Source organism: Cupriavidus sp. USMAHM13 (assembly GCF_001854285.1).
GTDB lineage: Bacteria > Pseudomonadota > Gammaproteobacteria > Burkholderiales > Burkholderiaceae > Cupriavidus > Cupriavidus malaysiensis.
Window position 1 is genome coordinate 1 of the sequence record NZ_CP017751.1, and the last position, 55,911, is coordinate 55,911.

The 55,911-nt window shown below is 66.9% G+C and carries 53 protein-coding genes, 1 tRNA gene and 4 pseudogenes (1 of these 58 only partly in view); 10 read left to right on the top strand and 48 right to left on the bottom strand.

What is annotated here, in order from left to right; all coding sequences use genetic code 11:
- Both BKK81_RS00005 and BKK81_RS00010 read left to right on the top strand, forming a co-directional pair.
- Nucleotides 1-987 (top strand): annotated as a pseudogene (locus BKK81_RS00005) (amidase); the annotation flags it as partial.
- Between the two features lie 112 nt (nt 988-1,099).
- A pseudogene (locus tag BKK81_RS00010) lies at nt 1,100-2,099 on the top strand (Bug family tripartite tricarboxylate transporter substrate binding protein).
- 80 nt (nt 2,100-2,179) lie between these two features.
- Here the strand turns inward: BKK81_RS00010 and BKK81_RS00015 are convergent.
- A complete protein-coding gene (locus tag BKK81_RS00015; RefSeq protein ID WP_071009992.1) occupies nt 2,180-2,380 on the bottom strand; it encodes a hypothetical protein in 201 nt (66 codons plus the stop codon).
- A 1,204-nt stretch (nt 2,381-3,584) separates the two neighbouring features.
- On the opposite strand from BKK81_RS00015, the gene BKK81_RS36225 reads away from it, so the two are divergent.
- Both BKK81_RS36225 and BKK81_RS00020 read left to right on the top strand, forming a co-directional pair.
- A complete protein-coding gene (locus BKK81_RS36225; RefSeq protein WP_231908069.1) occupies nt 3,585-3,755 on the top strand; it encodes a hypothetical protein in 171 nt (56 codons plus the stop codon).
- Between the two features lie 38 nt (nt 3,756-3,793).
- A pseudogene (locus tag BKK81_RS00020) lies at nt 3,794-4,486 on the top strand (outer membrane beta-barrel protein).
- Nucleotides 4,487-4,571: 85 nt separating this feature from the next.
- Here BKK81_RS00020 and BKK81_RS00025 read toward each other — a convergent pair.
- From BKK81_RS00025 to petA, 6 genes and pseudogenes are all read right to left on the bottom strand, one after another.
- Nucleotides 4,572-4,647, bottom strand: a tRNA-Thr gene (locus tag BKK81_RS00025).
- A 57-nt stretch (nt 4,648-4,704) separates the two neighbouring features.
- A pseudogene (locus BKK81_RS33985) lies at nt 4,705-5,201 on the bottom strand (ClpXP protease specificity-enhancing factor).
- Nucleotides 5,202-5,264: 63 nt separating this feature from the next.
- Entirely contained in the window at nt 5,265-5,876 is a 612-nt protein-coding gene (locus BKK81_RS00030; protein ID WP_035870642.1) for a glutathione S-transferase N-terminal domain-containing protein, read from the bottom strand.
- Between the two features lie 201 nt (nt 5,877-6,077).
- Nucleotides 6,078-6,821, bottom strand: coding sequence for a cytochrome c1 (locus BKK81_RS00035; RefSeq protein ID WP_071009998.1), 744 nt, complete (start codon nt 6,819-6,821; stop codon nt 6,078-6,080).
- A gap of 31 nt (nt 6,822-6,852) precedes the next feature.
- A complete protein-coding gene (locus BKK81_RS00040; RefSeq protein WP_071010000.1) occupies nt 6,853-8,256 on the bottom strand; it encodes a cytochrome b in 1,404 nt (467 codons plus the stop codon).
- Between the two features lie 2 nt (nt 8,257-8,258).
- Nucleotides 8,259-8,876, bottom strand: a complete 618-nt coding sequence (petA, locus tag BKK81_RS00045) for a ubiquinol-cytochrome c reductase iron-sulfur subunit (protein ID WP_071010002.1) — start codon at nt 8,874-8,876, stop codon at nt 8,259-8,261.
- Nucleotides 8,877-9,090: 214 nt separating this feature from the next.
- Here petA and mscL point away from each other — a divergent pair, with 214 nt between their 5' ends.
- On the top strand, nt 9,091-9,516 hold the full coding sequence (mscL, locus tag BKK81_RS00050; protein ID WP_071010004.1) for a large conductance mechanosensitive channel protein MscL: 426 nt from the start codon (nt 9,091-9,093) through the stop codon (nt 9,514-9,516).
- 171 nt (nt 9,517-9,687) lie between these two features.
- Here mscL and BKK81_RS00055 read toward each other — a convergent pair whose 3' ends face one another.
- Nucleotides 9,688-10,434: a Nif3-like dinuclear metal center hexameric protein gene (locus tag BKK81_RS00055; protein WP_071010007.1), complete on the bottom strand. Its 747-nt coding sequence runs from the start codon at nt 10,432-10,434 to the stop codon at nt 9,688-9,690.
- 20 nt (nt 10,435-10,454) lie between these two features.
- Here BKK81_RS00055 and BKK81_RS00060 point away from each other — a divergent pair, with 20 nt between their 5' ends.
- Entirely contained in the window at nt 10,455-11,654 is a 1,200-nt protein-coding gene (locus BKK81_RS00060) for a Do family serine endopeptidase (RefSeq protein ID WP_071010008.1), read from the top strand.
- A gap of 631 nt (nt 11,655-12,285) precedes the next feature.
- Here BKK81_RS00060 and BKK81_RS00065 read toward each other — a convergent pair.
- From BKK81_RS00065 to BKK81_RS00190, 26 genes are all read right to left on the bottom strand, one after another.
- Nucleotides 12,286-13,377: a porin gene (locus tag BKK81_RS00065; protein ID WP_071010010.1), complete on the bottom strand. Its 1,092-nt coding sequence runs from the start codon at nt 13,375-13,377 to the stop codon at nt 12,286-12,288.
- Nucleotides 13,378-13,667: 290 nt separating this feature from the next.
- The gene (gene tatC, locus BKK81_RS00070) at nt 13,668-14,468 is read right to left on the bottom strand and encodes a twin-arginine translocase subunit TatC (protein WP_071010012.1); all 801 of its coding nucleotides are present in this window, start codon (nt 14,466-14,468) and stop codon (nt 13,668-13,670) included.
- A 91-nt stretch (nt 14,469-14,559) separates the two neighbouring features.
- Nucleotides 14,560-15,060, bottom strand: a complete 501-nt coding sequence (gene tatB, locus BKK81_RS00075) for a Sec-independent protein translocase protein TatB (protein WP_071010014.1) — start codon at nt 15,058-15,060, stop codon at nt 14,560-14,562.
- A 93-nt stretch (nt 15,061-15,153) separates the two neighbouring features.
- Nucleotides 15,154-15,393: a Sec-independent protein translocase subunit TatA gene (tatA, locus tag BKK81_RS00080; protein ID WP_071010016.1), complete on the bottom strand. Its 240-nt coding sequence runs from the start codon at nt 15,391-15,393 to the stop codon at nt 15,154-15,156.
- 594 nt (nt 15,394-15,987) lie between these two features.
- On the bottom strand, nt 15,988-16,374 hold the full coding sequence (locus BKK81_RS00085; protein ID WP_071010017.1) for a DUF4870 family protein: 387 nt from the start codon (nt 16,372-16,374) through the stop codon (nt 15,988-15,990).
- Between the two features lie 87 nt (nt 16,375-16,461).
- Complete coding sequence (locus tag BKK81_RS00090) at nt 16,462-16,830, bottom strand: phosphoribosyl-ATP diphosphatase (protein WP_071010019.1); 369 nt, start codon at nt 16,828-16,830, stop codon at nt 16,462-16,464.
- Nucleotides 16,827-17,234 carry a phosphoribosyl-AMP cyclohydrolase gene (hisI, locus tag BKK81_RS00095; protein WP_071010021.1) on the bottom strand — a complete coding sequence of 136 codons (408 nt, stop codon included), beginning with the start codon at nt 17,232-17,234 and terminating at the stop codon, nt 16,827-16,829. The genes BKK81_RS00090 and hisI overlap by 4 nt, the downstream gene beginning before the upstream one ends.
- 15 nt (nt 17,235-17,249) lie before the next feature.
- The gene (gene hisF, locus BKK81_RS00100) at nt 17,250-18,020 is read right to left on the bottom strand and encodes an imidazole glycerol phosphate synthase subunit HisF (RefSeq protein ID WP_071010022.1); all 771 of its coding nucleotides are present in this window, start codon (nt 18,018-18,020) and stop codon (nt 17,250-17,252) included.
- A 71-nt stretch (nt 18,021-18,091) separates the two neighbouring features.
- A complete protein-coding gene (gene hisA, locus BKK81_RS00105) occupies nt 18,092-18,838 on the bottom strand; it encodes a 1-(5-phosphoribosyl)-5-[(5-phosphoribosylamino)methylideneamino]imidazole-4-carboxamide isomerase (RefSeq protein ID WP_071010024.1) in 747 nt (248 codons plus the stop codon).
- A gap of 121 nt (nt 18,839-18,959) precedes the next feature.
- Nucleotides 18,960-19,613 (bottom strand): imidazole glycerol phosphate synthase subunit HisH, encoded by a 654-nt coding sequence (gene hisH, locus BKK81_RS00110; RefSeq protein ID WP_071010025.1) that lies wholly within the window; start codon nt 19,611-19,613, stop codon nt 18,960-18,962.
- The gene (locus BKK81_RS00115; protein ID WP_071010027.1) at nt 19,610-20,233 is read right to left on the bottom strand and encodes a YchE family NAAT transporter; all 624 of its coding nucleotides are present in this window, start codon (nt 20,231-20,233) and stop codon (nt 19,610-19,612) included. The genes hisH and BKK81_RS00115 overlap by 4 nt, the downstream gene beginning before the upstream one ends.
- 83 nt (nt 20,234-20,316) lie before the next feature.
- On the bottom strand, nt 20,317-20,904 hold the full coding sequence (gene hisB, locus BKK81_RS00120) for an imidazoleglycerol-phosphate dehydratase HisB (RefSeq protein WP_071010029.1): 588 nt from the start codon (nt 20,902-20,904) through the stop codon (nt 20,317-20,319).
- Nucleotides 20,905-20,908: 4 nt separating this feature from the next.
- Nucleotides 20,909-22,009: a histidinol-phosphate transaminase gene (gene hisC / locus BKK81_RS00125; protein WP_071010030.1), complete on the bottom strand. Its 1,101-nt coding sequence runs from the start codon at nt 22,007-22,009 to the stop codon at nt 20,909-20,911.
- Between the two features lie 54 nt (nt 22,010-22,063).
- The gene (gene hisD, locus BKK81_RS00130) at nt 22,064-23,401 is read right to left on the bottom strand and encodes a histidinol dehydrogenase (RefSeq protein WP_071010032.1); all 1,338 of its coding nucleotides are present in this window, start codon (nt 23,399-23,401) and stop codon (nt 22,064-22,066) included.
- Between the two features lie 30 nt (nt 23,402-23,431).
- Complete coding sequence (hisG, locus tag BKK81_RS00135) at nt 23,432-24,103, bottom strand: ATP phosphoribosyltransferase (protein WP_071010034.1); 672 nt, start codon at nt 24,101-24,103, stop codon at nt 23,432-23,434.
- A 17-nt stretch (nt 24,104-24,120) separates the two neighbouring features.
- Nucleotides 24,121-25,371: a UDP-N-acetylglucosamine 1-carboxyvinyltransferase gene (murA, locus tag BKK81_RS00140; protein WP_071010036.1), complete on the bottom strand. Its 1,251-nt coding sequence runs from the start codon at nt 25,369-25,371 to the stop codon at nt 24,121-24,123.
- 109 nt (nt 25,372-25,480) lie between these two features.
- On the bottom strand, nt 25,481-25,729 hold the full coding sequence (locus tag BKK81_RS00145; protein WP_071010038.1) for a BolA family protein: 249 nt from the start codon (nt 25,727-25,729) through the stop codon (nt 25,481-25,483).
- Nucleotides 25,730-25,815: 86 nt separating this feature from the next.
- A complete protein-coding gene (locus BKK81_RS00150; RefSeq protein WP_071010039.1) occupies nt 25,816-26,646 on the bottom strand; it encodes an ABC transporter permease in 831 nt (276 codons plus the stop codon).
- Nucleotides 26,643-27,593: an ABC transporter ATP-binding protein gene (locus BKK81_RS00155; protein ID WP_071010041.1), complete on the bottom strand. Its 951-nt coding sequence runs from the start codon at nt 27,591-27,593 to the stop codon at nt 26,643-26,645. The genes BKK81_RS00150 and BKK81_RS00155 overlap by 4 nt, the downstream gene beginning before the upstream one ends.
- Nucleotides 27,594-27,814: 221 nt before the next feature.
- The gene (locus BKK81_RS00160) at nt 27,815-28,111 is read right to left on the bottom strand and encodes an STAS domain-containing protein (RefSeq protein WP_071010043.1); all 297 of its coding nucleotides are present in this window, start codon (nt 28,109-28,111) and stop codon (nt 27,815-27,817) included.
- Between the two features lie 146 nt (nt 28,112-28,257).
- Nucleotides 28,258-28,881 (bottom strand): MlaC/ttg2D family ABC transporter substrate-binding protein, encoded by a 624-nt coding sequence (locus tag BKK81_RS00165; RefSeq protein WP_071010045.1) that lies wholly within the window; start codon nt 28,879-28,881, stop codon nt 28,258-28,260.
- Between the two features lie 224 nt (nt 28,882-29,105).
- Nucleotides 29,106-29,939: an MlaA family lipoprotein gene (locus BKK81_RS00170; protein WP_071010047.1), complete on the bottom strand. Its 834-nt coding sequence runs from the start codon at nt 29,937-29,939 to the stop codon at nt 29,106-29,108.
- The gene (gene mlaD / locus BKK81_RS00175) at nt 29,936-30,472 is read right to left on the bottom strand and encodes an outer membrane lipid asymmetry maintenance protein MlaD (RefSeq protein WP_071010049.1); all 537 of its coding nucleotides are present in this window, start codon (nt 30,470-30,472) and stop codon (nt 29,936-29,938) included. Before mlaD ends, BKK81_RS00170 begins: the two co-directional genes overlap by 4 nt.
- A gap of 55 nt (nt 30,473-30,527) precedes the next feature.
- Nucleotides 30,528-31,304, bottom strand: coding sequence for a lipid asymmetry maintenance ABC transporter permease subunit MlaE (gene mlaE, locus BKK81_RS00180; RefSeq protein ID WP_071015859.1), 777 nt, complete (start codon nt 31,302-31,304; stop codon nt 30,528-30,530).
- 8 nt (nt 31,305-31,312) lie between these two features.
- Complete coding sequence (locus BKK81_RS00185) at nt 31,313-32,137, bottom strand: ABC transporter ATP-binding protein (RefSeq protein WP_071010052.1); 825 nt, start codon at nt 32,135-32,137, stop codon at nt 31,313-31,315.
- Between the two features lie 151 nt (nt 32,138-32,288).
- Nucleotides 32,289-33,311: a Bug family tripartite tricarboxylate transporter substrate binding protein gene (locus BKK81_RS00190; RefSeq protein WP_442873389.1), complete on the bottom strand. Its 1,023-nt coding sequence runs from the start codon at nt 33,309-33,311 to the stop codon at nt 32,289-32,291.
- 281 nt (nt 33,312-33,592) lie between these two features.
- Here BKK81_RS00190 and BKK81_RS00195 point away from each other — a divergent pair, with 281 nt between their 5' ends.
- Nucleotides 33,593-34,153 (top strand): GNAT family N-acetyltransferase, encoded by a 561-nt coding sequence (locus BKK81_RS00195; RefSeq protein ID WP_071015861.1) that lies wholly within the window; start codon nt 33,593-33,595, stop codon nt 34,151-34,153.
- Between the two features lie 73 nt (nt 34,154-34,226).
- Here the strand turns inward: BKK81_RS00195 and BKK81_RS00200 are convergent, their stop codons facing one another.
- The 11 genes from BKK81_RS00200 to pilM all read right to left on the bottom strand — a co-directional run bounded on the left by BKK81_RS00200 (nt 34,227) and on the right by pilM (nt 49,929).
- Complete coding sequence (locus tag BKK81_RS00200; protein WP_071010056.1) at nt 34,227-35,690, bottom strand: glutamate synthase subunit beta; 1,464 nt, start codon at nt 35,688-35,690, stop codon at nt 34,227-34,229.
- Nucleotides 35,691-35,809: 119 nt separating this feature from the next.
- Entirely contained in the window at nt 35,810-40,519 is a 4,710-nt protein-coding gene (locus tag BKK81_RS00205; RefSeq protein ID WP_231908067.1) for a glutamate synthase-related protein, read from the bottom strand.
- Between the two features lie 351 nt (nt 40,520-40,870).
- Entirely contained in the window at nt 40,871-41,617 is a 747-nt protein-coding gene (locus BKK81_RS00210; RefSeq protein ID WP_071010059.1) for a transposase, read from the bottom strand.
- 99 nt (nt 41,618-41,716) lie between these two features.
- Nucleotides 41,717-42,853, bottom strand: coding sequence for a deoxyguanosinetriphosphate triphosphohydrolase (locus BKK81_RS00215; RefSeq protein ID WP_071010061.1), 1,137 nt, complete (start codon nt 42,851-42,853; stop codon nt 41,717-41,719).
- Between the two features lie 56 nt (nt 42,854-42,909).
- A complete protein-coding gene (gene aroB, locus BKK81_RS00220) occupies nt 42,910-44,016 on the bottom strand; it encodes a 3-dehydroquinate synthase (RefSeq protein ID WP_071010063.1) in 1,107 nt (368 codons plus the stop codon).
- Nucleotides 44,013-44,552 carry a shikimate kinase gene (locus BKK81_RS00225; RefSeq protein WP_071010064.1) on the bottom strand — a complete coding sequence of 180 codons (540 nt, stop codon included), beginning with the start codon at nt 44,550-44,552 and terminating at the stop codon, nt 44,013-44,015. The genes aroB and BKK81_RS00225 overlap by 4 nt, the downstream gene beginning before the upstream one ends.
- 216 nt (nt 44,553-44,768) lie before the next feature.
- Nucleotides 44,769-46,946: a type IV pilus secretin PilQ gene (gene pilQ, locus BKK81_RS00230; RefSeq protein ID WP_071010069.1), complete on the bottom strand. Its 2,178-nt coding sequence runs from the start codon at nt 46,944-46,946 to the stop codon at nt 44,769-44,771.
- Nucleotides 46,943-47,485 (bottom strand): pilus assembly protein PilP, encoded by a 543-nt coding sequence (locus BKK81_RS00235; RefSeq protein ID WP_071010074.1) that lies wholly within the window; start codon nt 47,483-47,485, stop codon nt 46,943-46,945. Before BKK81_RS00235 ends, pilQ begins: the two co-directional genes overlap by 4 nt.
- Nucleotides 47,482-48,180 (bottom strand): type 4a pilus biogenesis protein PilO, encoded by a 699-nt coding sequence (locus BKK81_RS00240; protein WP_071010076.1) that lies wholly within the window; start codon nt 48,178-48,180, stop codon nt 47,482-47,484. Before BKK81_RS00240 ends, BKK81_RS00235 begins: the two co-directional genes overlap by 4 nt.
- A gap of 2 nt (nt 48,181-48,182) precedes the next feature.
- Nucleotides 48,183-48,842, bottom strand: coding sequence for a PilN domain-containing protein (locus BKK81_RS00245; protein ID WP_071010078.1), 660 nt, complete (start codon nt 48,840-48,842; stop codon nt 48,183-48,185).
- A gap of 16 nt (nt 48,843-48,858) precedes the next feature.
- Nucleotides 48,859-49,929: a type IV pilus assembly protein PilM gene (gene pilM / locus BKK81_RS00250; protein ID WP_167366680.1), complete on the bottom strand. Its 1,071-nt coding sequence runs from the start codon at nt 49,927-49,929 to the stop codon at nt 48,859-48,861.
- 380 nt (nt 49,930-50,309) lie between these two features.
- Between pilM and BKK81_RS00255 the strand changes: the two genes are divergently transcribed.
- Complete coding sequence (locus BKK81_RS00255) at nt 50,310-52,694, top strand: penicillin-binding protein 1A (protein ID WP_071010081.1); 2,385 nt, start codon at nt 50,310-50,312, stop codon at nt 52,692-52,694.
- A 118-nt stretch (nt 52,695-52,812) separates the two neighbouring features.
- Here BKK81_RS00255 and cyaY read toward each other — a convergent pair whose 3' ends face one another.
- Complete coding sequence (gene cyaY / locus BKK81_RS00260) at nt 52,813-53,148, bottom strand: iron donor protein CyaY (protein ID WP_071010083.1); 336 nt, start codon at nt 53,146-53,148, stop codon at nt 52,813-52,815.
- Nucleotides 53,149-53,284: 136 nt separating this feature from the next.
- On the opposite strand from cyaY, the gene lptM reads away from it, so the two are divergent.
- Together lptM and lysA are read left to right on the top strand one after the other, a co-directional pair.
- The gene (gene lptM / locus BKK81_RS00265) at nt 53,285-53,506 is read left to right on the top strand and encodes an LPS translocon maturation chaperone LptM (protein WP_071015862.1); all 222 of its coding nucleotides are present in this window, start codon (nt 53,285-53,287) and stop codon (nt 53,504-53,506) included.
- Between the two features lie 2 nt (nt 53,507-53,508).
- The gene (lysA, locus tag BKK81_RS00270) at nt 53,509-54,768 is read left to right on the top strand and encodes a diaminopimelate decarboxylase (protein ID WP_071010085.1); all 1,260 of its coding nucleotides are present in this window, start codon (nt 53,509-53,511) and stop codon (nt 54,766-54,768) included.
- Nucleotides 54,769-54,825: 57 nt separating this feature from the next.
- On the opposite strand, the gene msrQ is transcribed toward lysA, so the two are convergent.
- Both msrQ and msrP read right to left on the bottom strand, forming a co-directional pair.
- Nucleotides 54,826-55,509 carry a protein-methionine-sulfoxide reductase heme-binding subunit MsrQ gene (gene msrQ / locus BKK81_RS00275; protein ID WP_071010087.1) on the bottom strand — a complete coding sequence of 228 codons (684 nt, stop codon included), beginning with the start codon at nt 55,507-55,509 and terminating at the stop codon, nt 54,826-54,828.
- A protein-coding gene (gene msrP, locus BKK81_RS00280) for a protein-methionine-sulfoxide reductase catalytic subunit MsrP (protein ID WP_071010088.1) crosses the window boundary here: on the bottom strand, nt 55,509-55,911 show its final stretch. The gene runs 608 nt beyond the window's last position; 403 of the gene's 1,011 nt are visible here — the last part of the coding sequence; its start codon lies off the right edge, out of view; its stop codon occupies nt 55,509-55,511. The genes msrQ and msrP overlap by 1 nt, the downstream gene beginning before the upstream one ends.

The window sequence follows — 55,911 nt, forward strand, 5'->3', positions numbered from 1 at the left end:
CGCTCGGCCGGCGGCAGCAGCGGCGGCGCCGGCGTGGCGGTGGCGCTGCGCATGCTGCCGGTGGCCGACGGCTCCGACATGATGGGCTCGCTGCGCACGCCGGCCGCCTTCAACAACGTCTACGGCCTGCGCACCTCGTTCGGCTGCGTGCCGCACGGCCCCACCGAAGAAGTGTTCTTCCAGCAGTTCAGCGTGGCCGGCCCGATGGCGCGCAACATCCCCGACCTGGCGCTGCTGCTGCTGTCGGTGCAGGCCGGCTTCGACGCACGCCTGCCGCTGACGCGCCGCGCCGAGACCCCCGGCAGCTTCGCGCCCGCGCTGGAGCGCGACCTGCGCGGCACCCGCATCGGCTGGCTGGGCGACCTCGGCGGCCACCCTGCCGACGGAACCCGGCCTGCTCGACGCGCGGCGGCGCTGGCCCACTTCCGTACCATCGGCTGCCACGTCGAGCCGGTGCAGCCAGCCTTCGACCTGGACAGCCTGTGGCGCGCCTGGATCGACCTGCGCAGCTTCTCGGTGGCGGGCGCCAACGCGGCGCTGTACCACGACCCGGCCAAGCGCGCCCTGCTCAAGCCGGAAGCGGTCTGGGAGATCGAGCGCGGCCTCGCCCTGGGCGCCATGCAGGTCTACGACGCGGCGCGCGTGCGCAGCGCCTGGTACCAGGCGCTGCGCACGCTGTTCGAGCGCGTCGACTTCCTGGTCATGCCGGCCACCCAGGTCTTCCCCTTCCCGGTGGACTGGGACTGGCCCAAGGCCATCGACGGGCGCGCCATGGATACCTACCACCGCTGGATGCAGGCCGTGGTGCCGGCCACCATGGCAGGACTGCCGGTGCTGTCCGCACCGGCGGGCTTCGGCCCCGGCGGCCTGCCCTGCGGGCTGCAGATCATCGGCCCGGCGCAGGCCGACGCCGCGGTGCTGCAGCTCGGCCACGCCTACGACCAGGCCAGCGGCTACGCGCGCGTCGCCAGCCCGCTGCTGGGCTGAGCACGGGCAGGGACGGGTGGCGGCAAGCACGCCGGCGACCGTCCCGCCCCCGCCGATACCGACTGCTTTCGCTTCCCCCATCCCCCGCCGGCAGGAGTCCGACATGACGAAGATGACGACCGCAGTACCCCGCCCCCGCCTGCGCGCACTGGCCGTCCTGTGCACGCTGGGCGCCCTGTGCGCCGCAGTCCCGCTCGGCGCGCGCGCCGACGCCGCCTACCCGACGCGGCCGATCAAGCTGCTGATCCCCTTCGCCGCCGGCGGCGCCACCGATGTGCTGGGCCGCCTGCTGGCGGTCGGCCTGGGCGAGAAACTGGGGCAGACGGTGGTGGTGGAAAACAAACCCGGCGCCAGCACCGTGGTCGGCGCCACCGTGCTGGCCAAGTCGCCGCCCGATGGCTACACCCTGCTGCTGGCCGCCAGCACCACGCTGACGCTGAACCCCGCCATCCGCCAGAACCTGGCCTACGACCCCGTCAAGAGCTTCACCCCGCTGGGCCTGGTGGCCGACATGGCGCTGGTGCTGGTGGCCAATCCCGCGGTACCCGTCAACTCGCTCAAGGATCTCGTCCCCAGGCCAGGGCCGAACCGGACAAGTTCTCCTACGGCTCCTTCGGCACCGGCTCCTCGGTCCACTTCGGCGGCGAAATGCTCAAATCCGCCGCCGGCATCCGCATGGTGCACGTGCCCTTCAACGGCAGCGCACCCAGCCTTACCGCGCTGGCCGGCGGCCAGGTGCCGGTGGCGGTCGATACCATCGTCGCCACCCAGCCCCTGATCCAGAGCGGCAAGATCAAGCCGCTGGCGGTGCTGTCATCCCAGCGCCTGCCATCGCTGCCGCAAGTACCACGGTGGCCGAAAGCGGCTACCCCGGCTTCGAGATGGGCACCTGGTTCGCGCTGCTGGCGCCGGCGGGACTGCCCCAGCCGGTACAGCAGAAACTGGAGAAGGCGCTGGCCGACGTCGCCACCGCGCCGCAGACCAGGCAACGCATGGTCGAACTGGGCCTGAGCCCGGCCTACGGCGACGGCGCGGCCGTGCGCCAGCGCGTCGAGCGCGAACTGCCGCAGATGCGGGCGGTGGCGGCGCGGGCGGCGATACGGGTGGATTGAACGACGGCGGCGCCACTGCTCGCCGGTGCGCGCCGTTCAGCCCCCGCGCCGATACACCACGCCGCGCGGCGTGACGGAGGTCAGGGGCGGCTGCGTTGCCGGCGCGGCTTGCGGAGCCGGCACGGCCTGGAGGCCTGCGCTGCCTGCGCGGCTTCCGCACGCTGCACCGCGCGCTTGGCATCGCGCCCCTTCTCGATGATGTAGAAGTCGGGGCCGGCCACGGCGGAGAACGAGACGGAAGCGGCGGCCAATGCGGCGCCGATCAGAAGAAAGGATTTCACGATGAGGTCTTGGCTAAGGTAAAGGGAAACGGACGCGCCGGACGCGCGTCACCCCGGAGGCCGGCCACGCCCGCGCGCGCCATGCTGCTGGCGCACGGTCCGGACACGTTGCCGCGGGCCGGCGGTGAAGCGGGATCAGGCGGAGCCGGTTCGGCCCGGCGCAGTGCGACGGGTGCCGGGCCCAGCGCGACGGCTGAGCGGAACGAGACCGCGTGCGGGAAAGAAGACGGAACGACGGGGCGAACTGCGGGGGCGGTGCGGGCTGCGGGAAGAGCCTCGGCCACTGCCATCACGACGGAGCGTTGCGGATGCATGATGTAGGCTTGGCGCTCGGGGCGGGCCTGGGCTGATCGACTTCAGCGCGCCATGCCGCCTCCGATGCAGGCAGTGTAGGACGTCGCGTGCACGACAAGAAACGACGAATACGCATACGCTCCAGTCGCTGCGCGCATGCACCGGTTGGGGACATGGCGCATGGGCCCACGTGGTGCATGACGGCAGCTACAGCGTGGCGCGCCTGCCGTCTCGGCTGCCGTCGCACCTGCCGCGGCTATGCGCATGCCATGGCAGGCACGCCAGGCGCGCGCATCGCCTGCGTCCGGCAGGGTCTCCGCGTGGCGGCGTCAAGCGATGAAATCGCATGGATGGCAGTCGTTTAAATCCGCCTGCCCGGCAAGCCAGGCGGGGCGCGGCACGGCAGGCTGAGCGATGATCACGGTGTCCGCCAATGGCACGACGCTTGCGCCGCCGCGGGATCCGCACCAGCCCGGTGCGCCTGCACACGCCGCGGCGAACCTCGCCACCGGCGTGGTGCAAGCCGCGCCGCAGCCGCGCCATCACGAAGGAAGCCATCCATGAAGATCCCTCTTACCTCCTCCTGCGCCGCAACCGCCGTCGCGCTGGCCATCCTGGGCGCCAGCCCGGCGGCCCGCGCGCAGGACGCCACCATGCCCACCGCACAGCCCGCAACGGCAGAACCCGCGCCCACCGAGCCCACCGCGCCAGCCACGCCCGCGCTGCAACCGTCGATCGCCAGCACGCTGAGCGCCGCGCCGGTCCGGGTCGACGCCGGCCCGCTGGGCCCGCTCTGGTTCGGCGGCATCGTCAGCGGCCTGGTCCAGGGACAGAGCCACGCCGCCGCCAACGACCACACCTGGCAAGCCGACCTGGGCAATGCCCAGGTCTTCGTCAACAGGCCGACGGCATGCTGCAGTTCTTCCTGCAGGCCGGCTACTACTCGGTGCCCGTGCTCGGCGTGCCCTACCAGCGCGCGGACCGCGCCACGCCCGCCCTGTTCAACGCCGTGCCGCAGGGCTACCTCAAGCTCGCACTGAGCGACAGCCTGTCGATCCAGGCCGGCAGCTGCCGACGCTGATCGGTGCGGGAAAGCACTTCACCTTCCAGAATCTCAACATCCAGCGTGGCCTGCTGTGGAACCAGGAGAACGCCGTCAATCGCGGCGTACAGGTCAACTACGCCTCGGGCCGCTGACCCTGTCGGCGTCCGTCAACGACGGGCTTCTACTCGCAGCGCTACAACTGGGTCTCGGCCCTGGCCAGCTACGCCTTCGACGACAGCAATACCCTCACCTTCAGCGGCGGCGCCAGCACCCGCCGCAGCGATGTCCCACCACCGGCCACCCCGGTGCTGCAGAACAACCAGCAGATCTACAACCTGATCTATGCGCACACCCAGGGGCCTGGACCGCTGCAGCCCTATGTGCAGTTCACCCACGTGCCCAGCCTGCCCACGCAAGGCACCGGCGCCGCCTCCACCTACGGTGCCGCGCTGCTGATGAGCTACGACTTCGGCAACGCCGCCACGCCTGCCGCCCTGCGCCTGCCCGGCTTCAAGCTGCCGCTGCGGCTGGAGTACATCGCCTCCACCGGCGATGCCGCAAGCGGCGCCGCCAACCTGCTGTACGGCCCGGGCAGCGCGGCGTGGTCGCTGACGCTGACGCGACCTACCAGTACCAGCGCTTCTTCGCGCGGGTCGAACTGTCCTACGTGGGCGCGCGCAAGACGGCGCCCGGACTGGCGTTCGGGCGCGGACGGCAACCGGCGCGGGCAGGTGCGGGGGGTGCTGGAGGTGGGGATGTTGATGTAGCGCCTGCAGCGGCTCGGTTCGCCGGCGTCATGCGCCGGGCCAGGAAAGCAAAACGGCCCCGAGAAACTCGGGGCCGCTTCGGAATTGGTGCCGGCTGCAGGACTCGAACCCGCCACCTGATGATTACAAATCAACTGCTCTACCTGATGAGCTAAGCCGGCAAATGGGTGCAGCCCGCCATTCTACTGCATGCCGGGCGGCTTGTGAGGAAGGCTGGCTTACTTCACCACCTTCAAGGCAGGCTTCTTGCCGCCGGATGCGGGCACGGCGGGTTGGGATCGGTCGTCGCCGTTGCCATCGCCGCTGCCTTGCGGGGCGGGCGCGCTGTCGCTGCCGACCGGAGCCCAGCTTGGGCGGCGGGTTGTTTTTCACGCTCCGTGGCGGCCTGGGTCTCGGGCACGCTGCGCTCCACCGGGAAGGCCATGCCCTGGCCGTTCTCGCGGCGTAGATGGCGAGCACGTTCTCGACCGGCACGTCGATCTTGCGCGAGACACCGCCGAAGCGGGCGCTGAAGGTGATCCACTCGTTGCCCATGTCGAGGCCGCTGGTGGCGTCGAAGCTGACGTTGAGCACGATCTCGTTGTTCTTGACGAACTCGCGCGGCACGTTGGTGTTGGGCGTCGACGAAGACCGCGATGTACGGCGTGAAGCCGTTGTCGGTGCACCATTCGTAGATGGCGCGGACCAGGTAGGGCTTGGTGGAGGTTTCAGGCATGGTGCTTCCAGTGGCGCGGGCCGGGCGGGCCGTCCGGCATGAGGCCGGACGGCGCTCCGCTGCTTAGCGGCGCATCACCTTTTCCGACGGGGTGAGTGCTTCGATGTAGGCCGGACGGCTGAAGATACGCTCGGCGTACTTCAGCAGCGGCGCGGCGTTCTTCGACAGTTCGATGCCGTAGTGGTCCAGGCGCCACAGCAGCGGCGCGATGGCGACGTCGAGCATCGAGAACTCTTCGCCCAGCATGTACTTGTTCTTGACGAAGATCGGGGCGAGTTGCGTCAGGCGGTCGCGGATGGCCGCGCGGGCGCGCTCGTGGTTCTTCTCGGCGGCCTTGCCCTTCTCATTCTCGAGGGCGTAGACGTGCGTGAAGAGTTCCTTCTCGAAGTTGAACAGGAACAGGCGGGCGCGGGCTCGCTGCACCGGGTCGGCCGGCATCAGCTGCGGGTGCGGGAAGCGCTCGTCGATATACTCGTTGATGATGTTCGACTCATACAGGATGAGGTCGCGCTCGACCAGGATGGGCACCTGGCCGTAGGGGTTCATCACCGAGATGTCTTCCGGCTTGTTGAACAGGTCGACGTCGCGGATCTCGAAATCCATGCCCTTTTCGAACAGGACGAGGCGGCAACGTTGAGAGAACGGGCAGGTGGTGCCCGAATACAACACCATCATGGTTGGATTCCTTGCGTGCGGGGTCGGTGGACTGGGCCCCAGTATTCTGGCAGAAGCGACCAATAGAAAGCAAATTTATGGCATTTGAATCACATTAATGCAATCCAACGCGGCACTTCCCGCCAGCGAAGTGCCGCCAGGCCGACAATGAAAAAGGCTGGACCGGCGGCGCCGGTCCAGCCCCTGCAGCGCTGGCCTGCCTTACTTGATGTCTTTCCAGTAGGCCGCGTTCAGGCGCCAGGCGAAGATGGTGAACATGCCCAGGAACAGCAGCACCCACACGCCCAGGCGCTTGCGCTGGTTCTGCGCCGGCTCAGACATCCAGTCGAGGAAGCCGACCAGGTCGGCCACGGCCTGGTCATACTCGACCGTGCTCAGCTTGCCGGGCGTGAGTTGCTCGAAGCCGGCGAACTTGTGCACGGTCTCGCCATGCTCTTCCACTTCCTTGAACTTGGCGGCGCGCTGGCCCTGCAGTTCCCACAGCACGTGCGGCATGCCGACGCTGGGGAACACGAGGTTGTTCCAGCCGGTGGCGCGGTTGTCGTCGCGGTAGAAGGTGCGCAGATAGGTGTAGAGCCAATCGTCGCCGCGGGCGCGGGCGATCACCGACAGGTCCGGCGGGGTCGCGCCGAAGAAGGACTTGGCGTCCTTGGGGTGCATGGCGATGGTCATGGTCTCGCCGACCTTGTCCGCGGAGAACAGCAGGTTTTCGCGGATCTGGTCGTCGGTGAGGCCGATATCCTTGAGGCGGTTGTACCGCATCAGGGAGGCGCCGTGGCAGTTCAGGCAGTAGTTGACGAACAGCTTCGCGCCGCGCTGCAGCGACGACAGGTCGCTGGTCTGCACGGGCGCCGGCTCCAGGGGATAGCCCCCTTCGCTGGCGATGGCGGGAGCGGCGGCAAAGCAGGCGCCCGCGAGTGCGAAGATCGAAAGCAGCTTTTTCATCTTGTGTCCTTGTCCTCTGGTGGGCCTTCGGTCAGTGCGGGGTGAAGGTCACGCGGTCCGGCACCGGCTTGAAGGTGCCGGCGCGGCTCCACAGCGGCATGGTCAGGAAGAAGGCGAAGTACAGCAGGGTGCCGAGCTGCGACACCTTTTCGCCCACCGGCGACGGCGGCTGCACGCCCAGGTAGCCGAGCACCAGGAACACCACCACGAAGACGATCAGGATCGACTTGTGGAAGGCAGGACGGTAGCGGATCGACTTGACCGGCGAGTGGTCCAGCCAGGGCAGGAAGAACAGCACGATGACCGAGCCGCCCATCACCAGCACGCCCCAGAACTTGGCGTCGATGAAGTAGAAGCCGACCGCCAGGATCACGGCGATGGCCAATGCGCCGATCTTGATACGCGCATCCTTGCTGCGCAGGAAGACCAGGCCCAGCAGCAGCGCGAAGAACACCCACAGGATCGGCAGGAAGTTCGAGGTGGTGGCGCGCAGCATCGAGTAGAACGGCGTGAAGTACCAGACCGGGGCAATGTGCGGCGGGGTCTTCAGCGGATCGGCCTGGAAGAAGTTGTTCGATTCCAGGAAGTAGCCGCCGACCTCGGGGAAGAAGAAGATCACCGCCGAGAACACCATCAGGAAGCCGCCCACGCCCAGCAGGTCATGCACCGAGTAGTAGGGGTGGAAGGGGATGCCGTCCAGCGGGATGCCGTTCTCGTCCTTCTTGGCCTTGATCTCGACGCCGTCGGGGTTGTTCGAGCCCACTTCGTGCAGCGCGATGATATGCGCCACCACCAGGCCAAGCAGCACCAGCGGCACGGCGATCACGTGGAAGGAGAAGAAGCGGTTCAGCGTGGCGTCGCTGACCACGTAGTCGCCGCGGATGAACAGTGACAGGTCCTGGCCGATCACCGGGATGGCCGAGAACAGGTTGACGATCACCTGCGCGCCCCAGTAGGACATCTGGCCCCAGGGCAGCAGGTAGCCCATGAAGGCCTCGGCCATCAGGCACAGGAAGATCAGGCAGCCGAAGATCCACACCAGCTCGCGCGGCTTGCGGTAGGAACCATACAGCAGGCCGCGGAACATGTGCAGGTAGACCACGACGAAGAAGGCCGAGGCGCCGGTCGAGTGCATGTAGCGCACCAGCCAGCCCCAGGGCACCTCGCGCATGATGAACTCGACGCTGGCGAAGGCGACCGGGATGCCGGCCGCATTCAGCGTGCCGTCCGGCTTGTAGTTCATCACCAGGAAGATGCCGGTGACGATCTGGATCACTAGCACCAGCAGCGCCAGCGAACCGAAGAAGTACCAGAAGTTGAAGTTCTTTGGCGCGTAGTACTTGGAGAGGTGGTCTTCCCACAGCTGGGTGGCGGGGAAGCGCGCGTCGATCCAGCCCAGCAGGCCGGTCGTCTTGACTTCTTTCTCGGCTGCCATGATCAGGCCTCTCCTTTCTCGTCCTTGCCGATCACGATCTTGGTGTCGGTCAGGAACTGGTATGGGGGAACGTCAAGGTTCTGCGGGGCCGGCTTGTTCTTGAACACGCGCCCGGCGAGATCGAAGGTCGAGCCGTGGCAGGGGCAGAGGAAGCCGGGATCGCTGCCGAGCTGGGGATTGGCGCCGGCGGGGAACGGGCCGGAAGGCGAGCAGCCCAGGTGGGAACAGATGCCGACCACGACCAGGACGTCCTTGTGGTCGGCGCGTGAACGGGTTTCGTTCTTGCAGTACTCGGGCGTCTTCATGGTGAAGGGCACATCCGAGTTCGGATCGGCCACTTCGACGTCGGTCTTCTTGAGAGACGCCAGCATCTCATCGGTGCGCCGCAGGATCCACACAGGCTTGCCGCGCCACTCCACCGTCATCATCTCGCCAGGCTTGAGGGCACCGATGTCGGCCTCGACCGGGGCGCCGGCCGCTTTGGCCTTCTCCGATGGCGCAAACGTACTGACAAACGGCACCGCCACTGCCACTCCTCCGATGCCGCCAGCCACGGACGTCGCGATCAACCAAGTGCGACGCCCCTTATCCACGCTTTTCACGCTTTGCTGGTCACTCATTCCAAACCCCAGGGGAAGTCAATTTAGATTTTGCGTCAACCGCAAATTGTACCTTAGGCACATTGTTCGACGAAAGGCGCATGACACGCCACCGCCGTACGATAATCGGACGATGCAACAGGGTTCCCTGCTTCACACTTGCGTTCCTGGCGGTGATGCGGCAGGCTTTTGGCATGCGTATAGTACGATACGCGCAACAAATCGGGAGAATGCAATGGGAATGGTTTCGGAATTCAAAACTTTCGCGATGCGCGGCAACGTCATCGACCTCGCGGTCGGTGTGATCATCGGCGCTGCCTTCGGGAAAATCGTGGATTCGGTGGTCAACGACCTGATCATGCCCATCGTGGGCCGCATCATCGGCAAGCTGGACTTCTCCAACCTGTTCGTCACCTTATCGGAGCCACCAGCAGGAACACCGATGACACTGGACGCCCTGAAGAAGGCCGGCGTCCCGGTGTTCGCCTACGGGAATTTCCTGACCATCGTCGTGAATTTCGTCATTCTCGCGTTCATCATTTTCCTGATGGTGCGCGGTTTCAATAAACTGCGCGCCCAGGAGCCGCCTCCCGCACCGGCCCCGACGCCGGAAGAAGTGGTGCTGCTGCGCGAAATCCGCGACAGCCTGAAAGCCAAGTAAGGATTTACCCGTAGGACACGGCCCACAGCCGGTAAAAATATTGCGGCGCCGCATGTTATTGCGGCGCCGCAATATTTAAACACCCGTTCCGACCCGGTTTTCTTGCGCCAGATCAAATGGGATGGATTCTTCGCCCGGCAAGCGACAAACCGGGGCCGCGGGTCGCCGCGCTCAGACCGGATTCGGGATGTCGATGAAGGTGTGGCTGAGGCCGAAGCGGTCGGCCAGGTGCTCACCCAGCGCACGGATGCCGAAGCGCTCGGTGGCATGGTGGCCGGCGGCCAGATAGGCCACGCCGCTCTCGCGCGCCAGGTGCGTGGTCTGCTCGGAGGCCTCGCCGCTCAGGTAAGCGTCGACCCCCGCCGCCACTGCGGCATCGAAATAGCCCTGGGCCCCGCCGGTGCACCAGCCGATGCTGCGGACCATCTGCCCAGGCTCGCCCAGCACCAGCGGCTCGCGCCCCAGCACGCCGCCGACATGGGCAGCGAAGGTCGCGAGCGGCATCGCTTGCGGCAGCGAGCCGGACCAGCACAAGTCGTTGTCGCCGAAACGGCCATGCGGCGTGAGCCCGAGCTGCAGCCCGAGCTGGACGTTGTTGCCCAGTTCCGGATGGCCGTCCAGCGGCAGGTGGTAGGCGAACAGGTTCAGGTCGGCACCGAGCAGGCGTTTGAGACGGGCGTGTTTCTGCCCGATCACGCGGGCATCCTCGTTCTTCCAGAAGTAACCGTGATGGACCAGCAGGGCATCGGCGCCGGCCTCGATGGCAGCCTCCACCAGCGCCAGGCTGGCAGTCACGCCCGTGACGATATGCCGCACTTCGGCACGCCCTTGCACTTGCAGGCCGTTGGGGCAATAGTCCTTGTAGCGAGACGCCTCGAGCAGATCGTTCAAGTACAATTCCAGCTCTCTGTTTTTCATTTTCCGCTCAAATTCCCAATATGTTGCGCCGATTTTGGCTGTTTTTCGCCCAGGCTGTCACGGTCGTGCTGGCGGTCTGGTTCGTCGTGGCCACGTTGAAGCCGGACTGGCTGCAGCGCGGCCGGGTCGCGGTCCAATCCGGCTCTCCGATCGTCGCGCTGAAGGAAGTCGTGCCCAATGTGAGCGGCGGGTCCGCGGAGGGCTCCTATAGCGAGGCCGCGCAGCAGGCGATGCCGGCGGTGGTGAACATCTTCACCAGCAAGAACGGCCGCAAGCGCAGCCAGAACCCGCAGCAGCAGGAAGATCCCTGGTTCCGCTTCTTCTTCGGCGACCGCCTGCCCGAGCGGCAGGAACCCGTGTCGAGCCTCGGCTCCGGCGTGATCGTCAGTTCCGAAGGTTACATTCTAACCAACCACCATGTGGTGGACGGCGCCGACGAGATCGAGGTGGCGCTGACGGATGGGCGCAAGGCCAATGCCAAGGTGGTGGGCTCCGATCCGGAAACCGACCTGGCGGTGCTGAAGGTGGGCCTGAAGGACCTGCCGGCCATCACGCTGGGACGGATCGAAAACGTCAAGGTGGGCGACATCGTGCTGGCCATCGGCAACCCGTTCGGCGTCGGCCAGACGGTGACGATGGGCATCGTCTCGGCGCTGGGCCGCAGCCATCTGGGTATCAATACCTTCGAGAACTTCATCCAGACCGATGCGGCCATCAACCCGGGCAATTCGGGCGGCGCATTGGTCGATGCGCGCGGCAACCTGCTCGGCATCAATACGGCGATCTATTCGCGCTCGGGCGGCTCGCTGGGGATCGGCTTCGCCATCCCGGTATCGACTGCCAAGCAGGTGATGGAATCGATCATCTCCACCGGCTCGGTCACGCGCGGCTGGATCGGCGTGGAGCCGCAGGACATGACCCCGGAGATCGCCGAATCCTTCGGCCTGGAAGCCAAGGAAGGCGCCCTGATCGCCGCCGTGGTGCAGGGTGGCCCGGCCGACAAGGCAGGGGTGCGTCCCGGCGATATCCTGGTCACGGTCGATGGCCAGCACATTGCCGACAGCACCGCGCTGCTCAATGCGGTGGCCCAGCTCAAGCCGGGGGCGGCGGCCAAGATGCAGGTCATGCGACGCGGCAAGCAGGCCGAGCTGACCGTGATGATCGGCAAGCGCCCGCCGCCGCCGCGCCGAGCCATGCAGCTCGACGAAGAAGAGGAATAAGCGGTACGCCATACGGTCCGCGCGCAGACCTCCGCGCCGGAAATACAGAAGCCCGCTGCCATGGCGGGCTTCTTTCTTGGGCGTCGGGAGCGCGTCGGCGGGAAAACCGCGCCCCCAGGGAAGCTTTGCCCTGAGGGGGCTGCCGACCGGCATTGGCTCATGCCGATCATGGCGGCCGGCGAAGCGGACATCGACGCAGCCGGAACGCCCCGTGGCGACGCCGGCAGGACCGCAGTTGCCACATCGCCGCCCTGCCCTCTGCCCAAGGCCTTCCATAGGCCATCCACGCTCAGGCATGTTGATGCGTTTGCGCGGCTCCAAAGGAACTCGCCACGCGCCAAAAACCTGCCTCCCCTCCCTGCTTCGACGACCCGAGAGGCGGCGCCCTCGGGCAGGCAGCTATGCGCTGCGGTGGGCTGCATCGGCCCCGCCGCACGCCAGGGCAATTACCAGAGGAAGGGTCAGGCCACATCCGGAATGGGCGCTGCACGATAGCCGTGGCGCCTCCACGCAACGCCGGCGGCAGATGCGGGCCGCAGATGGGGCCGCAGAAATGGGAAAAGCCGGCTTCCTTGCGGAAGCCGGCTTTCGCCTGCAAGTCGATTCGAAGCGGGCTTACACCCGCGTCAAATTAGAACTTGTGACGGACACCAACCACGGCACCGAATTGGTTGCCGCCGGAGATGACGTTCGAAGCCGTGCTGCTGTTGTAACCATCGACGCCCAGCGACGAGCCGCTCTTGTTCTTGGTGTACGAGACCGAGGTGTACAGGTCGGTACGCTTCGACAGAGCGTAGTCGGCGGTCGCGACGAATTGCCACGGATCAGCCGAGGTGTTGCGGAAGTCTTGGTAGTAAGCGGCGCCGGTCAGCGACAGAGCCGGGGTCAGTTGGTAACCCAGACCCAGCCAGTACAGGTTGGCGGTGCTCACGACGCTGCCCGGGGCGGAAGCCACTGCGCCCGGCAGGGTTGCGCCGTTGTAGCCCTTCGCCCAGCGGTAGCCAGCGTAGACCTTGGCCGGACCGAAAGCGTAGGTACCGGCAACGCTTGCGCGGCGGATCGATTGGCCAGCCGAAGCAGCGGTGCTGCCGTTCGATTGGTCATAGGTCGCACCAACCGAGAACGGGCCAGCGCCGTACATGGCGGTGAAGCCGTACTCACGGCCAGCCGAGAACACGCCCGGGATTTCGTTGCCGTTGTTCTGGAAGCTGTACAGAGCGGCGACGGTCAGGCCACCGAAGGTACCAACGTACTTGGCGGCGTTGTCAGCACGCGAAGCGTATTCCGGAGCGATCGAGGTGATCGAGTAGCGGGTCGAGATCGCCATCGGATCGTAGACCAGGCCGAAATCATAGAACAGGGTCTGTTGGCGACCCAGGGTCAGGGTGCCCCACTGGTTCTGCAGGCCGACGTAGGCGTTACGGTTGAACAGACGGCTGGAGTCCGACTGGCCACCGGTGTCAACGTTGAAACCGCTTTCCAGGGTGAAGATGCCCTTCAGGCCGCCGCCCAGGTCTTCCACGCCACGCAGGCCCCAACGCGAACCGGACTGGTTGCCCGAGGTCATGCGCCATGCGTTCGACGATTGGCCGTTCGGACCCGGGGTGCGGTTGGTGTACTCGAGGCCAACGTCAGCCACGCCGTAAAGGGTCACGCTCGACTGGGCATACGCACCGCCGGCGGCCAGAGCGGCGACGGCAGCTGCAAACAGTTTCATCTTCATATCGACACTTTCCTTGTCAACTGATTGGGAAATCTTGGCTTGCCCAAGTGCTTGGGCGACGCACTTACTTAACGTCTGCTGCGTATTATGGGCCAGGCCCCCAGAGGCTCAGAAGGCTTTTTCGCGGTAAACACTGCGAATCAGCCCGATTTGTTGCGAGGGAGCAACAGACAAGTCTCCAATTTTCACCAAAGTGGTGCAAAAAATAGAGGTAAACCGAGGTACCCGTGGCCCTCCCATAGTCGGCTGCCGGCACGGTGGCCAGCGCCTCAGCGAGGGCCGCCGGCGGCTCAATCGGCCGTCGTGCCGCCCACGGCCTCCGGCGATTCCTCCGGCTTCAGGAAGAAGCGCGCCATCAGCAGGCCCAGTTCATACAGGGCGATCAGGGGCACGGCCAGCAGGAGCTGGGAGAGCACGTCGGGCGGCGTCACCACGGCGGCAATGATGAATGCGCCGACGATGACGTAGGGACGCACCTGCTTGAGCTTGTCGAGTTCCACCACGCCGAAGCGCACCAGCACGATCACCACCACCGGCACCTCGAAGGTGATGCCGAAGGCAAGGAACATGGTCATGGCGAAGCTGAGGTACTTGTCGATGTCGGTCGACATGTCCGCCCCGAGCGGCGCGTTGTAGTGCGCCATGAAGTGGAAGACCGTGGGGAAGACCAGGAAGTAGGCAAAGGTGACGCCGCACAGGAACAGCACATAGCTGCTGCTGACCAGCGGCAGGATCAGCCGCTTCTCATGCTGGTACAGGCCCGGCGCGACGAATTTCCAGATCTGGTACAGCACCCAGGGCAGTGCGATCAGGAAGGCGACCAGCAGTGTGACCTTCATCGGCACGAAGAAGGAACCGGTGACGTCGGTGACGATCATCCTGCCCCCCTTGGGCAGGGAGACCATCAGCGGCCGCGCGAAGAGGTTGAAGATTTCGGGCGCCCAGTAGACGAGGCCGAGGAAGATGATCAGCACGCCGGCCACCGCCTTGACCAGCCGCTCGCGCAGTTCGATCAGATGGGAGATGAAGGTTTCCTGCTGGTCGTCCTGCGGATCCGGCTCGGGAGAATGGGAGGAACGCGTATCGCTCATGGCGTGGATCGCTCAGCCGCGCGGGCCGGTAACGAGTAAGACTTGGCGGCGCGGGGCGCCGGGCTGTGGCGTGCCACTCGGGCCGGCCACGTCAATCGAAGAAAGAGCGGCCGGGGCCCGCCGCCGGCCGGTGGCGTTTGACGCGCGCCGCACCCGACTGTGCCCACATGCGCACATTCTGCTGCCGCTTGAACCACAGCGGCCGAGCGCCCTGCTTGACGCGCCAGCTCTTGCGGCCAGTGCGGACCTTGTGCGCCGCGTCCCACGAGGGCACGTAGCCAGTGCCGCCGCCGGGCTCGGCATGGCTTTCGCCGGACAGGGCCTCGTTCAGCGCCTGCGTCTGTTCGCTCACTTCCTTGTGGATGGTCCGCTCGACATCGCGCGCGGCTTCCTCGAACTCGGTGCGCATCTTGCGCAGTTCCTCGAGCTCGACCTCGCGGCTGACCTCGGCCTTCACATCATTGATATAGCGCTGGGCGCGCCCGACCAGCGCGCCGACCGTACGCGCCACCTTCGGCAGCCGCTCAGGGCCGATCACGATCAGCGCCACGGCACCGATCAGCGCGAGCTTGGAAATACCGAGGTCGATCATGCGGGCTTCGGGACAGGAAGAGGGACCGGCGCCGTGGCGCCGGAAGCGGAAAGGATCACGTGCGCCGCCGCGCGAACGTGGGCGGAACGCGCATCACTTCTGCTGCGACGACTTGTCCTTGGCCTCGACATCGATGGTGGTCGAGTCGCGCAGTTCCTTGGGCTGGGCGGACTGGGCCGGCTTATCGGCAGCGTCGCCTTCGCGCATGCCGTCCTTGAAGCCCTTGACCGCGCCACCCAGATCCTGGCCGATGTTGCGCAGCTTCTTGGTGCCGAATACCAGCATCACGATCAGCAGCACGATCAGCCAGTGCCAAATGCTCAACGAACCCATTTTCTATCGCTCCTGATGGCGCCGCGGACAGCCCTCCGGCCGTCCCGCCCCGTTTGTTCCGTCCTCACAAGCCTGCGCCGGGCGACGGTTGCCGGCGCGGCACCCGGCCGCCGTCAAACGGACCGCGGCCTGTACCTCCTTCTCCTGCTCGCTCCCGGCCGGCGCAGCGGCATCTTCCACTGCACGCATGGACCACCCTCGCCTGCGGGTACGGTTGAAGGACGGCTTGTCCGTCTTCCGGCCCCGCGCCGATCATGGTACGGCACCGCCGACACTGCGCCAGCCCATGCCGGTCCGGGCACTCTCTACACCATTTTAGCAAGCAAGCCGCCTTCGCCGGGGCCGCAATTGGCCGGCGAGGCGGGATGCCTCCCCGGACCATGCAGGAAGTGTACCGGCGCCTTGAGATGAAGCCACCGGACGTCGGGCATCGCCCCATCCCTGCTGCGCCCTGGCGCCTGGTCCGCCCCGCGCCGGCCGGCTGCGGCCTAGCAGAAGTGACGATTATCCCGCGTGTTCATGAAAATCTCGTGGTTCGGGTGGAGTCGGATCAGGCGGACCGGGGAAGCGAAGCCACGTGGGCAGGCAGGCAGCTCAGAACGAGCCGTCCGGGTACATCGGCTTGCCATCGTTCAGGTAGAGCCAGCCCTTGACGATGCGGTACAACATCCACAGCGACAGCACGCCCCAGACGGCGAAGGCTGCCGGAATCAGCACCACGGTGAAGAACAAGGCCCCACCCAGCACCGCCCAGGCGATCGACCACCAGAAGGAGCGGATCTGCCAGGCGAAATGCGAGGCATAGAGGCTGCCGCGCGCGTCGTCGCGCTTGACGTAGTCGACGATGATGGCGACCAGCGCGGTGATGCCGCCGGTCAGCCAGAAGATGGCGTACAGGGCATACAGGATGTGCAGCAGCTTGCGCAGGCTGTCGAGCTGCGCGCCGGAAGGCAGGACCTGGCCGCTGGATTCGTTGCTCATGTGCGTCCTTCTCCTTGTTGTGCGGGGCAAGTGCCGGCCGGCGCGCGGCTCTCCGCGCGACCAGCGGCGTGGGTCTCGCCGTGGGCCTTATTGCGACCGGCTCGCCTTCTCTTCCAGCCCCGACAGGCCTTCGCGGCGCGCCAGTTCGCGCACCACGTCGTCCGGGGACAGGCCGAAGCGCGCCAGCAGCACCATGGTGTGGAACCACAGGTCGGCCACTTCGTAGACCACCTTGCTCTTGGCCTCGTCCGACAGGCCGGCGGCGCGTGCGTCCTTGGCCGCCATCACGGTCTCGGTCGCTTCCTCGCCGATCTTCTTCAGAATGGCATCGTCGCCCTTGTGGAACAGGCGCGCCACGTAGGACTTGTCGGGATCGCCGCCCAGTTCGGGCTTGCGCGACTCCAGCGTGGCGGCGATGCGCGCCAGGATATCGGCGCCGCTCGGGGATGTGCTCATGGCTTGGCCGCGTAGATCTGGGTGGGGTCCTTCAGGACCGGCTCGACCGTCTGCCAGTCGCCGTTCTCGGCGTCACCCTCGAACTTCTGGAAGAAGCAGGCGTGCCGTCCGGTGTGGCAGGCAATGCCGTCGATCTGGGTGACCTTGAGCAGGACCACGTCCTCGTCGCAGTCGAGACGGATCTCATGCACCTTCTGCACGTGGCCGGACTCCTCGCCCTTGTGCCACAGGCGCTTGCGCGAACGCGACCAGAACACCGCCTCGCCCAGTTCCACGGTGCGCTGCAGCGCCTCGCGGTTCATGAAGGCAAACATCAGCACGTCATTCGAGCCGACTTCCTGCACGATCACCGGCACCAGGCCGTTGTCGTCCCATTTAACCTTGTTGAGCCACTTCTTTGCCATCTTGCTTCGCCGTGATCAGATCCGCACCGGAATGCCCTCGCGGGCCATGAACGCCTTCGCCTCGCCTACGGTGTGCTGGCCGTAGTGGAAGATGCTGGCCGCCAGCACCGCATCGGCATGGCCCAGGCGGATGCCGTCGGCCAGGTCCTGCAGGCTGCCCACGCCCCCCGATGCGATCACCGGCACCGGCACGGCATCGCTGACGGCACGCGTCAGTTCGAGGTCGAAGCCGCTCTTGGTACCATCGCGGTCCATGCTGGTCAACAACAGTTCGCCCGCGCCACGCTCGGCCATTTCGCGTGCCCACTGCACCGCGTCCAGGCCGGTGGCCTTGCGCCCGCCGTGGGTGAAGACCTCCCAACGCGGCGGCTCACCCGGCGCCGAGCTACGCTTGGCGTCGATGGCGACCACGATGCACTGCGAGCCGTACCTGGCCGTGGCGTCCGACACCAGTTGCGGATTGGCGATGGCGGACGAATTGACACTGATCTTGTCCGCGCCAGCATTGAGCAGCCGGCGTACGTCCTCGACGGCGCGCACACCGCCGCCCACAGTCAGCGGGATGAAGACCTGGGAGGCCACGGCCTCGATGATGTGCAGGATCAGGTCGCGGCCGTCGCTGGTCGCGGTAATGTCGAGAAATGTGATTTCATCGGCACCCTGCTCGTCGTAGCGGCGCGCGATTTCGACCGGGTCGCCTGCGTCGCGCAATTCGACGAAGTTGACCCCCTTGACCACCCGCCCGTTGGTCACGTCCAGGCAGGGGATGATACGTTTGGCTAGCATGAGATTCCTTGTCCGGCCCTGCCCCGGCTCGCAACCGGGGCGGCCGGCACGGCGCGCCGTGCGCGCGTTGCCTATTGCTCCGCGCCCAGCTTGTCGGCGCGGGCCTGCGCGTCGGAGAAGTTCAGGTCACCCGAGTAGATCGCGCGGCCGCAGATCACGCCTTCCACGCCATCGCCCTCGACCGCGCACAGGTGATCGATGTCGGCCAGGTTGGAGAGGCCGCCGCTGGCGATCACCGGGATCGACATCGACTGGGCCAGCTTGACGGTCGCCTCGATGTTGATGCCCTGCAGCATGCCATCGCGACCGATGTCGGTATAGATGATGGCTTCGACGCCATAATCCTCGTACTTGCGGGCCAGGTCCACCACTTCGTGGCCGGTCAGCTTGCTCCAGCCGTCAGTGGCGACCTTGCCGTCCTTGGCATCGAGGCCGACGATGATATGGCCGCCGAAGGCCGAGCAGGCATCCTTCAGGAAGCCGGGATTCTTCACTGCCGCGGTGCCGATGATGACGTAGGACAACCCGTCGTCGAGCCAGCGCTCGATCGTGTTCAGGTCGCGAATGCCGCCGCCCAGCTGGACGGGGATTTCGCCCCCCACCTCGGCGATGATCGCCTTGATCGCGGCTTCGTTGCGCGGCTTGCCCACGAAGGCGCCATTCAAGTCGACCAGGTGCAGGCGACGAGCGCCCTGCTCCACCCAGTGACGTGCCATGGCGGCGGGATCCTCGGAAAAGACGGTGGCCTGGTCCATGTCGCCTTGTTTGAGGCGTACACACTGACCGTCCTTCAGGTCGATGGCCGGAATGAGCAACATATGCGTGACGAGCGTGGTTGAGTAGAAAAAAGGGAACAAGACCGGCGGACCGGTCGAGTCAGGTCAGGTCAGTTCGGGTCGATTCAAGTCAGAACAGGTCGATCGGTCAAGGGCCGGATCCTCACGGATTCCAATGCACGAAGTTCCTGTACAGCTGCAGACCCATCGCGGCGCTCTTTTCCGGATGGAACTGCGTGGCAAAAATATTATCGCGCGCCACGGCACTGGTAAACACGACGCCATACTGCGTTTCGCCTGCCGTATGGGCCGGGTTGTGCGGCCGCACGTAGTAGCTGTGGACGAAATAGAACCAGCTGTCGTCCGGGATCCCCTCCCACAGCGGGTGGGCACCGACCTGCCGGACCCGGTTCCATCCCATCTGGGGAACTTTGAAGCGGGAGCCGTCCGGCTGTGTCATGCCGTCCAGCTCGAAGCGGACCACTTCGCCGGGCATCAGTCCGAGGCAGGGCGTGTCGCCCTGTCCGGCGCGGCGCTCGGTACTGCTGTCGAACAGCATCTGCTCGCCCACGCACACGCCCAGCATCGGCTTGCTGGCCGCCGCCTCCAGCACGGCCTGCTGCAGGCCCGAGGCTCCCAGCGCGCCCATGCAGTCCGGCATCGCGCCCTGGCCGGGCAGCACCACCCGGTCCGCGGCGCGGATACCCTCGGGAGCATCCACCACCCGCACATCCGCTTCCGGCGCCGCGGCACGCAGTGCCTGCGCGACCGAGCGCAGGTTGCCCATGCCGTAATCCACAATTGCTATGGTAGTCATGATTTCAAAACAGGCAAAAGGGTCTTCAGCCCGTCCACAATGAATTCCACGGCCAGCGCCGACAGGATCAGGCCCATCAGGCGCGTGCCGATATTGATGCCGGTGCGGCCGATCACCCTGGAAATGGGGTCGGCCGCGCGGAATACCAGATACACCACCGCCCCCAGCACCACGCCGATGGCGACCAGCACCAGCAACTGGTACCAGTGCTGAGTCTTGCCGGCATAGACGATCACCGTGCTGATCGAGCCCGGCCCGGTCAGCAGCGGCAGTGCCAGCGGCACCACCGCCACGCTGGCCTTGGCCTCGGCCTCGTCCTCCTCCTCGGGCGTGGCCTTGGTGCGGCTGGTCTGGGCGTTGAGCATGTTCATGGCCATCATGATCATGATCAGGCCGCCACCGACCTGCAGGGACGCCACCGAGATATTGAAGAACTCGATGATCTGCTGCCCCAGCAGCGCCGACACCGCCACCACCACCGCCACCGAGATCGATGCGATCTTGATCGTGTGCAGCTTCTCGGTCTCGGACTGCTGGTCCGTCAGGCTGATGAAGAACGGGATCGCCCCGATCGGGTTGATCAGCGCCAGCAGCGAGATGAACGACTTGAGGGTATCCATCGGTTGCGTGCGGCCGGCTTGCCGGCCAATCCAGGCGCCTCGCGGCGGTTCCGCCCCCCCGGCGCGCCGGGGGGCGGTTCTGCTTACAGCGTACCCTTGGTGGACGGCACGGTGCCCGCTGCGCGCGGATCCAGTTCCACCGCCATGCGCAGCGCCCGGCCGAAGGCCTTGAACACGGTTTCGCACTGGTGGTGGGCATTGATGCCGCGCAGGTTGTCGATATGCAGCGTGACGCCGGCATGGTTGACGAAACCGCGGAAGAACTCGATGGTCAGGTCGACATCGAAGCTGCCCACGCGGGCGCGCGTGAACGGCACGTGGAATTCCAGGCCCGGGCGGCCCGAGAAATCGATCACCACGCGCGACAGGCATTCGTCCAGCGGCACATAGCTGTGCCCGTAGCGGGTGATGCCCTTCTTGTCGCCGATGGCACGTGCCACGGCCTGGCCGAGCGTGATGCCGACGTCCTCGACCGTATGGTGGTCGTCGATATGCGTATCGCCCTTGGCCTCGACCTCCAGGTCGAACATGCCATGCCGGGCGATCTGGTCCAGCATGTGGTCGAGGAAGGGCACGCCGGAGGCCAGCTTCTGGCGTCCGGTGCCGTCGAGATTGAGCGAAACGCGGATCTGCGTTTCGGAGGTATTGCGGGTGACCTCTGCAACACGCATGGTGTTAATCCTGCAACGAGGCACGGAAGGCCTCGAGAAACTGCGCGTTCTCTTCGGGGGTGCTGACCGTGACGCGCAAACAGTTGGCCAGCAACGGGTGCATTTTACCCACGTTCTTGATCAGCACCTTGCGCGCCAGCACTCGGTCGAAGATCTGTGCGCCATCGGGCACGCGCAGCAGCAGGAAATTGGCCGCGCTGGGGAAGACGGTGACCCCGGGCAGCGCCTGCAACGCCGCCACCAGGTTCGCGCGTTCCGCGCGCAACCGGGCCGCCTGCTCGTCGAGCACGGCGACATGCTCCAGCGCGAACAGCGCGGCGGCCTCGGTCAGCACATTGACGTTGTATGGCGGACGCACCTTGTCGAGCTGCGCCAGCCATTCCGGCGCGCCGGCCACGTAGCCCAGGCGGATGCCCGCCAGGCCCAGCTTGGACACGGTGCGCATCACCAGCAGGTTGCCGAAGTCCGCCAGGCGCGGCATCCAGCTCTGCTGGGCGAAGGGCTGGTAGGCCTCGTCGACCACCACCAGGCTCTGGCAGACGGCGCCGTCGGCGGCGCGCAGGATGGCCTCCATGTCGGCTTCGTCGAACAGGTTACCGGTGGGATTGTTCGGATAAGCCAGGTAGATGATGGCGGGCTGGTGCTCGGCCATGGCCGCCAGCATGGCGTCGCGGTCGAGCGTGAAATCCGCGCGCAGCGGCACGCCGACGAAGCCCAGGCCGGCGAACTGCGCCGACATCGCGTACATGACGAAGCCCGGCACCGGCGCCAGCACCTTGGCGCCCGGCTTGGCGGCGGCCAGCGACAGCATGCTGATGATTTCGTCGGAGCCGTTGCCGAGCAGCACATCCATGCCGGCCGGCACCTGCATCACCGCCTGGAGCCTGGCGCGCAGCGCGTCGCTGCTCGGCACCGGGTAGCGGTTGAGCGCGACCTCGCCCAGGCGGGCGGACAGTTCGGCGCGCAGCGCGGGCGGCAGCAGGTAGGGGTTCTCCATGGCGTCGAGCTTCACCAGACCATGCGCGTCCGGCACGTGGTAGGCGCCCATGGCGCGCACGTCGTCACGGATGATGCGTTCGATCAGGGAAGGCTTTACGGCAGACATGGAAGGTCCTCTCGGGTGGGTTGCCGCCGCCCGGCAGGGCGGCGGCGGGTGGAATCAACTGCGCTTGATACGGTACTCGGCGCTGCGTGCGTGGGCCTGCAACCCCTCGCCGTAGGCCAGTTCGGCGGCGATCTGGCCCAGCATCTGCGCACCGCCCTCGCTGACCTCGATCAGGCTGGAGCGCTTCTGGAAATCGTAGACGCCCAGCGGGGAAGAGAAGCGCGCGGTGCGCGAGGTCGGCAGCACGTGGTTGGGGCCGGCGCAATAGTCACCGAGCGACTCGCTGGTGAAGCGGCCGAGGAAGATGGCGCCGGCATGGCGGATCTTCTCCGCCCACTGGCGCGGATTCTCCGCGGAGATCTCCAGGTGCTCCGGCGCGATCGCGTTGGCGATCTCGCAGGCCTCGTCCATGTCGCGCACCTTGATCAGCGCGCCGCGTCCGGACAGCGAGGCGGCAATGACGTCGCGGCGCGGCATCACGTCGAGCTGGCGCTGGATGCTGGCCTCCACCGCGGCGATGTAGCGGGCGTCCGGGCACAGCAGGATCGATTGCGCCAGTTCATCGTGCTCGGCCTGCGAGAACAGGTCCATGGCCACCCAGTCGGGATCGGTGGTGCCGTCGCAGATCACCAGGATCTCGGACGGCCCGGCGATCATGTCGATGCCCACCGTGCCGAACACGCGGCGCTTGGCGGCCGCGACATAGGCATTGCCCGGACCGACGATCTTGTCCACCTGCGGCAGCGTGGCGGTGCCGTAGGCCAGCGCCCCGACCGCCTGCGCGCCACCGATGGTGAACACGCGGTCGACGCCGGCGATCTGCGCGGCGGCCAGCACCAGCGGGTTGCGCACGCCGCCCGGCGTCGGCACCACCATGATCACTTCCTTGACGCCGGCCACGCGCGCGGGAATCGCGTTCATCAGCACCGACGAGGGATAGGCGGCCTTGCCGCCCGGCACGTAGAGGCCGACGCGGTCGAGCGGCGTGACCTTCTGGCCGAGCACCGTGCCGTCGGACTCGGTGTACTCCCAGCTGTGGCTGCCGCATTCGATCTTCTGCTTCTCGTGGTAGGCGCGCACGCGCGCCGCCGCCGCCTCCAGCGCCGCGCGGCGCTTGGGCTCGAGCTCGTCGAGCGCGGCTTCCAGCTCCGCCTGCGACAGTTCGAGCGCGCCCAGCGAGGCGGCCTCGACGCGGTCGAAACGCTGCGTGTATTCCAGCACCGCGGCATCGCCGCGCGCCTTCACGTCGGCCAGGATCTGCGCCGCGGCGCGGTCGATGGCTTCGTCTTCCGAAGCCTCGAACGCCAGCACCTCGCGCAACGCGGCGGCGAAGCCCGCCTCGCTCGAATCGAGCTGGCGGATCACCACGTGTTCGGTACGGTTTTCAGTCATGATGGCTATCCCCTGGGGCAAGCGGCGGCTTCAGGCCAGCGCCGCCGAGGCCCGTTCGAATGCGTCGAGAATCGGCGTGAGCCGCTCGCGCTTGAGCTTGAGCGCGGCCTGGTTGACCACCAGCCGCGACGAAATCTGCACGATCTCCTCCACCTCGACGAGGTTGTTGGCGCGCAGCGTGCCGCCGGTGCTGACCAGGTCGACGATGGCGTCGGCCAGGCCCACCAGCGGACCCAGTTCCATCGAGCCGTAGAGCTTGATCAGGTCGACGTGCACGCCCTTCTTGGCGAAGTGCTCGCGCGCGGTCTGCACGTACTTGGTGGCGACCGCCAGGCGCGCGCCCTGGTGCACGGCACTGGCATAGTCGAAACCGGCCGGCACCGCCACCGACATGCGGCACTTGGCGATATTGAGGTCGATCGGTGCATAGAGGCCCGCCATGCCGTGCTCCATCAGCACGTCCTTGCCGGCCACGCCGAAATCGGCGGCACCGTACTGCACGTAGGTCGGCACGTCGGAGGCGCGCACGATGATGACGCGCACGTCCGGATCCGTGGTCGGCAGGATCAGCTTGCGCGACGTCTCCGGATTCTCGGTGACGCGGATGCCTGCAGCCTCCAGCAGCGGCATCGTCTCGGTGAAGATGCGGCCCTTGGACAGAGCCAGCGTCAGCTGGTTGGCGGGGCGGATGGCGAGATTCATGGGTGTCCTCGGGATACTCAGGCGATGCGGCGGATCTTGGCGCCCACCGCCGACAGCTTGTCTTCGATGCGGTCGTAACCGCGGTCCAGATGATAGATACGGTCGATGACGGTCTCGCCTTCGGCCACCAGCCCGGCGATCACCAGGCTGGCCGAAGCGCGCAGGTCGGTGGCCATCACCTTGGCACCGGACAGGCGCGGCACGCCGGTCACCACCGCCGTATTGCCCTCCACCGAGATATTCGCACCCAGCCGGCTCAGTTCCTGCACATGCATGAAGCGGTTCTCGAAGATGGTCTCGGTGACGCGCGACGTACCTTCGGCAACCGCGTCCAGGGCCATGAACTGCGCCTGCATGTCGGTCGGGAAGGCCGGGTACTCCGAGGTACGGAAGCTGACCGCGCGCGGGCGCTGCGGCATCGCCAGGCGGATCCAGTCCTCGCCGCTGTCGATGCGCGCGCCGGCTTCGCGCAGCTTGTCCAGCACCGCGTCGAGAATGGCCGGGCTGATGCCGCGCAGCGTCAGGTCGCCGAGCGTGGCGGCAGCCGCGCACAGGAAGGTGCCGGCCTCGATGCGGTCGGCAACCACGTCATGGCTGGCGCCGTGCAGGCGCTCGACGCCCCGCACCACCAGCCGGTCGGTGCCGATGCCCTCGATCTGCGCGCCCATCTTGACCAGCAGGCGGGCCAGGTCGGTCACCTCGGGCTCGCGCGCGGCGTTCTCCAGCACGGTCTCGCCGTCGGCCAGCGTGGCGGCCATCAGCAGGTTCTCGGTGCCGGTCACGGTGATCATGTCGGTCACCACGCGTGCGCCCTTGAGGCGCTTGGCACGGGCATGGATAAAGCCATGCTCGATGGCGATCTCAGCCCCCATCGCCTGCAGGCCCTTGATGTGCTGGTCCACCGGCCGCGCCCCGATGGCGCAGCCGCCGGGCAGCGACACGCGCGCCTCGCCGAAGCGGGCCACCAGCGGCCCCAGCACCAGGATGGAGGCGCGCATGGTCTTGACCAGCTCGTAGGGTGCCTCGGGCCGGTTGACGCCGCTGCCGTCCAGCGTGACGGCGTGGCCGTCCTGCTCGGCCTTCATGCCCATCTGGCGCAGCAGCTTCAGCGTGGTGCGCACGTCCTGCAGGTCGGGCACGTTGCCCAGCGAGACCGTGTCGGCGCAGAGCAGCCCCGCGCACAGGATCGGCAGCGCGGCGTTCTTGGCCCCGGAGACGCGGATCTCACCGCGCAGCGGGCCGTTGCCCTGGATCTCAAGTTTGTCCATGTTCCGTCGTTTGGTGGAAGGCCGGCGGGCCGGCAAGGGACGCTCGCGTTGCGGCGGCACATGCCGCCCCGTCGCTCCGCCCTGCGTGCCCGCGCGCTTCCGGTTGCTCTTACTTGCCGTCGGCCGCCTGCCATTCGGCGGGCGTCAGGGTCTTCATCGACAGCGCGTGGATCTCGGCCTTCATGCGGTCGCCCAGCGCCGCGTAGACGCGCTGGTGCCGCTGGATGAGGCGCTTGCCCTCGAACTCCCCGCTGACGATGGTGGCGAAGAAGTGCTGACCGTCGCCCTCCACCTGCAGGTGTTCGCATGGCAGACCTTGGGCGATATAGTCCCTGACTTGTTCCGGTGTAGGCAGCATGTCTTTCTCTTTGTTTCGTCTCGTTACGTCTGATCGCTTGGCTTGCGGTATAGGAATCGGCAGCGGCGCGGGGGAGCGCCTCAGCCTCAATGCCGCAGCTTGTAGCCCGACTTCAGCAGCCGCAGCGCCAGCGCCGCCAGCACCAGGAAGGCGGTGCCGACCACGGCCAGGCTGAAGACCGGGTCGGCGTCGGACACGCCGAAGAAGCCGTAGCGGAAGCCGTCGATCATGTAGAAGAACGGGTTCGCATGCGACACCCCTTGCCAGAAGGGGGGCAGCGAGTGGATGGAATAGAACACGCCGGACAGGAAGGTGGCCGGCATGATCAGGAAGTTCTGGAACGCCGCGAGCTGGTCGAATTTCTCCGCCCAGATGCCGGCGATCAGGCCGAGCGTGCCGAGGATGGCGGCGCCCAGCACGGCAAAGGCCAGGATCCAGCCCAGGTGGGCGAAATTCAGGTGCGCGAACCAGGCGGTGACCAGCAGCACGCCGAGCCCGACCGACAGGCCCCGCACCACGGACGCCAGCACGTAGGCACTGAACATCTCCCAGTGCGACAGCGGCGGCAGCAGCACGAACACCAGGTTGCCGGTGATCTTGGACTGGATCAGCGAGGACGAACTGTTGGCGAAGGCGTTCTGCAGCACGCTCATCATTACCAGGCCGGGCACCAGGAAGGCCGTATAGCTGATCTGGTCGTAGACCTTGACGCGGTCTTCCAACACGTGACCGAAGATCAGCAGGTAAAGGATGGCCGTCAGCACGGGCGCGGCCACGGTCTGGAAGCTGACCTTCCAGAAACGCAGCACTTCCTTGTAGAACAGCGTGCGGAAACCCACCAGGCCGCCGGGCGCCGAGACGGCGGCCGGCAGGCGGCGCGCGGCGTCGCTCACGTCGAATTCCACGGGCGCCTTCATGCTGCCACCTCCATTGCGGACGCCCCCTGGGCGCCGGGCATGTCGGCCTCGCGGCGCATGATCTGGACAAACACGTCTTCCAGGTCGGCCTTGTTGATTTCCATGTCTTCGATCTCGCAGCCGGCCTCGCGGCAAGCCGCCAGGATGGGTTCCACCGCCGCATAGCCCGACAGGCGCAGGCGCACGCCGCGCTCGCCAGGGTTGGCGGGCATGCGCAGCGCCTCGAGCTCCTGTGGCAGCGTGCCGCTGGCCAGCGTCAGCTGGAGCTGCAGGCCGGCGAACTGGGTCAGCAGGTTGCTGGTGCGGTCCAGCGCCACCACCTCGCCGAACTTGAGCATGGCGATGCGGTCGCACAGCGCCTCGGCTTCTTCCAGGTAGTGGGTGGTCAGGATCACCGTGTGGCCCTCGCGATTGAGCCGCGCGATGAACTTCCACAGCGTCTGGCGCAACTCCACGTCGACGCCGGCGGTCGGCTCGTCGAGCACGATCACCGGCGGGCGGTGCACCAGGGCCTGGGCCACCAGCACGCGGCGCTTCATGCCACCGGAGAGCTGGCGCATATTGGCATCGGCCTTGTTGGTCAGGTCCAGGTTGGCCATCACCTCGTCGATCCAGTCGTCATTGCGCGTCAGGCCGAAATAGCCGGACTGCAGGCGCAGGGTCTCGCGCACGGTGAAGAAGGGGTCGAACACCAGTTCCTGCGGGACCACGCCCAGCATGCGGCGCGCCATGCGGTAGTCGGACACCACATCGTGCCCGAGCACGCTGACGCTGCCCGAGTCGGCGCGGTTCAGGCCCGCGAGGATCGAGATCAGCGTCGTCTTGCCTGCGCCGTTGGGACCGAGCAGGCCGAAGAATTCGCCCTGCTCGACGGAGAAGCTGACGCCCTTGAGCGCCTGCAGGTTGCGGTAGCGCTTGCGAACGTCGGTGAGTTCGATGGCTTTCATGGCCGGGTACTGTGGGGCTGGCAGGCTCTGCGGAGCCGGCCGGCCGGGACTGGGCGGGACTGCCGCCGGCATCGGTCGCGCGCGTCTGGCGCGCAACGGGCGAACAACCGGGAATTATAGGGGATGCGGGCGAAGTCCCGCTTTGGACGAGGCGCGCGGCCGGAACCGGCACCCGGGCATCGCACTGGCGGCCGATGCGTCGGTCCGCCACGGATGCCGGGTCAATGTCGGTGGCTGGCGTGGAAGCCGGCGGCACCCGCCGGGATGCCCAGCAGGCCGTCGACGCCGTAGACCTCTGCCAGTGCGGCCAGCTGGCGTGGCACGCCGACGAAAGCCAGCGCCTGGCCACGCGCGTCGGCGGCCCGGCGCAAGGCCAGCAGTACCGCGACAGCGGCCGAATCCACCTGCGCCAGCGCGGCGCAATCGACCTGCGCCTCGCCCTGCGCCAGGCGCGACAGACCGTCACGCAGCACGGCGGCGGCGTTGCGGTTGGTCAGCGAGGTACCGAGCGAGAGCATGCGGAGGGTGTCGGGTATTGTGAACCGCCGCCCATGGCGTCATGGCGCGGCGTTGACGGGTCATTGTAGCAGCTTGGCAGCGGCGTGCTGCACCGCAACCAGAATGTGGCGGAACCGGGTTCCGAAGCCGGCCCGCCCTCTCCCGCTCAGCTCTTGGCGTTGGCCAGCTGGCGGTTGCGGTCCTGCAGCGTCTTGATGACACCGTCGATGCCCTGCTGGCCGACGATGGTGTTGAAGCTGCCCTTGTAGGCCTCGGTCAGCCAGGCGCCCAGCACGTTGATGTCATAGACCTTCCAGCCTTGCGGCGTCTTTTCGAGGCGGTAGTCGAGCTGCATCGGCTCGCCCTTGTTGATCACCTGGGTGCGGATGGTGGCGTCGGTGTCGTCGGGCGCACCACGGTAGGGACGGAACTGCACGGTCTGGTCGCGGATCTGGGCGATCGCACCGGCGTAGGTACGGATCAGCAGCGTCTTGAACTCATCGATGATCACCTTCTGCTGCTCGGGCGTGGCCTTGGACCAGTTGCGGCCCATGGCGATCTGGGTCGTCCTCTGGAAATTGGCGTTGGGCAGGATCTTCTGCTCGACCAGCGAGGTGATCTTGTTGATATTGCCCGCCTGCATATCCTTGTCGGCCTTGACGGTGCTCATCACGTCGCCCACGACGGCCTTGACCAGCCCGTCGGGTGTCGAAGCATCCTGCGTCTGGGCATGCGCAGCGCCGCTGAAGGCGAAAACGGTCACGAGGGGAAGCAAGAGTCGCTTGATCATTGGGTTTCCTTGTCTATCGTGGAGGCGGATCGTCGCCGGCACCCGGTGCCTGGCAGCGAGCCCCGCGAACGGGGCTGGCGCAGATCCACCTTTTACTATTGGAACACGGGCCGCTGGCGGGAGTTCAGGCCAGCCGTGCCGGATGCGCCATATCTAATAATTTGTTGCAGTGCTCACAGGCTGCTCACGCTGCCGCGCAGCCGGCGCTAGTGGCCGCTAGCCCGCTAGCGGCCGATGCGCAGGCTCGGCACGGTAGGCGTGACCGGCAGGGTCTGCCCCTCGGGCTGCGGGCCTGCGGGCGCGGACGCGCCCTGGTTGCCTGACTGGTCCTTATCCTTGTCCTCGTCGCTCGCCGGCGGGTTGCCGTCATAGATCTGGTATTCGCGCCGCTGCAGATAGGCATCGCGCAAGAACGAGTAGCGGTCCAGCGCAGCCTGTTCGAGCAGGTTGGACACGCCCAGCAGTTGCGCGCGGGTGTTGACCAGGCGCAGGCCCGTGAGCGAGTTGCGCAGCCAGATCGGATGCAGGTAGGCCGACGGATCCATGTAGCGGTCGACCAGCATGCCGGCGGTGTCGCGCACGGTACTCGGCCCGAACACCGGGAGTACGAGGTAGGGGCCGGCCGGCACGCCCCACACCCCCAGGGTCTGGCCGAAGTCTTCCTTGTACTTCGGCAGGCCGGCCGGGGTGGCGATGTCGATCAGCCCGCCGATGCCCAGCGTGCTGTTGAAGATCACGCGCAGGCTATCCTCGACCGCCCGCGTAGGCTTGCCCTGCAGCAGGTTGTTGGCGGCCGAGTAAACGTCGCCGATATTGGAGAAGAAGTTGCTGACCGCGGTCTGCACCGGGGATGGCAGCACGAAGTCGTAAGCCTGGGCGACCGGCTTCATCACGTACTTGTCGACTTCGTCGTTGACACGCAGGACGCCGCGGTTGAGCGGCTCCAGCGGGTCCTTGGGATTGGCGTCCGGGCCGGTGGCACAGCCAGCCGTCAGGGCCAAGGCGGTCGCGCAGGCGGCGAGACCGGCGCGCCGCGGGATCGAAAGCGTCCGATTCATTTCGCACCTCCCGCTGCCGGCAGGGCGGCAGCGCTGCTGCTGCCGCTGCTGCCATTGCCACTGCCGGCGCCGGCGCCGGCGTCAGCGGCCTTGTTGTAAAGAAACTGCCCGATCAGGTTCTCCAGCACCACGGCCGACTGCGTCATGGTGATGCGCGAACCATCCGCCAGCATGGCGGTATCGCCGCCCGGCTCGAGGCCGATGTACTGTTCGCCCAGCAGGCCCGAGGTCAGGATCTTGGCCGAGGTGTCCTTGGGAAACTGGAAGCGCTTGTCCAGCTTGAGCAGGGCTGTGGCCTGGTAGGTCTTGTCGTCGAAGCTGATGTCCGCCACGCGGCCTACCACCACGCCGGCGCTCTTGACCGGCGCACGCACCTTCAGGCCGCCGATATTGTCGAAGCGCGCCTGCACCGAATAGGTTTCCTGGAAGGAAAAGGAGCTCATGTTCCCTGCCTTCAGCGCCAGGAACAGCAGGGCCAGGAAGCCCACCACCACGAACAGCCCCACCCAGAAGTCGAGTGCGTTTCTTTTCATCTGTGTCTCTTTTCAAGCGCCGTATGCCTGCCAGGCGCGCCGATGGCGGCGCGGCCTAGCTGAACATCAGCGCGGTCAGCAGGAAATCCAGTCCCAGCACCGCCAGCGATGCGATCACCACGGTGCGCGTGGTCGCGCGCGACACCCCCTCGGGTGTCGGCTTGGCCTCAAAGCCCTGGTACAGCGCGATGAAGGTCACGGCGATGCCGAAGATCACGCTCTTGATCACGCCGTTGAGCACGTCCGCGCGCACGTCCACCCCGTTCTGCATCTGCGACCAGAAGGCGCCGGCGTCGACGCCGATCATCTGCACGCCGACCAGGTAGCCGCCCAGGATGCCGACCGCGCTGAAGATCGCGGCCAGCACCGGCATCGCCACCACGCCGGCCCAGAAGCGGGGCGCGATCACGCGTTGCAGCGGATTGATGGCCATCATTTCCATTGCCGTGAGCTGTTCGCCGGCTTTCATCAGGCCGATCTCAGCCGTCAGCGAGGTGCCCGCACGCCCGGCGAACAGCAGGGCGGTGACCACCGGACCGAGTTCGCGCACCAGCGACAGCGCCACCAACAGCCCGAGCGCCTGCTCGGAGCCGTAGCGATTCAGCGTGTAGTAGCCCTGCAGTCCGAGCACGAAGCCGACGAACAGCCCGGACACGGCGATGATCACCAGCGACAGGTTGCCGACAAAGAAGATCTGGTCCGACACCAGTCGGAAGCGCTTGAACAGCGGCGGCGACAGCACCAGCACGGAGAAGAACATGCGCGTGGCATGGCCGACGCCGACCACGCCCAGGCGCACCGCAGCGCCGATCGCGCTGAAGAAACCGATCACTGCACCGATCATGCCCGCCCGTCTCCCAGCGCGAAGTCCTCGGCCAGCGGCGGCCCGGGATAATGGAAAGGCACCGGACCGTCCGGCTCGGCCAGCACGAACTGCCGCACGAACGGGTCATCGGAGGCCCGCAACGCCTCCGGCTCGCCCTCGGCGGCAATGCGACCGTTGGCGATGAAATAGACGTAGTCGGCGATCTGGAAGGTCTCGTTGACGTCGTGGGAGACGATGATGGTGGTAGCCCCCAGCGCGTCGTTGAGGCTGCGGATCAGGCGCGCGGTCAGGCCGAGCGAGATCGGATCGAGCCCGGCGAACGGCTCGTCGTACATCAGCAGCGCCGGATCGAGCGCGATGGCCCGCGCCAGCGCCACCCGCCGCGCCATGCCGCCCGAGATCTGCGACGGCATCAGGTCGCGCGCGCCGCGCAGGCCGACCGCATTGAGCTTCATCAGGACCAGGTCGCGAATCATCGGCTCGGGCAGGTCGGAATGCTCGCGCAGCGGAAAAGCGACGTTGTCGAAAACGGACAGGTCGGTGAACAGCGCGCCGAACTGGAACAGCATGCCCATCTGCCTGCGCACGGCGTACAGGTCCTTCTGGCCCAGGGTGCCGAGATCGGCACCGTCGAAACTGACCTGGCCGCACTGTGCCCGCACCTGCCCGCCGATCAGGCGCAGCACGGTGGTCTTGCCGCAGCCCGAGCCCCCCATCACCGCAACCACTTTACCGCGCGGGAAACGCATGGTCAGGCCGGACAGGATGGGCTTGGCGCCTGGCGCGTAGGCGAAGTCGACCGCCTCTAGCTCGACGAGGTTTTGCGCTTTATCGATCACATTGGCACCGCATTGGACAGTGCCGCATTATAAGGGCTTGTCCGGATAGCTGCCGTGCGTATGTGGCGCAATACCCATCGGAAATCGGTGAAACAATGTGTGCAGGCGCAGGCGCACCCGCCAGCAGTCGGCAGCCGGCCGACAGCCAGCATCAGGGGCTGCCTTGTCCGCCAGCCTCGCGCAGGATGGCCTGCCACTGCAACTGGTCGGTCCGGATGGCGGTGGCGAAGGCATCCGGCACATCGCTCATCGGCGTCAGCCCGGCCGCCTGCAGGCGCTCGCGCACTTCGCGCTCGGCCATCACCGCGGCAAGTTCCGCGGCCAGGCGCGCCACGATGGCGTGCGGCGTCTTGGCCGGCGCGAGCACGCCGAACCAGGCTGCGGCGGAATAACCGTCCAGCCCGGCCTCTTGCAACGTGGGGACGGCCGGCGCCAGTGGCGAGCGCTTCAGGCCGGTGACGCCGAGCAGGCGCAGCGCACCGTTGCGGACGTGTGCCTGCACCGCCCCATAGGAGCAGAAGCAGGCGCTGATGCGGCCGGCCAGCATCTCCTGCACCACGGCTCCCTCCCCCTTTGCCGTGACCAGGGGCACGCCGTTGCGCAGACCCAGCACGGTGTACTCGGCATACAGGTGCGCAGGCGTGCCCGGCTGGCCGGAGCCGTAGCTGTAAGCGGCGGGATTGGTCCGCACCGCCGTCATCCACTGCTGCACCGTGCGCACCGGCAAGTGCGCGCCGACGGCGAGGAAAAGCGGCATGGTGGCCACCCGCGCCACCGGGGTGAAATCGCGCTGCACATCGTAGGGGACGGGCTCCAGGCCTGGCTGGATCAGCATATTGGCCTGGTGGAACAACAGGGTATGACCGTCGGAGCTGGACTTGGCGACCAGGTCGCCGGCCAGGGTACCGGCCGAACCGGGGCGATTGTCGACGTCGACGGGAACACCCAGGCGGGCGCTCAGGCGCTCGGCCAGCAAGCGCGCCACCGCATCGGCGACGCCACCGGCGGGAAACGGCGCGATCAGGCGGATCGGCCGCGCGGGGTAGCTGATCTGCCTTGGCGCCGAGGCGGGCTGGGCTCCCGGCGCGGACAGGGCGAAGGCGGCAAGGGCGAACCCCAGGACCTTGCCGGCGAGGTAGGCGCCTGCTCGCGCAGGGGTGACGGAAAACCACAACTGCGCCCTACCTCGCCAAAGCCGCGCCAACATGCGTACTTCGGACATCTATTCCTCCCGGGCGCCGTGGATGGTGGCAGCCAATTGGGGTCGAGTGGGAAGCGTTAGCGAGGCAGTCTTTATCGTTGTGCATGGCATTGTACGGACCACCCCCGAGGCGGCACAGACCACGTAAACCATAGCCGGGAGAACCCTGTAGCAGCACCTGCCGGGCCAGCAGAGAAGATGGCAGCGGCACACAACTCCAGGGAATGCCGGCCATCGCTGCCTATAATGCCGGGATGTCCGAATTCCTCCTCCGACCCATGCAGGTCGCCGACCTGCCCGGCGTTCTGGCGGTGCAGGCGCAATGCTACGGCAACATGCTGCTGGAATCCGAGGCGGCGCTGGCCAGCAGGCTGGCCCTGTCGCCCGCCACCTGCTGGGTCGCCCAAGCCGGCAACGAGCCCGCCGCCGGCGCTCCGCTGGCGGCCTACCTGTTCACCCATGCGTGGCCACGCAGCACGCTGCCGACGCTCGACGGCGTGCTTCCCGCTGCCGTGCCGGCTGCCGCGGCTGCGGTGGCCGGCCTGACGTGGTTCGTGCACGACATGGCGGTGGCGCCGACCGGACGTGGCGGCGGGCTGGCGCAACGGCTCTACCGGGCCGCGCAGGCGACCGCGCTGCAGGCCGGCCTGCACCATTCACGGCTGATCGCCGTGCAGGCAGCCGGCGCCTGGTGGCAGCGCCTGGGCTACCGGCCGCTGGATGCGGCGCAGACAGCGCCGTTCGCAGCCAAGCTGGCCGGCTATGGCGCCGGCGCCGTCATCATGGAGTGCGCACTGGCGGCGGCACCCGCCTGAGCGGCACGCGGCCCCAAAGAAAAAACCCGCCCGGCTGGCGCGGGGCGGGTTGGGTGCAGCGGCAGCGCAGGCGTCAGCGCGGCAGTTCCGAGTGCCCCATCAGGAAGGCGTCGACCGAGCGCGCGGCCTGGCGGCCTTCGCGGATCGCCCACACCACCAGGGACTGGCCGCGACGCACGTCGCCGGCGGCGAACACCTTGGCCACATTGGTCTGGTAGGCCCGCTCGCCTTCGGTGGCGGCCTTGGCGTTCTTGCGTGCGTCGGTGTCGACGCCGAACGCTTCCAGCATCGAGCCCACCGGGTTGGTGAAACCCATTGCCAGCAGCACCAGGTCGGCCTTCAGGGTGAACTCGCTGCCCGGCACTTCCTGCATCTTGCCGTCCTTCCACTCGACGCGGCAGGCCTTCAGGCCGGTCACCTTGCCGTTCTCGCCGATCAGTTCCTTGGTGGCCACCGACCAGTCGCGCTCGCAGCCCTCTTCGTGCGACGACGAGGTGCGCAGCTTGATCGGCCAGTACGGCCATACGAGCGGCTTGTTTTCTTCTTCCGGCGGCTGGGGCAGCAGTTCGAACTGGGTCACCGAGGTGGCGCCGTGGCGGTTCGAGGTGCCGACGCAGTCGGAACCGGTGTCGCCACCGCCGATCACGATCACGTGCTTGCCTTCGGCGCGGATCTCGTTGGCACCGTCGCCGGCCACTTCCTTGTTCTGCGGGATCAGGAATTCCAGCGCGTAGTGCACGCCGGACAGGTCACGGCCCGGCACCGGCAGGTCGCGCGGCACTTCCGAGCCGCCGGCCAGCACCACGGCGTCGAACTGCTCCATCAGGGCCTTGGCCGAGATGGTCTCGCGCGCATAGTTCTTGATTCCCGCCGGCAGTGCGCCGTCGGTCACCATCACGCCCGCGCGGAAGGTCACGCCTTCGGCCTGCATCTGCTCGATGCGGCGGTCGATCAGCGACTTCTCCATCTTGAAGTCGGGGATGCCGTAGCGCAGCAGGCCGCCGATGCGGTCGTTCTTCTCGAACACCGTGACGTCATGGCCGGCACGTGCCAGTTGCTGCGCGGCAGCCAGGCCGGCGGGCCCCGAACCGACCACGGCGACGGTCTTGCCGGTCTTGTGCTTGGGCGCCTGCGGCGCGACCCAGCCCTCTTCCCAGGCCTTGTCGATGATGGCGTGCTCGATCGACTTGATGCCCACCGGCAGCTCGTTGATGCCGAGCGTGCAGGCGGCCTCGCACGGTGCCGGGCAGATGCGGCCGGTGAATTCGGGGAAATTGTTGGTCTGGTGCAGCACTTCGATCGCCGACTTCCAGTCCTGGCGGTACACCAGGTCGTTGAAGTCGGGAATGATGTTGTTGACCGGGCAGCCGTTGTTGCAGAACGGAATGCCGCAGTCCATGCAGCGCGCGCCCTGGATCTTCGCTTCGCTGTCGGACAGCGCGAAGACGAATTCCTTGTAGTGCTTCACGCGCTTGACTACGGATTCGTAGCCTTCGTTCTGGCGCGGAAATTCGAGAAAGCCAGTCGCCTTACCCATGTTGCGTCCTTGGTCTTGCTGCGCGGCGCCGGCGCATCGGCCGGCCCCGCTATGAGGTCAGTATCTGGTCGGATCCGCGGCGCAGCGCGCCGCGGTCCGTGCTGGTCGGAGAGCCCGCTTCAGGCAGCGATCGCTTCGCGGCCGCTGTCCTTGGCTTCCTGCTCCTTGGCATACATCTCGCCCAGCGCGCGCTTGTACTCGGTCGGGAAGACCTTGACGAACTTGCGGCGCGCGGTGGTCCAGTCGGCCAGCAGCGCCTTGGCGCGTTCGGAGCCGGTGAAGCGGAAGTGCTGCTCGATCAGCTGGCGCAGGATGACTTCGTCCACCTGGCGCTCGCCACCGACCTTGTGCCAGGTGGCAGGCGACTGGCCCTTCTCCTGGTCGGCCGCGGCCAGCACCGCTTCCAGCGCCACCATCGAGGTGTTGCAGCGCTTGTCGAACAGGCCGTCCTCGTCGTAGACGTAGGCCACGCCGCCCGACATGCCAGCCGCGAAGTTGCGGCCGGTGCCGCCCAGCACAACCACGGTACCGCCGGTCATGTACTCGCAGCCATGGTCGCCGGTGCCTTCCACCACGGCCATCGCGCCGGAGTTGCGCACCGCGAAGCGCTCGCCGGCCACGCCGTTGAAGAAGGCCTCGCCGGCGATGGCGCCGTACAGCACGGTGTTGCCGACGATGATGTTGCGGGTCGGGTCGCCGCGGAACTCGTGCGGGGCACGCACGATCACGCGGCCGCCCGACAGGCCCTTGCCCACGTAGTCATTGCCGTCGCCCACCAGGTCCAGCGTGATGCCGTGCGCCAGGAACGCCCCGAACGACTGGCCGGCGGTGCCCTGCAGCTGGATGTGGATGGTGTCGTCAGGCAGGCCTTCATGGCCGTACTGCTTGGCCACCACGCCCGACAGCATCGCGCCCACGGTGCGGTTGACGTTCTTCACCGGCTGGATGAAGGACACGCGCTCGCCCTTGTCGATGGCGGGGCGGGCCTTGGCGATCAGTACGTGGTCGAGCGCCTTGCCGGCTTCGGCCGAGAGGCCGTGATCCTGCACGTCGGTATGGTAACGCGGCACTTCCGGCGCCAGCGACACCTGGTGGAAGATGCGTGCGAAGTCCAGGCCGCGCGCCTTCCAGTGTTCGACGCCGGCACGGGTGTCGAGCAGGTCGGCACGGCCGATCAGCTCGTCGAAGGTGCGGATGCCCAGCTGGGCCATCAGCTCGCGCGCTTCCTCGGCGACGAAGAAGAAGAAATTGACGACGTGCTCGGGCTTGCCCTGGAATTTCTTGCGCAGCACCGGATCCTGCGTCGCCACGCCCACCGGGCAGGTGTTCAGGTGGCATTTGCGCATCATGATGCAGCCCTCCGCGACCAGAGGCGCGGTGGCGAAGCCGAACTCGTCCGCGCCCAGCAGCGCGCCGATCACGACGTCGCGGCCGGTCTTCATCTGGCCGTCGGCCTGCACGCGGATGCGGTTGCGCAGGCCGTTCAGCAGCAGCGTCTGCTGCGTCTCGGCAAGGCCCAGTTCCCACGGCGTGCCGGCGTGCTTGATCGACGACCACGGCGAAGCACCGGTGCCGCCGTCATGGCCGGCGATCACCACGTGGTCGGCCTTGGCCTTGGCCACGCCGGCCGCCACGGTGCCCACGCCCACTTCCGACACCAGCTTGACCGAGATGTCCGAGACCGGATTGACGTTCTTCAGGTCATGGATCAGCTGCGCCAGATCTTCGATCGAGTAGATGTCGTGGTGCGGCGGCGGCGAGATCAGGCCGACACCCGGCACCGAGTAGCGCAGCTTGCCGATGTAGTCGGACACCTTGTGGCCGGGCAGCTGGCCGCCTTCGCCGGGCTTGGCACCCTGCGCCATCTTGATCTGGATCTGGTCGGCCGAAGCCAGGTACTCGGCGGTGACGCCGAAGCGGCCCGAGGCGACCTGCTTGATCCTGGAACGCAGCGAGTCACCGGCCTGCAGTTCCAGGTCGCGCTCGATCACGTTGTCGCCCAGCAGGCCCTTCAGGGTGTCGCCCTGCTTGATGGGGATGCCGCGCAGTTCATTGCGATAGCGCTTCTCGTCCTCGCCGCCTTCGCCGGTGTTGGACTTGCCGCCGATGCGGTTCATCGCCAGCGCCAGCGTGGTGTGGGCCTCGGTCGAGATCGAGCCCAGCGACATGGCACCGGTGGCGAAGCGCTTGACGATTTCCTTGGCCGGCTCGACTTCCTCCAGCGGAATCGCCTTGGCCGGGTCGACCTTGAACTCGAACAGGCCGCGCAGCGTCATGTGGCGGCGGCTCTGGTCGTTGATCAGGTTGGCGTATTCCTTGTAGGTCTGGTAGGCACCCTTGCCGTCGTTGGCGCGCACCGAGTGCTGCAGCTTGGCGATGGAGTCCGGGGTCCACATATGCTCTTCGCCGCGGATGCGGAAGGCGTACTCGCCGCCCGCATCCAGCATGTTCGCCAGCACGGGGCTGTCGCCGAAGGCGTCGCGATGCAGGCGCAGCGCTTCCTCGGCCACCTCGAAGATGCCGATGCCCTCGACATTGGAGGGGGTGCCGTGGAAATACTTCTGCACCAGTTCGCGCGACAGGCCGATGGCTTCGAAGATCTGCGCGCCGGTGTACGACATGTAGGTGGAGATGCCCATCTTGGACATCACCTTGTGCAGGCCCTTGCCGATCGCCTTGACGAAGTTCTTGATCGCCTTCTCGGGCGACAGGTCGCCGGACAGGCCCGTGGCCATGTCGGCCAGGGTTTCCATCGCCAGGTAGGGGTGCACGGCTTCCGCGCCGTAGCCGGCCAGCAGGGCAAAGTGGTGCACTTCGCGTGCCGAGCCGGTTTCCACCACCAGGCCGGTGGAGGTGCGCAGGCCCTTTTCCACCAGGTGGTGGTGGATGGCCGAGGTGGCCAGCAGCGCGGGGATCGCCACCTGCTCGGTGTCGACGCGGCGGTCCGACACGATCAGGATGTTGTAGCCCGAACGCACGGCATCCACGGCCTCCGCGCACAGCGAGGCCAGGCGCGCCTCGATGCCTTCCTTGCCCCAGGCCTTCGGATAGCAGATGTTCAGTTCGTACGAACGGAACTTGCCGCCGGTGTAGTGCTCGATGTTGCGGATCTTGGCGATGTCCTTGAAGTCCAGCACCGGCTGGGACACTTCGAGACGCATCGGCGGGTTGATGTTGTTCAGCTCGAGCAGGTTGGGCTTGGGACCGATGAAGGACACCAGCGACATCACCATGTTCTCGCGGATCGGATCGATCGGCGGGTTGGTGACCTGCGCGAACAGCTGCTTGAAGTAGTGGTACAGCGTCTTGTTCTTCGACGACAGCACGGCCAGCGGGCTGTCGTTGCCCATCGAGCCGGTGGCTTCCTCGCCGGATACCGCCATCGGCGCCATCAGGAACTTGACGTCTTCCTGGGTGTAGCCGAAGGCCTGCTGGCGGTCCAGCAGCTTGGCGGCCGGCTTCTTCTCGGCGGCCACGTCCTCGGGCTTGGCGTCCAGCTCATCGAGCTTGATGCGCACGGCATCGATCCAGCTCTTGTAGGGCTTGGCGTTGGCCAGGTTGTCCTTGAGCTCCTTGTCGTCGATGATGCGGCCCTGCTCCATGTCGATCAGGAACATCTTGCCCGGCTGCAGGCGCCACTTCTGCACGATGCGCGACTCGGGGAAGGGCAGCACGCCGGCTTCCGAGGCCAGCACGACGAAATCGTCCTCGGTCACGTAGAAACGCGCGGGACGCAGGCCGTTGCGGTCCAGCGTGGCGCCGATCTGGCGGCCGTCGGTGAAGCAGATGGCGGCGGGGCCGTCCCACGGCTCCATCATGGCGGCGTGGTATTCGTAGAAGGCGCGACGGTTGTCGTCCATCAGCGTGTGCTGTTCCCAGGCTTCCGGGATCATCATCATCATCGCGTGGACGAGCGGGTAGCCGGCCATCGTCAGCAGTTCGAGGCAGTTGTCGAACGAGGCGGTGTCGGACTGGCCCGGGTAGATCAGCGGCCACAGCTTGGGCAGGTCGTCGCCGAGCACCGGCGAGGAGATCGCGCCGGTACGGGCGTTGATCCAGTTGACGTTGCCCTTGACGGTGTTGATTTCACCGTTGTGGGCGACCATGCGGTACGGGTGGGCCAGTTCCCAGGCGGGGAAGGTGTTGGTCGAGAAGCGCTGGTGCACCAGGGCCAGGGCCGACACGGCGCGTGCATCCTGCAGGTCCAGGTAGTACTCGCCGACCTGGTTGGCCAGCAGCAGGCCCTTGTACACGACCGTGCGCGCCGACATCGACGGTACGAAGTACTCCTTGCCGTGCTTGAGCTTGAGCGCCTGGATGGCGTGGCTGGCCGTCTTGCGGATCACGTAGAGCTTACGCTCCAGCGCATCCGTGGTCATGATGTCGCGGCCACGGCCGATGAAGATCTGGCGGATCACCGGCTCCGTCGTGCGCACGGTCGGCGACATCGGCATGTTGATGTCGACCGGCACGTCGCGCCAGCCCAGCACCACCTGGCCTTCCAGGCGCACGGTGCGCTCGAGCTCCTGCTCGCAGGCCAGGCGCGAGGCGTGCTCCTTCGGCAGGAAGATCATGCCGACGCCATATTCGCCGGCCGGCGGCAGGGTCACGCCCTGCTTGGCCATCTCTTCGCGGTAGTAGGTATCCGGGATCTGGATCAGGATGCCCGCACCGTCGCCCATCAGCGCATCGGCGCCGACCGCGCCCCGGTGGTCGAGGTTCTCCAGGATCTTCAGGCCCTGCTGGATGATCTCGTGGCTCTTCTTGCCCTTGATGTGCGCGACCATGCCGACGCCGCAGGCATCGTGCTCGTTGCTCGGGTCGTACATGCCCTGCGCCTGCGGGCGGAGGTCGATGGCGGAGGAAGACTCGCTGGCCTGCGCTTGGGCCGAAGAAGTGTGCAATTGGTCCACGGGCTGGATTCCGGTGAGGGCTGCGCAGCCAGCAAGGCAGACCGAAACGGGACCGTGCGCTGCCTTCTGTCCTGCGCCCGGGAAACCGGCCGGCGGAGAGGCAGCGATCTACGGACCGCAGCGGCGTACACGAGCGTGACGCGCCGCACAATGACTGTGGGTTGAGCAACTATAAGAGAATCGCGCAAGCATCGCAAAAAAATTAAATGGGGTCAGATACCATTTAATCTCGCACCACTTTCGTCATGGGTTTTAAATGGGGACAGATTAATGCTCCACGGCGGTGCCTAGTGCAGTGCCTGGTGCTTCCTCCCCGCCCTCGAGCATGGTGGAACGGCGCGGCCTCCCCTTGGGCAGTGGCTGGATACGCCGTGGCGCATACCGCTCCAGCTGTGCCAGGAAGGCGGCGTCGCCAAGTGGCCAGCCACTGTGGGCGTGCTGGCGCAGCGTGGCGAGCTGGCTGCCCGACAGACCTTCGGCGCTCAGTGCTCGATAGTTGGACTGCCGCTCGAAGGGTGTATTGCCCAGGCTCCAGTAGGCAGAGTGATCGCTTACAAAGGCACTGGCCTCGATGCCGGCATGGTGCCGGTAGCTGCTCCAACGATCGACTTCCGGCGACGCGGCTTCGCCGGCTCGCACGGCATTGCCCTCGACGTAGAGCATGGCCGGCAGCATCCAAACCGTCGGGTCGAATACCGCTGAGCGGAAGCGCCCTTCCCACAGCGTGCCGCTGCGACCGGCGGCCCGGTTGAAGTGACGGGCGTAGCGGCGGCCGACCGCCTGCATGGCCAGGCTCAGCGAGTCAGCCTGGCGCGGCGTGGCGACGAGATGGACGTGGTTGGGGCGCAGCGCATAGGCGTGGACGGCCAGATCGTGCTCGCGCGCGGCCATGCGCAGGCAGTCGAGGTAGTGCAGGTAGTCGTCGGCGACGAGGAAGACGGGTTGACGGTTGTTGCCGCGCTGCAACACCAGGGCCGGCTGGCCGGCGGGAGAGAAACGGGGGAGTCGTGCCATGGGAATTCAAGCGGATGCCATGGTGCCATCATAGCCTGATCCGTCCCCATTTTCCCGCCACCGTCCGGGTGGCGGGGCCGTGGCGGGCTCAATGCAGGCTCATGCCCCTTCGGCGACGGCGAAGATACGCCGGTGCTCGCGGATCGCATAGCGATCGGTCATGCCGGCGATGTAGTGGGCGACCAGGCGCGCCTGGTCGCCGCCGGGCCCGGCCTGGTACTGCGGCGGCAGCAGGCGCGGATCGTCGAGGAAGGCGCCGAACAGGTCGCTGACGATGCGCTGGGCCTTGGCCGACATGCGCATGACCTGGTAGTGGCGGTACAGATGGCGGAACAGGAAGCGCTTGAGCGCCGCCGCCTCGTCCTGCATCGGCTTGCTGAAGGCGACCAGCGGCCCGGCCGCGCGCACCGCGTCGATGCTGGCCGGCGCCTGCGCAGCGATGTTGCGGCTGGTGGTCTCGATCAGGTCGACGATCAGCGTATTGATCATGCGCCGCACCGTCTCGTTGATCAGCCGGCGACCGTTGATGCCGGGGAACAGCGCGGCAGCCTCGGCCCGGTGCCTGGTCCACATCGGCACTTCGTCGAGTTGGTCCAGCGTCAGCAGGCCCGAGCGCAGGCCGTCGTCGATATCGTGGTTGTTGTAGGCGATCTCGTCGGCGAGGTTGGCCAGCTGCGCCTCCAGCGAGGGCTGCGTGCCCTCCAGGAAGCGCCGGCCCAGTTCGCCGAGCGCGGCGGCGTTGACGCGCGAGCAATGCTTGAGAATGCCTTCCCGCGTCTCGAAGGTCAGGTTCAGCCCGTTGAAGCCACCGTAGCGCTCCTCCAGCTCGTCCACCACCAGCAGGCTCTGCAGGTTGTGCTCGAAGCCTCCGTGGTTCTTCATGCAGGCGTTCAGCGCATCCTGCCCGGCGTGGCCAAAGGGGGTATGCCCCAGGTCGTGCGCCAGCGAGATGGCCTCGACCAGATCCTCGTTGAGCCGCAGGTTGCGCGCGATCGAACGGGCGATCTGCGCCACCTCCAGGCTGTGCGTCAGCCGGGTGCGGAACAGGTCGCCTTCGTGGTTGACGAAGACCTGGGTCTTGTACTCGAGGCGGCGGAAGGCGGTGCTGTGGATGACCCGGTCGCGGTCGCGCTGGAATTCGCTGCGCGAGGACGATGCGGGTTCGATGTGGACCCGCCCGCGGCTGCGCAGCGAGCGGGCGGCATAGGGGGCAAGGTGGCTTTCAAGGTCGGTCATGCGGCAATCCGGGGGTCCATTGAGGGGATCTCGGGCTGCGAGGCATCACCGTCCGTTCAGGCGACGGTCGCCTCTGCGGGAGGTTTCAATATCGCGTGCTGCAGCGTGGCGCGCAGGTCCGCGTCGGGCACGGTGGTGATGAAGGCATCGCCCAGCTTCTTCAGCAGGATGAACTTGATGCTGCCGGCCTCGGCCTTCTTGTCCACCTTCATCAGTTCGATGTAGCGCTCGGTACCGAGTTCCGGCGCCACCGACGGCAGCATCGCCGCCTCGACCAGCCGGCGCAGGCGCGCACGCGTCTGCACATCGATGAAGCCCAGGCGCAGAGACAGGTCGGCCGCCATCACCATGCCGCAGCCGACAGCCTCGCCGTGCAGCCACTCGCCGTAGCCGAGACCCGCCTCGATGGCGTGGCCGAAGGTGTGGCCGAAGTTCAGGATGGCGCGCAGTCCACCTTCGCGCTCATCTTGCGCCACCACATTTGCCTTGATCTCGCAGGAGCGCTGCACCGCCAGCGCCATCAGTTCGGGATCGCAGGTGTTCAGCGCCTGGATATGCTGCTCGATCCACTCGAAGTAGCCTGCATCGGCAATCGCGCCGTGTTTGATCACCTCGGCCATGCCCGCGGCCAGCTCGCGCGGAGGCAGGGTCTGCAGCGCCTCGATGTCGGCGATCACCGCGCGCGGCTGGTGGAAGGCGCCGATCATGTTCTTGCCGAGGGGATGGTTGATGCCGGTCTTGCCGCCCACCGAGGAATCGACCTGGGCCAGCAGCGTGGTGGGCATCTGCACGAAGGGCACGCCGCGCATGTAGCAGGCCGCGGCAAAGCCGGTCATGTCACCCACCACCCCGCCGCCGAGCGCCACCAGCGTGGTCTTGCGGTCGGCACCAGCGCGCAGCAGCGCGTCGAAGATCAGGTTGAGCGTTTCCCAGTTCTTGAAGGCCTCGCCATCCGGCAGCGTGACGACGCGCACGGTCTTGCCCAGCGAAGCCAGCGCCGCCTCGACGCGCGCCGCATACAGCGGCCCGACGGTCTCGTTGGTGACGATGACGGCGTGCTGGCCGCGCACGTGAGGCTGGAGCAGGTCGGCCCGGCCAAGCAGGCCGCCGCCGATATGGATGGGATAGCTGCGCTCTCCCAGGGAGACTTCAAGCGTGATCATGGGGTCGTGTGTGGCGCCGGACCGGCCGGCACATCGTCGCCGGCAACGTGGAAGCCGGCCATTTCAAGTTGCATCAAGACCATATTAGCAAGCTGCGCGACAGAAGGCTTGCCGGTCTCGATGATGAAGTGAGCCACTTCGCGATAGAGGGGGTCGCGCGCGGTGTACAAGGCTTCGAGCCGCCCCTTGGGATCCTCGGTCTGCAGCAGCGGGCGATTGCGGTCGTGGCGGGTGCGCAGCCACAGGTCGTGCGGACTGGCGCGCAGGTAGACCACGGTGCCGCGCGCATGCAGCAGGGCGCGGTTCTCCGGACGCAGCACCGCGCCACCGCCGGTCGCCAGCACGATGCCGCTGCGCTGCGTCAGCTCGTCGATCATCTGGGCCTCGCGCTCGCGGAAGCCCGCCTCGCCTTCGTGCTCGAAAATCACGGGGATACGCACGCCGCAGCGCGCTTCGATCTCATGGTCGGAATCGAAGAACGGATAATCCAGGCGCCGGGCCACGGCGCGGCCGACGGTGGTCTTGCCGGCGCCCATCAGGCCGACGAAAAAGAGATTCGGGCGGGAGGCTGTCACGGGGGATAGAACGCGGGAGGCCGGTGCGCACCGGGCCTCCCCTGTCTCGAACTGCATCATCTTCGTCTTTTGGCCCGCTCTGGGCAAGTGCCGCATGCGGCAGCAGGGCCGGGGCGATAAAAAAAGGCCGCATCAGCGATGCGGCCTGCCAGTCTACTGCATAGCGCGCCGGCGGGGCTATTTCAGGGAGACATTGTCGTTCAGGATGCGCGGCGTCAGGAACACCAGGAGTTCCGAGCGGTTGTTGACGCGGGAATTGTCCTTGAAGAGGTTGCCGAGCACCGGAATATCACCCAACCAAGGCACTTTATTGCTGTTGTTGCTCTCCGTCTGCATGAAGATGCCGCCGATCACCACCGTTCCGCCGTTATCCACCAGTACCTGGGTCTGCACGTGCTTGGTGTCGATGGCGAAGCCGGCCGTGGTCTGGATGCCGACGCTGTCCTTGTTGACATCCACGTCCAGCAGCACATTGCCCTCCGGCGTGATCTGCGGCGTCACCTCCAGCTTCAGGTTGGCCTTGCGGAACTGCACGGAAGTCGCACCGCTGGAGGTGGCGGCCTGGTAGGGCAGCTCCGTGCCCTGCTCGATCAGCGCCTTGACGTTGTTGGCCGTCACCACGCGCGGGCTGGAGATGATCTTGCCGAGCCCGTCGGCTTCCAGCGCCGACAGTTCGAGCGCGACGAAGCGGCTGGCACCGGCATTGAACAGGCTGATGGCCGCGGTCGCCGGGTTGACGCCGTTGATCACGGCGGCCGGCAGGCTGACCGCCGGGCTGTTGTCCCAGGTCGCATTGGCCGTCACCGGACTGACCACGTTCGAGTAGGTATTGCCGTAGCCCGCGCCATTGGTCTTGGAGGCAAAGCCCAGTTTCACGCCCAGGTTGCGGCTGAAGGAGTCGGTGGCCTCGACGATGCGCGCCTCGATGATGACCTGGCGTACCGGGATATCGATCTTGCCCAGGAAGTTCTGCACTTCCTCCAGCTTGCTGGCGACGTCGGAGACGAACAGCTGGTTGGTGCGCGCATCCGCGGTCAGCGAGCCGCGCTTGGACAGCATGCGGGTATTGCCCATGGTGCCGCCGACACCGCCGGCGACCGTGGCGGTGGTGCCCAGGCCGGAGCCGGCCGCGCCCGGGCCGCCGACCGCCTGGCCGAGCAGCATGCGACGTACATCGTCGGCGCGCTGGTAGTTGAGCTGGAATACCTGGCTGCGGATCGGCTCCAGCTCGCTGATCTGCTGCTGTGACTCGAGCTCGAGCTTTTCCTTGGTCGCCAGCTCCGACTTGGGCGCCACCCACAGCACGTTGCCGCTGCGGCGCGAAGCCAGGCCCTTGGCGTCCAGCACGATCTGCAGCGCCTGGTCCCACGGCACGTCCTTGAGACGCAGCGTCAGGTTGCCCTGCACGGTATCGCTGGTGATGATGTTCAGGTTGGTGAAGTCGGCGAACACCTGCAGCAAGGAGCGGATATCGATGCTCTGGAAGTTCAGCGAAAGCCGTTCACCACGGTAGCCCGGTCCGCTGATCAGCTTGGCGGGATCTTCCTTGACCGGCCGCACCTCGACCACGAACTGCGTGTCGGTCTGGTAGGAGCTGTATTCCCAGTTGCCACGTGGCGAGATGGTCAGGCGTGCGTTGCCGTCGGCATCGCTGGCGCGCAGCGACTGCACCGGCGTGCCGAAATCCATCACATCGAAGCGGCGGCGCAGGCTTTCGGGCAGCGCGGTACCGATGAAGTCGACCACCACGTTCTGGCCCTGCTGCGCGATGTTGACACCGGAATCGCGCGAGGACAGGTCGACCACCACCCGTCCGGCACCATCGGTGCCGCGGCGGAAATCGATGCTGCGCACGGCAGGGCGCAGGCCCGACGCAGCCGGGGAAGCCAGCGCGGCGCTCGGGGCGAAGGTCGGCGCGGCCGCCTTGCTCTGCGGCGCGACATTGTCGATGCGCACGAGGAAACGCGATCCGCTCAGCTCGGTGCGATAGGTGGCGGGCCGCCCCAGGTCCAGCACCACGCGCGTGCGATCGCCCGTCTGCACCACGCTGGCACCACGCACCAGCTTGCCGCCGTAGCTGTACTGCGCGCGGCCCGCGGCAAACCCGGTGTTGACGAAGTCGATGGCGATGCGCGCCGGACTCTGCGTGGAGAAATCCACAGGCGGCTGCGCCGGCGACGCAGCCAGGTCGATGGTGAAGACGGTCTGCTCACCGACAGTGGCCACGTCCACCGACTTGACGAGATTCGGCGACGTACTGCCTTGCGCCCATGCCGGCGACAGCGCCAGCGACAGCGCCAGCGACAGCACCATCGCGGCGGCGGCGAAGGCGCGCGTCCAGCGTTGCGCGCTCATGCCGCTCCCTCCAGTTTCAGGCTGGTCATTTTCTGTTTCCACTCCCCTACCCCTTCCCGGACCAATTCACGCAACTCGATCGTCTGATCAGTGATGCGGACCACCCGGCCATAGTTCTGGCCGAGGTACTGACCCACCTTGACGTGGTGGATCTTGTTATCTACCTGGACGATGCCGTAGGTTTCGCCGCGCTTGTGCATGGCCCCCAGCATCTTGAAGTTCTCCAGCGGAAAGTCTTCCAGCGGCTCGCGCCGCCGGCCGGCTTCCGGGGATTCGGAAAGCACCCGGTTGAGATCGCCGATCTTGGTCTGCGAAAAGGGTTCGGGAGCATTGCGCCCCGCGTACTCGCGCGGCACGAAGGGGGTAGGCTGCGGCAGGGGCGCGGGCGGCGGCGCCTTGGCGGTGCGGGTCGAGGCCATCCAATGGCGCAGCGCGTCCTCCTCGCCGTCACCACAGGCGCTGAGCAGCGCGGCCCCCAGCAACGCGGCGCCGAGCACGCGTATGCGGCCGGCAGGAAGGGAGCGGATCAGCCGGATCATTTGGCGCCTCCCGGCTGGCCTGCGCCCTTCTTGTTCTTGGCCGCATCGGCGGCTGCCTTGCGCTGCGCCGCCTGCTCGTCAGCGTCCAGCGTGCGATAGGCCATCGCCTCCGCCTCCATGGTCAGGCCGCTGCCGTCCTTGCCGGCGGTGAGCTGCAGGCCCCGCATGGTGACGATACGCGACAGCGCCGCCACGTCGGCGTTGAACTGTGCCACGTCGTGATAGCGGCCCGTGACCTTCAGGTTCACCGGGATCTCGGCGAAATAAGGCTTGATGACCGCGGCCTGCGGCTTGAACAACTCGAACTGCAGGCCTCGGGCCACGCCCGCATGGTTGACGTCGGCCAGCAGCGCGTCCATCTCGGTCTTGTTCGGGAGCTGTCGCTCCAGCAGGGCGACGCGCTGCTCGACCTCGCGCTTCTGCTCCCGCAGCGCGGCCAGGTTGGCGATCTGCGCCACCTTGGTCTGGTACGCCTGCTTCAGGGTGTTCTGCTCGTTGCGCCTGGCATCGAGCTCGTCGAACTTGCCGCTCCAGTAGAACTGCCAGCCGAGCACCAGCACCAGCAAGCAGGCCAGCAGCGCGAACGCCACCCGCGGCGCCTGCGGCCAGGTCTCGGGCTCGTTCAGGTTCAGGCCGCGGAACTGGCCGGCCAGGTCATTGAGAGCGGCCAGCGAGATTTCGGAATTGAGCGCCATGATCAGCCCTTGTTCGCCGCGGCAGGCACCGTGGGCATGGAGGCGGCAGCACCGCCGGCCCCGCGTCTTGCCTTGCCGGCGTCGGCCGCCTCGGGCGCCCGATAGGCAAAGCGCATCGAGAAGTCGAACAAGCGGCGTTGCTCGCGCAGGTTGTTGGTCATGGTCACCGCCTTGGACTCGACCAGTTCGGCCTTGTCGAGCCAGGCCACCTGGCCGATGTTGCGCAGCAGTTCGGAAACGCGCTCGTTCGACTGGGCCACGCCGGACACGGTGAAGCTGTCGCCGGTCTGCTTGAGGCTGGTCAGGTAGACGCCTTCCGGCACCTGGCGCACCAGTTCCTCCAGCAGTTGCACGGGGCGGTTGCGTTCGGTCTGCAGGCTCTCCACCGCCTGCTGCCGTTGCAGCAGGGAATCGATGTCCTTCTTCAGCGCATCGACTTCGCGGATCTGGCCATCCATGCGCGCGTTCTCCTGGCGCAGCATCTGGTTCAGTCCTTCCTCGGCACTGACGCGGCTGTCGATGTAGAAGCCGCCCAGCAGCACCACCAGCAGGCCACCGCCAGCGGCAGCCGCCAGCATCGTGTAGACCTTCCTGCGCCGGGCGGCCTTGCGTGCTTCGTGGTAGGGCAGCAGGTTGACCGACGGGATCGAATGGATCGGCATGATGTCTCCCGTCGGGCTATTGCAATCCGCGCAGCGCCAGCCCGGCGCCGACGATGTAGGCCGGCAGGTCGCGCTGCAGGTAGCGTTCGTTGACCTTGCCGGCGGTCGCCATATTGGCGAAAGGATTAGCGAGCGTGGTGGTGATGTGGGTCTGCTGCTCGATCGCCGCCTGCACGCCCAGCAGCGAGGCGTGGCCGCCGGACAGCAGGATCTCGTCGACCCGGGCCACGCCGGAGCCGCTGATGAAGTTGCGCACCGCGCCGTCCACTTCCTCGGCCAGCATCTGCAGCGAAGGCTTCAGCAACTGGGTGCGCCAGGCTTCCGGCAAGGTGTTCTTGCGCTTCTTGACCTCGGCCTTGAGCGCGTCGAGCGAGAACATGCGGGCCACGCTCTGCGTGAGCTGGTCACCATAGCTGCCCAGCGCCTGCTCGTACAACTCCTGCCAGCCCTGGTAGAAGATGGCCTTGGAACGGCTGCCGCCCAGGTGCACCACCGCCACCACCGGCAGCATGCGCGCATCGGCTTCGGAGAGCGCTTCCGGCACGCCGAGCATGTGGACCACGGAGCGCTGCACGGCGTACTCCTCGATGTCCATCACCTGCGGTTTCAGTCCGGCCATCTCGGCGGCGGTGACGCGTTCCTGCACACGGTCGCTGTTGGCCGCCGTCACGCGCACGCCGATGCCGCCCTCGGTCTCGTTGGGACCGATCACGGCAAAATCGAAGTTGACGGGTTGCGATGGCGGATAGAGGCGGTGCGCCTCGGATTCCACCTGCAGATAGAGTTCGTCGTCCGTCAGGTTGTCGGGCAGGCTGACGGTCTGCGACTCGGTCAGCATGGACGGCACGCCCAGCACCACATCCTTGGTGCGGATGCCGGCCTTGCCCAGCGCACGCTTGAGCGCGGCACCGACCGCTGCGATATCGACCACGTTGCCATCGGCAACGGCATTGCGGTCCAGCAGTTCGCTGGCGCATTTCTCCAGCCGGTAGTCCTGCTTGCTGCCGCCGACCGACAGCTCCACTACCTTGACGCTGGACGAACCAATATCCACGCCGACCGTAGTCCGGCGCAGAAGCCCCGACAAGATGCCCCGTCGCAAGGTGACCCCCTGACATTTGAACTCGCCCCTGGCATGTCTGCTCTAATTGGACGAATCCTGTTTCTTGGATGAAACGTTTCCCGTTTTCTGTTCGAGGATTCTCACAAAAAGGCGGAGCGCTGGCAATGTGCCGGTCTGGACACGCATTTAATTTGTTTCCGCCCCTGCCAAAGCGTTGCCAAAATCCGACGCCCCTCTCCCGCATGCGCCGCGAAGGCACTTTGCCGACTTCCACGCGGTTTCAGACAGGTTTCCAAGGCATTACATCTTGTAACAGCACTGCTGCGGCGCTTCCGTCACCGGCGAAGCGGAGCGCAGGGACACGGGCGATATAATCCGGGCACCTCAGACTAGGCAAATTCCCCATGGTCACCCCACAACCGACGACGCCCGCCCCCGCCCGCCGCCCCCTCTGGCAGCGCGCGCTGATGTGGGGATTCGGCCTGCTGCTGGCCGGTGCCGTCGCCGTTGCGCTGCTGCTCGGTTATGCCCTGCTGGTGGCAGCCCCGAACCTGCCTTCGCTCGACACCATCACGGACTACCGTCCCAAGATCCCGCTGCGCGTCTACACCGCGGACAACGTGCTGATCGGCGAGTTCGGCGAAGAGCGCCGCAATTTCGTGCCGATCACGCAGATCCCGGACATCATGAAGAAGGCAGTGCTGGCGATCGAGGACGACCGCTTCTACGAGCACGGCGGCGTCGACTTCGTCGGCGTGCTGCGTGCGGGCCTGGCCAACCTGCGCGGCGGCTTGTCGCAGGGCGCCTCGACCATCACCATGCAGGTGGCGCGCAACTTCTTCCTGTCGAGCGAGAAGACCTATACGCGCAAGATCTACGAGATGCTGCTGTCGTACAAGATCGAGGCGAACCTGAGCAAGGACCAGATCCTCGAGCTGTACATGAACCAGATCTACCTGGGACAGCGCGCCTACGGCTTCGCCAGCGCGGCGCGCGTGTATTTCGGCAAGTCGATCCAGGACCTCAGCATCGCCGAAGCGGCCATGCTGGCGGGCCTGCCCAAGGCGCCCTCGGCCTACAACCCGGTGGTCAACCCGAAGCGCGCCAAGGTGCGCCAGGAGTACATCCTGCAGCGCATGCGCGACCTGCGCTACATCACGCCGGAGCAATATGAGCAGGCGCTGCACGAGGAGGTGAAGGTACGCAGCGAAGGCAACGAGTTCTCGACCCATGCCGAGTACGTGGCCGAGATGGTGCGCCAGCTGATGTACGCCCAGTACCGCGAAGAGACCTATACGCGCGGCCTGACCGTCTACACCACGCTGCGCAAGCCCGACCAGGACGCCGCCTATGAATCCGTGCGCGACGGCATCATGAATTACGAGCGCAAGCACGGCTACCGCGGGCCGGAGGCCTTCATCGACCTGCCGGGCAATGCCGACGACCGCGAGCAGGCCATCGACGACGCGCTGCTGGAACACCCCGGCAGCGACGACCTGCGCTCGGCCGTGGTCACCAGCGTGACGCCGCGCCAGGTCACGGCCACGCTGCTGTCGGGCGAGGTCGCCACCATCGAAGGTGCGGCGCTGCGATTCATCGCCCCCTCGCTGTCGGCCAGCGCCCAGCCGAAAATGAAGATGCGCCCGGGCGCCATCATCCGCGTGACGCAGGATGCCAAGGGCGCCTGGTCGGTCACGCAGCTGCCCGAGGTGTCGGCGGCCTTCATCTCGATCGACCCCAACGATGGCCAGATCCGCTCGATGGTGGGCGGCTTCGACTTCAACCGCAACAAGTTCAACCACGTGACGCAGGCGTGGCGCCAGCCCGGTTCAAGCTTCAAGCCTTTCATCTACTCGGCTGCGCTGGAGAAAGGCTTCTCCCCTGCCACCGTGATCAACGACGCGCCGCTGACCATCGGCCCCGACACCGGCGGCCAGGTCTGGGAGCCGAAGAACTACGACGGCAAGTTCGAAGGCCCGATGACCATGCGCCGCGCGCTGGCCAAGTCGAAGAATCTGGTCTCGGTGCGCATCCTGCGCGCGATCGGCACGCAATACGCCCAGGACTACATCACGCGCTTCGGCTTCGACGCCGACAAGCATCCCGCCTACCTGCCGATGGCGCTGGGCTCGGGCAGCGTGACCCCGCTGCAGATGGCGGCAGCCTATTCGGTATTCGCCAACGGCGGCTACCGCGTCAATCCCTTCCTGATCCAGAAGGTCGTCGACGCGCGCGGCAACGTGCTGTCAGAGACCAGGCCCGCGCGCGCCGGCCAGGATGCCGTGCGCGTGCTCGATGCCCGCACAGCCTTCATCGCCGACAGCATGCTGCGCGATGTGGTGCGCATGGGCACGGCCAACCTCGCCAAGCAGCGCCTTGGCCGCAACGACCTGGCCGGCAAGACCGGTACCACCAACGATGCGGTCGATGCCTGGTTCGCCGGCTATACGCCGGGCCTGGTGGCGATCGCCTGGATGGGCTACGACCAGCCCAAGAGCCTGGGCGTGCGCGAGACCGGCGGCGGCCTGGCACTGCCGATCTGGGTCGGCTACATGAGCCATGCCCTCAAGGGCGTGCCGGAAATCCCCGAGCGCCAGCCGCCGGAGGGGGTGGTGATGGCCGGCGGAGACTGGACCTTCGAGGAAAATGCCGGTGGTGCCGGCGTAGCCTCGGTGGGCCTGGGCGACCCGTGGCCCGGCAAGGCCGACAGCGGCGCCTCGCAGCCGCAGTCGCCGGCCGATGCCGAAGCGGAGAAGAAGCGCGTCCTGGAGATGTTCGGCGGCGCTTGAAACGCTAGAGACAACTGGCAGCCGCCTCCCGCCCATGAAAAAGCCGGCCCTGTGGCCGGCTTTTTCATGGGCATGGCAGCGCAGGCGCGCGCCCGCACGCCTCGGGCCAGGATCAGCCTCAGGCCAGGGTCAGCACCACCCCTGCCTGCTGGCTCAGGTAGCGCGACAGCGCCTCGAACAATTCGCCGCCGCCGCGCGTGTCGACCCAGCGCCCGCCGTCGCGGCGGAAGTGGAAGCCGCCCGCGCGTGCCGCCACCCACAGCTCCTGCATCGGCGCCTGGCTGTTGACGATGATCTTGGAGCCGTCTTCGAATTCCAGCTCCATCACGTTGCCGCTGCGGTTGATCTCGATGTCGGCACCGGCGGCATCCGCCGCGTCTTCCACGGCGCGTTCCAGACGGTCCAGCTCCTGTTCTGCCAGGGCCAGGAACTCGCTCTCGCTCAAGGGGGGCATGCTAAACTCCAAGGTCCGCCGGCCGCTCTTCCTGCGCCCGCATCATGCAGGCGCGGGCGCGGCCGGCGCTGTATTTGAATGCAATTCCGATGGTCCCGGCCCGTCCCGGCCGGGACGCTTCTTCAAGGACGACCCGATGTTGCGTCGTGTAGCGATTGTATCGGCGTTTGCCGCCAGCCTTGCGATGTCCCTGCTGTCGGGATGCGGCGTGCGCGGCCCGCTGGTGATGCCCAAGCGCCCGCCCGAGCCGACCGCGCCCGCCGCACCCGATCCGGGACTGGGCCGTCCCGACGCCGTCTACGCGCCAGGCGCCCCCGCAGCCGCGGCGCCGGCCGCGAGCGCCCCCGCCTCCAAGTGACCATGAACGCCTTCTTCCAACGTCGCGACGGCGAGCTTGCCGTCGAGCAAGTGCCGCTGTCGCGCATCGCCGCCGAATTCGGTACGCCGACCTACGTCTACTCGCGCGCCGCGCTGACCGCCGCCTACGAGGCCTACGCCGCCGCCTGCGCCGGCCGCCATGCGCGCGTGCAGTACGCGATGAAGGCCAACTCCAACCTGGCCGTGCTGCAGGTCTTCGCCGCCCTGGGCGCGGGCTTCGATATCGTCTCGGGCGGCGAGCTGATGCGGGTGCTGGCCGCCGGCGGCGATCCGCGCAAGGTGGTGTTCTCCGGCGTGGGCAAGAGCGCGGCGGAGATGGAACTGGCGCTCTCGCACGAGGTGCTGTCGTTCAACGTCGAGTCCATTCCCGAACTGGACCGGCTGAACGCCGTGGCCGGCCGGCTGGGCAAGCGCGCGCGCGTGTCGCTGCGCATCAACCCGGACGTCGACGCCAGGACGCACCCCTACATTTCCACCGGCCTGAAGGGCAACAAGTTCGGCATCGCCTTCGAGGACGTGCTGCCGACCTACCGCGCCGCGGCGGCCCTGCCCCACCTTGAGGTGGTGGGCATCGACTGCCATATCGGCTCGCAGATCACCGAAGTGGCGCCCTACCTGGAGGCACTGGACAAGGTGCTGGACGTGGTGGAGGCACTGGCGCAGGAAGGCATCGACCTGGAGCACATCGATGTCGGCGGCGGCCTAGGCATCACCTACGCCGACGAAACGCCGCCGGACATCACGGCCTTCGCCTCGACGCTGCTGTCGCACGTGGCCGCGCGCGGCCACGGCCACCGTGAAGTGCTGTTCGAGCCGGGCCGCTCCCTGGTGGGCAATGCCGGCCTGCTGCTCGCGCGCGTCGAGTACCTGAAGCCGGGTGCCACCAAGAACTTCTGCATCGTCGATGCCGCGATGAACGATCTGGCGCGCCCGGCCATGTACGAGGCCTACCACGCCATCGAAGCGGTCGCGCCGCGCGCCGCGCAGGCCGTGACCTACGACGTGGTCGGCCCGGTCTGCGAGTCTGGCGACTGGCTCGGCCGCGACCGCGCCCTGGCAGTTCAACCGGGCGACCTGCTGGCCATCATGTCGGCTGGCGCCTACGGCTTCGTCATGAGTTCGAACTACAACACGCGCACGCGTGCCGCCGAAGTCATGGTCGACGGCGACACCGTGCACCTGGTGCGCGAGCGCGAACGCGTCGAGGACCTGTACCGCGGCGAGCGACTGCTGCAGGGCTGACGCCTCCACGGGGGGAGCGGCGTCCCGCTCCCCCTGCACCCCGCTCCGCGCCGCCCCTTATGCGTGGCGCACCTCCTGCGCCCGCGGTCTGCGCCACCACAGCCGCAGTCCCAGCAGCACGAACACCACCGTGGCATAGACCGACACCACGGCGAAATCGTGCTTGCCTGACTTGTGCCACCAGTAGTGCAGGATGGCCAGCACCGCGATCGCATAGACGGCCCGGTGCAGGCGCTGCCAGGCCCTGCCGCCAAGGCGCCGTACCATCGCGTTGGTGGAGGTCGCGGCCAATGGCACCATCAGCATGAAGGCAGCGAATCCCACCGTGATGAACGGCCGCTTGGCCACGTCCTTCAGCATGTAGGCGAAGTCGAAGCCGCGGTCCACGCCGACCCACAGCAGGAAGTGCTGCAAGCCATAGAAGAAGGCGAACAGGCCCAGCATGCGGCGCAGCCGCACCAGCCAGTTCCAGCCCAGCAGCCGCCGCAGCGGCGTCACCGCCAGCGTCGCGCACAGCATCACCAGGGTCCAGGTACCGGTTGAGCGCGTGACGAATTCCAGGGGATTGGCGCCGAAGCGGTCGGTCGCCCCCAGATAGAGCAGGCGTACGAACGGCAGCAGGGCCAGCAGCCATGCCGCCAGCTTGATCGCACGCAGGGCCGCGGGGGTCGGCGCGGCCAGGCTCCAGCGCCCGGCGGCCGTGGCCGGCCCCTGGCCTGCAGGCAGGTCCGGGGCGGCCATCAGAAGTACTTCCTCAGGTCCATGCCCTGGTAGAGCGAGGCCACCTGCTCGGCGTAGCCGTTGAACATCAGCGTCTTGCGCTTGGGCGCGAACAGCGCGGCAAAGCCACCGCCGCCCTTATCCTCGCCAATGCGGCGCTCGGTGGCCTGGCTCCAGCGCGGATGGTCGACCTCCGGATTGACATTCGAGAAGAAGCCGTACTCCTGCGGCGCCGCCTGGTTCCAGCTGGTCGGCGGCTGCCGCTCGACGAAGCGGATGCGCACGATGGACTTGGCCCCCTTGAAGCCGTACTTCCATGGCAACACCATGCGCACCGGCGCGCCGTTCTGCCTGGGCAGCACTTCGCCGTACAGGCCGAAGGCCAGCAGTGCGAGCGGGTGCATGGCTTCGTCCATGCGCAAA

Bases quoted from the DNA above. Each gene is read 5' to 3' on its own strand.
- hisD (WP_071010032.1), bottom strand. From the start codon at position 23,401: ATGACTGAAAACCGTACCGAACACGTGGTGATCCGCCAGCTCGATTCG.
- BKK81_RS00055 (WP_071010007.1), bottom strand. From the start codon at position 10,434: ATGAAAAACAGAGAGCTGGAATTGTACTTGAACGATCTGCTCGAGGCG.
- tatC (WP_071010012.1), bottom strand. From the start codon at position 14,468: ATGAGCGATACGCGTTCCTCCCATTCTCCCGAGCCGGATCCGCAGGAC.
- tatB (WP_071010014.1), bottom strand. From the start codon at position 15,060: ATGATCGACCTCGGTATTTCCAAGCTCGCGCTGATCGGTGCCGTGGCG.
- BKK81_RS00060 (WP_071010008.1), top strand. From the start codon at position 10,455: ATGTTGCGCCGATTTTGGCTGTTTTTCGCCCAGGCTGTCACGGTCGTG.
- BKK81_RS00255 (WP_071010081.1), top strand. From the start codon at position 50,310: ATGGTCACCCCACAACCGACGACGCCCGCCCCCGCCCGCCGCCCCCTC.
- BKK81_RS00240 (WP_071010076.1), bottom strand. From the start codon at position 48,180: ATGGCGCTCAATTCCGAAATCTCGCTGGCCGCTCTCAATGACCTGGCC.
- hisB (WP_071010029.1), bottom strand. From the start codon at position 20,904: ATGCGTGTTGCAGAGGTCACCCGCAATACCTCCGAAACGCAGATCCGC.
- BKK81_RS00235 (WP_071010074.1), bottom strand. From the start codon at position 47,485: ATGATCCGGCTGATCCGCTCCCTTCCTGCCGGCCGCATACGCGTGCTC.
- BKK81_RS00030 (WP_035870642.1), bottom strand. From the start codon at position 5,876: ATGATGGTGTTGTATTCGGGCACCACCTGCCCGTTCTCTCAACGTTGC.
- aroB (WP_071010063.1), bottom strand. From the start codon at position 44,016: ATGATCACGCTTGAAGTCTCCCTGGGAGAGCGCAGCTATCCCATCCAT.
- hisA (WP_071010024.1), bottom strand. From the start codon at position 18,838: ATGTTGCTCATTCCGGCCATCGACCTGAAGGACGGTCAGTGTGTACGC.
- hisH (WP_071010025.1), bottom strand. From the start codon at position 19,613: ATGACTACCATAGCAATTGTGGATTACGGCATGGGCAACCTGCGCTCG.
- BKK81_RS00115 (WP_071010027.1), bottom strand. From the start codon at position 20,233: ATGGATACCCTCAAGTCGTTCATCTCGCTGCTGGCGCTGATCAACCCG.
- mscL (WP_071010004.1), top strand. From the start codon at position 9,091: ATGGGAATGGTTTCGGAATTCAAAACTTTCGCGATGCGCGGCAACGTC.
- hisF (WP_071010022.1), bottom strand. From the start codon at position 18,020: ATGCTAGCCAAACGTATCATCCCCTGCCTGGACGTGACCAACGGGCGG.
- lysA (WP_071010085.1), top strand. From the start codon at position 53,509: ATGAACGCCTTCTTCCAACGTCGCGACGGCGAGCTTGCCGTCGAGCAA.
- murA (WP_071010036.1), bottom strand. From the start codon at position 25,371: ATGGACAAACTTGAGATCCAGGGCAACGGCCCGCTGCGCGGTGAGATC.
- petA (WP_071010002.1), bottom strand. From the start codon at position 8,876: ATGAGTGACCAGCAAAGCGTGAAAAGCGTGGATAAGGGGCGTCGCACT.
- lptM (WP_071015862.1), top strand. From the start codon at position 53,285: ATGTTGCGTCGTGTAGCGATTGTATCGGCGTTTGCCGCCAGCCTTGCG.
- BKK81_RS00225 (WP_071010064.1), bottom strand. From the start codon at position 44,552: ATGGGCGCCGGCAAGACCACCGTCGGCCGCGCCGTGGCCCGGCGCCTG.
- BKK81_RS00215 (WP_071010061.1), bottom strand. From the start codon at position 42,853: ATGACCGACCTTGAAAGCCACCTTGCCCCCTATGCCGCCCGCTCGCTG.
- BKK81_RS00160 (WP_071010043.1), bottom strand. From the start codon at position 28,111: ATGCTCTCGCTCGGTACCTCGCTGACCAACCGCAACGCCGCCGCCGTG.
- cyaY (WP_071010083.1), bottom strand. From the start codon at position 53,148: ATGCCCCCCTTGAGCGAGAGCGAGTTCCTGGCCCTGGCAGAACAGGAG.
- BKK81_RS00065 (WP_071010010.1), bottom strand. From the start codon at position 13,377: ATGAAGATGAAACTGTTTGCAGCTGCCGTCGCCGCTCTGGCCGCCGGC.
- BKK81_RS00035 (WP_071009998.1), bottom strand. From the start codon at position 6,821: ATGAAAAAGCTGCTTTCGATCTTCGCACTCGCGGGCGCCTGCTTTGCC.
- BKK81_RS00145 (WP_071010038.1), bottom strand. From the start codon at position 25,729: ATGCTGCCTACACCGGAACAAGTCAGGGACTATATCGCCCAAGGTCTG.
- BKK81_RS36225 (WP_231908069.1), top strand. From the start codon at position 3,585: ATGCTGCAGTTCTTCCTGCAGGCCGGCTACTACTCGGTGCCCGTGCTC.
- BKK81_RS00205 (WP_231908067.1), bottom strand. From the start codon at position 40,519: ATGTACGACCCGAGCAACGAGCACGATGCCTGCGGCGTCGGCATGGTC.
- BKK81_RS00200 (WP_071010056.1), bottom strand. From the start codon at position 35,690: ATGGGTAAGGCGACTGGCTTTCTCGAATTTCCGCGCCAGAACGAAGGC.
- BKK81_RS00170 (WP_071010047.1), bottom strand. From the start codon at position 29,939: ATGAATCGGACGCTTTCGATCCCGCGGCGCGCCGGTCTCGCCGCCTGC.
- BKK81_RS00040 (WP_071010000.1), bottom strand. From the start codon at position 8,256: ATGGCAGCCGAGAAAGAAGTCAAGACGACCGGCCTGCTGGGCTGGATC.
- BKK81_RS00155 (WP_071010041.1), bottom strand. From the start codon at position 27,593: ATGAAAGCCATCGAACTCACCGACGTTCGCAAGCGCTACCGCAACCTG.
- BKK81_RS00165 (WP_071010045.1), bottom strand. From the start codon at position 28,881: ATGATCAAGCGACTCTTGCTTCCCCTCGTGACCGTTTTCGCCTTCAGC.
- BKK81_RS00210 (WP_071010059.1), bottom strand. From the start codon at position 41,617: ATGGCACGACTCCCCCGTTTCTCTCCCGCCGGCCAGCCGGCCCTGGTG.
- hisG (WP_071010034.1), bottom strand. From the start codon at position 24,103: ATGAATCTCGCCATCCGCCCCGCCAACCAGCTGACGCTGGCTCTGTCC.
- pilQ (WP_071010069.1), bottom strand. From the start codon at position 46,946: ATGAGCGCGCAACGCTGGACGCGCGCCTTCGCCGCCGCCGCGATGGTG.
- BKK81_RS00245 (WP_071010078.1), bottom strand. From the start codon at position 48,842: ATGCCGATCCATTCGATCCCGTCGGTCAACCTGCTGCCCTACCACGAA.
- BKK81_RS00090 (WP_071010019.1), bottom strand. From the start codon at position 16,830: ATGAGCACATCCCCGAGCGGCGCCGATATCCTGGCGCGCATCGCCGCC.
- mlaD (WP_071010049.1), bottom strand. From the start codon at position 30,472: ATGAAAAGAAACGCACTCGACTTCTGGGTGGGGCTGTTCGTGGTGGTG.
- hisC (WP_071010030.1), bottom strand. From the start codon at position 22,009: ATGTCTGCCGTAAAGCCTTCCCTGATCGAACGCATCATCCGTGACGAC.
- hisI (WP_071010021.1), bottom strand. From the start codon at position 17,234: ATGGCAAAGAAGTGGCTCAACAAGGTTAAATGGGACGACAACGGCCTG.
- tatA (WP_071010016.1), bottom strand. From the start codon at position 15,393: ATGGGTTCGTTGAGCATTTGGCACTGGCTGATCGTGCTGCTGATCGTG.
- BKK81_RS00085 (WP_071010017.1), bottom strand. From the start codon at position 16,374: ATGAGCAACGAATCCAGCGGCCAGGTCCTGCCTTCCGGCGCGCAGCTC.
- BKK81_RS00150 (WP_071010039.1), bottom strand. From the start codon at position 26,646: ATGAAGGCGCCCGTGGAATTCGACGTGAGCGACGCCGCGCGCCGCCTG.
- msrQ (WP_071010087.1), bottom strand. From the start codon at position 55,509: ATGGCCGCCCCGGACCTGCCTGCAGGCCAGGGGCCGGCCACGGCCGCC.
- BKK81_RS00195 (WP_071015861.1), top strand. From the start codon at position 33,593: ATGTCCGAATTCCTCCTCCGACCCATGCAGGTCGCCGACCTGCCCGGC.